Source organism: uncultured Bradyrhizobium sp. (genome assembly GCF_947648125.1).
GTDB lineage: Bacteria > Pseudomonadota > Alphaproteobacteria > Rhizobiales > Xanthobacteraceae > Bradyrhizobium.
The window spans coordinates 56,337-113,110 of record NZ_CANSMR010000007.1 but is presented as its reverse complement, the minus strand read 5'-3'; the positions used below and the strand labels follow the sequence as shown (position 1 = coordinate 113,110).

Below are 56,774 nucleotides of genomic sequence, written 5' to 3'. Positions count from 1 at the left end.
GTGGCAGCCCTCGGCGCGCAGGCAGCTCAACTCCGCCTCGGTCTCGACGCCCTCTGCGGTGATGGTGACGCCAAGCCCCACGCCGAGGCTGACGATCGAACGTACGATCGCCTGCGCGTCCGGGTTCGCGCCGAGGTCGCGCACGAACGACTGGTCGATCTTGATCTTGTCGAACGGAAAGCTGCGGAGATAGCTCAGGCTCGAATAGCCGGTGCCGAAATCGTCCATCGACATCCGCACCCCGAGCGCGCGCAGCGCATGCAGTGTCGCCAGCACCTGGCTGCTCTTCTCGAGCAGCAGCGTCTCGGTGATTTCGAGCTCGAGCCGCCGCGCCGGCAGGCCGGATTGCCGCAGCGCGTCGGTGATCAGCGCCAGCAGGTTGCCGGTGCGGAACTGCAGCGGCGACAGATTGACCGCGACGCGGACGTCGTCGGGCCATTGCGCCGCGTCCATGCAGGCGCGATGCAGCATCAGCGCGCCCAGCGGATTGATCAGGCCGGTCTCCTCGGCGACCGGGATGAACTCGCCGGGCGAGATCATGCCGCGCTCCGGATGCGGCCAGCGCACCAGGGCCTCGAAGCCGGTGATGCGTCCGCTCGTCAGATCGACCAGCGGCTGGTAGTAGGGCCGCAGGCCTTCATTCTGGATCGCATCGCGCAGGTCGATCTCGATCTTGCGGCGGCTCTGCGCGCGCGCATCCATCTCGGCTTCGAAGAACGAGAAGGTGCCGCGGAATTCGCTCTTGGCGCGCGACAACGCCATGTCGGCGCTCTTCAGCAGCTTTTCGGAATCCTCACCGTCGCCCGGCGACATCGCGATCCCGATGCTGGCGCCGACCACAACCGAATGGCCATCGAGCAGATAGGGCTCGCCGATCGCATCCAGGATCCGCCGCGCCAGCAGCACCGCATCTTCCGGCCGCATCACGCCGCCCTGCACGATGGTGAATTCATCGGAGTTGAGCCGGGCCAGCGCGTCTTCCTCGCGCAGCGTCGAGCGCAGGCGCTTGGCGACCCCGCGCAACAGCTTGTCGCCGATGCCATGGCCGAGCGTGTCGTTGACCGCCTTGAAATTGTCGAGCCCGAGCATCAGCACCGCGACCTTGTCGGTCGAGCGGCGAGTGTGCTGCAGCATATCTTCCATCTGCTGGCGCAGCAGATTGCGGTTCGGCAGGCCGGTCAGGCTGTCGTGCTGGGCCATGAAGGCCAGCCGCGCCTCGGCGCGCTTGCGCTCGGTGATGTCCATCAGCGCGAGCAGCATCGCCGGCTGGTCGCCATGCATCAGCTGCCGCGAATAGATCGCAAGGTCGATCAGCGTGCCGTCCGCGCGCACGTGCTTCCAGGTCCGCGCCGCCTGCTCGTCGCTGCTGCGGCCTGCGGCCCAAGGCAGCTCGGCATCGAACGCCTGCAGGCTCTTGATCGTCATCTTCTCGAATTCGGCACGCACATAACCATAGTGCGCGATCGCGGCGTCGTTGACCGCCAGGATCTTTTCGCCGTCGAGCGCACACAGGATCATTGGCACCGGGTTGCCGTCGAACAGCAGGCGGAACGACGCCTCACGCTGTTTCAGTTCGGTGATGTCGACGCGCAGGCCGACGATGCCGCCATCCGCGGTCAGCCGCTCCTCGATCAGGACCACGCGGCCATCGGCCAAGACCTGCTCGTGCCGCTCGCCCGGCTGGTACATCTTCTCGAGCCGCTCGGCGATCCACTCTTCCTCGCGCCCGGCGGCCTCGGGATAGTCGCCGCGCGCGACGCCGACGCGGATGGTGTCTTCCAGGCGCGCACCTTGCTCGAACAGGTCGGAACTGCGCTTGTAGATTTCCGAGTATTTCTTGTTCCAGAGGGTGTAGCGGCCTTCGGGGTCCAGGAACACGATGCCTTGCGGCAGGATGTCGATCGCCTCGCGCAGCCGCGCATTGGACTTGCGGGCCTCGGCGATCGCGGCGTCGGCCTGCGCGCGCTGGCGCACCAGCTCGCGGATCTCGACGGCGCTGCGGCGCGAACTGCCGGACATCTTCGGCATCGGCCTCACCCGGCGGCCCCGAGGACCGGACAGTTTGGCCTGCTTGGGTTTCTTGATTTTTTTCGGCCGCATCATCGGTATCGCACGCCCCACGCGCATCTCAGTTCGGCGACATTTCTGCGATAAGTCTCTGAAAAATTGGTATCTCTCGGCGAATAGCTGCGCTGGCTGAGAAAGCCGGGCGTGCCTGCTTTGCAGGCGGGCTCACGCCTGATGCGAGTAGCTTGCGGTGCGCACGCGGCGAACAGCGCAGATTTGCGACGCGGAACCGCCGGAGCGTGGTGAAGAAAGCGTAAATCGGCGTGCAACTGCACAATGAACGCGCCGGATGCGGCTCAAGCGCACGAATGTTTGCCAGCGTGTGACAGGGTTATTGCAGGGTTAAGGCACTGCCCGTCTGCGCGCGATCGGCGGGCTAGAGCCTTCCCGTTCCGATTGAATCGGAACGGGGCTCTAGATTCTCGTTTTGACGCGTTTTCTTCACGCGAACCGGTACCCACTTCGCTCGAAAACGCTCTAGTTGGTGATCTCGATCCGCGTGCCGCCGCGGCCATTGCGCTCGACCAGCCCATAGAGCTGTGCTGCATTCGAGGGATGCAGCCGCACGCAGCCATGCGAGGCCGGTCCGCCGAGACGCGTGAGCTCGTAGGTGCCGTGGATGGCGAAGCCGCCGTGGAAGAAGATCGCGTACGGCATCGGCGAGTTGTAGTATTTCCGCGAGTACCAGCGGCGCGCCATCATCTGCGGGCGGAACACGCCGTTCGGCGTGCCATAGCCGCGGCGCCCGGTCGACACCGGCCAGTTGTAGCGCGTCGCGCCGTCGACGCTGACCGCCATGCGCTGCGACGACTTATCGATGTGAACGACGATGTCGGCTCGCGCCGGAGAGAGTGCCAACGTCGATGCGGCAATCGCGGCGGCACATGCCAGCCGTACGCAACATACGCTTGTCATAACAGTGCCAGCCCTGAAAATTGTTGCGCGCATGATGTCGCCTGCAACGCGTGCTTGTAAAGTGGCGTGGATCACATGCGAGCCGGGAAGCCGCGGGTCATCTTGATCCGCCTTGTGGGCGATCAAGCAAATGGGATGAAAGCGCGGTTCGCCTGCTGCGAATCCATGTTAGCCTTGCGCAGACAGAGTGATCCGAATGACACCCCGCCTGCGTCTGATCCCGCTCCTGATCTCCACCCTCCTCGCCTGCACCATCTCCGCGCGCGCGCAGGACAAGGGCTCGCTCAATCCGCAGCCATTGCCGCCGCTCGCCAACCCTGACGATCCAAAGATCGGGGCGAAGCAGCTGTTCGCGCGCAAGGTGCTGCCGGCGGCGATGCCGACCCAATCGATCGGCGGCTACACCAAGGGCTGTCTCGCCGGCGCCGCACAGATGCCGCTCAACGGCGACACCTGGCAGGTGATGCGCTTGTCGCGCAACCGCTACTGGGGTCATCCCGACATGATCGCGCTCCTGAAGCGGCTCGCGGTCAAGGCACACAGGGACGCCGGCTGGCCGGGCATCCTGGTCGGTGACATCGGCCAGCCGCGCGGCGGCCCCGCGCTCTCCGGCCACGCCAGTCACCAGATCGGGCTCGACGCCGATATCTGGCTGACGCCGATGCCGGATCGCAAATTGTCGCACGAGGATCGCGAAGAGATGTCGGCGGTCATGATGGTGCGCGACGACCGGCTCGATATCGATCCGCGCGTGTTCACGCCGGCTCATGTGCTGGTCCTCCGCGACGCCGCGCGCGAGCCGGCGGTGCAGCGCATCTTCGTCAATCCCGCGATCAAGAAGGCGCTGTGCCGCGAGGCCAAGGGCGACCGCGGCTGGCTGTCAAAGATCCGGCCGTGGTGGGGCCACGACTACCACTTCCACATCCGCATGCGGTGTCCATCCGGCAGCCCCGCATGCGAGGGGCAGAAGCCGCAATCGGAGGGCGAAGGCTGCAAGCCTTCCGATCTCGCCTTCTGGTTCAAGGACTCGGTGCTGCATCCGAAGCCGCCGCCGAAGCCGCCGAAACCGCGCCCGCCGATGACGCTGGCGCAGATGCCGGCGGCCTGCAAGACGGTGCTGAACGCAGCCGACGCCAAGCAATAATATTCAAGCAATAACATCTTTGTCAGGCGGCTTTTCCGGCCGGCTCGAACTGCGTTATGTTCTCGTGTCGTCGCGCCGTAAGCGCGTTCGAGCGATGGATCGGGGCCGCTGATCTCTTTTCATCCGTCACAAATGCATTGGACCAAACATGCGCAAATCGCTCCTCGCCGCATCGCTCCTGCTTGCCTCAGCTCCCGCCTTCGCCGCGGAAGAGCCGAGCGGCTGCGATAAGTTCAAATGGTCGATCGACCGCGCACGCGCCGCGCTCACCGCGCCCGATCGCGCCAAGCTCGCCTCGGGCAGCGAACAGGCAGCACTGCCGCCGACCGCCATCACGCTGGCGCTGGTCGCGCCCAGCGAGGCCAAACTGCCGACGCCGCCGGAGCGCGCACCGAAGGACGGCACCTTCGCCGGCTTCACCAGCTTCAAGGCCGCACCGAAGGCCGGGCGCTATACCGTCAGCCTCTCGGCAGGCGCCTGGGTTGACCTGGTGCAGGACGGGCGTTTCCTGAAGCCGAAGGCCTTCAGCGGCGCCACCGATTGCGACGGTATCCGCAAGACCATGAAATACGACCTCACTGCCAGCCCCTTCGTGCTGCAGGTCAGCGGCTCAAAAGAGAACTCGCTGTCGATCGCGATCCAGCCATCGGAGGAATAGCACCACCGGTTAGACAAACGGTCGCCTTTACCGTAAGTCCCAGCCTGCTATGTTTGCAGTGCGATTTCCCCGAGGACCGTAAGTCCTTCGGGGACCAGCGGAACAGCGCTTCCGTCCGTCGCGCCCAGAACCCACCCAACGCCTGGTTTGCGCGCGCCCGTTCGTGCGCGAGCTCGCACGGAGCGCTTTCCATGTCACGACTTTCGATTTCAAGGCTTGCCGGACTTTTCACTGCCTTCGTCATCCTGCTCGGTGCGATCCATTCGCCCGCGCGCGCCGAAGACAAGACGCTCACCGTCTTTGCCGCCGCCTCGATGAAGAACGCGCTCGACGAGATCGACGCGGCCTACACCGCCAAGACCGGCGTCAAGATCAGCGCCAGCTATGCCGCGAGCTCGGCATTGGCAAAACAGATCGAGCAGGGCGCGCCGGCCGACGTGTTCGTGTCGGCCGACACCGACTGGATGGATTACGCGATCAAGCAGAAGAACATCAATGAAGCGACGCGGATCAACCTGCTCGGCAATTCGATCGTGCTGATCGCGCCGAAGGATTCCATGATCAGCAATGTCAACATCGGACCGGGCTTCGATCTCGCCAAGCTCGCAGGCGACGGCAAGATCGCCACCGGTGACGTCAAGGCCGTGCCGGTCGGCAAATACGCCAAGGCCGCGCTCGAGAAGCTCGGCGCCTGGCAGGCGGCGGAGCCGAAATTCGCGATGGCCGAGAGCGTGCGCGCGGCATTGACGCTGGTGGCGCGCGGCGAAGCCGTGCTCGGCATCGTCTATTCGACCGACGCCAAGGTCGAGCCGGGCGTCAAGATCGTCGGCACCTTCCCGGCCGACACCCATCCGGCGATCATCTACCCGGTTGCGGCGACCACGACCGCCAAGCCCGAGACCACCGACTATCTCGCCTTCCTGCGCTCCTCGACAGCGAAGACGATCCTGGAGAAGTACGGCTTCAAGTTCCTGATCAGCCCGACGACTTGACCCCAGCGCCGCCGATTTGACGTTCCTCCAGTGATTGCCGCGCGTGCCGTGAGGAACGTCAAATCGATCGGCGGCACTGGCCTATTGACTCTTACTAGTGTCTGTTCCCGAAGTTCGTAACTGAGGAGCCGCACTTGCATACGAACTTCGGGAACAGACGCTAGTGTTTGAGATTTCGCCGACCGAATGGACGGCGATCCTGCTGTCGCTGCGGGTCGCCGTCATCGCAACGCTGGTGGCGACCCCGTTCGGGGTAGCGCTCGCCTGGCTGCTGGCGCGGCGCGATTTCTGGGGCAAGTCGCTGCTCGATGCTGCCGTGCATCTGCCGCTGGTGCTGCCGCCCGTCGTCACCGGCTATCTGCTGCTGCTGACCTTCGGCAGGCGCGGCCTGGTCGGCGGCTGGCTGGCCGATCATCTCGGCATCGTCTTCGCGTTCCGTTGGACCGGCGCGGCGCTCGCCTGCGGCGTGATGTCGTTTCCGCTGCTGGTGCGCCCGATCCGGCTTTCGATCGAGGCGGTCGACCGCCGCCTCGAGCAGGCCGCCGAGACGCTCGGCGCCGCGCCCTGGCGGGTGTTCGCAACCGTGACGCTGCCGCTGGCGCTGCCGGGCGTGCTGGCCGGCATGGTGCTCGGCTTTGCCAAGGCGATCGGCGAGTTCGGCGCGACCATCACCTTCGTCTCCAACATCCCCGGCGAGACCCAGACCATTTCGTCGGCGATCTATTCGCTGATCCAGACGCCTGACGGCGACAGCGCCGCGGCGCGGCTCGTGATCATCTCGATCGTGCTCGCGGTTGGCGCACTTGTTGCCGCCGAAGTGTTCGCGCGCCGCGCCACCGCGCGCCTTCACGGACAATAGCGATGCTGCGCGTCGACATCACCAAGCAGCTCGGAGAGTTCTCGCTCGCGGCGTCGTTCAGCAGCGAGGGCCGTGTCACCGGCCTGTTCGGCGCATCCGGCTCCGGCAAGACCTCGCTGATCAACACCATCGCCGGGCTGGTTCGTCCTGATCGCGGCACCATCGTGATCGACGGCGAGACGGTCGATGACACCGCAGCTGGCATCCATGTTCCGACTTACCGGCGGCGCATTGGCTACGTGTTCCAGGACGCGCGGCTGTTTCCGCATCTCGATATCAGGCAGAACCTCGACTACGGCCGCCGCATGAACGGGCTCACCGAGGATCCTGCGCAACACAAACGCGTCGTCGATCTGCTCGACATCGGCGCCCTGCTCGACCGGCGCCCCGGAAAACTCTCCGGCGGCGAGCGGCAGCGCGTCGCGCTCGGCCGGGCCCTTTTGTCCAAGCCGCGGCTGTTGCTGCTGGACGAGCCGCTGGGCGCGCTCGACGAGAGCCGCAAGCTCGAGATCCTGCCCTATCTGGTGCGGCTGCGCGACGAGGCCGGCGTCCCGATGGTCTATGTCAGCCACGACGCGGCCGAGCTTCGTCAGCTCGCCACCCAGATCGTGATGCTGCGCCGCGGCCAGGTCACCGCATTCGGCGGTGTCAAGGTGTTGACGGGCGGCACGTAGCTAGCCGTTTTTCCGAAAGTCGGCATAAGATAGCCCATCTTGTCTGCTAGGCCCGGATCGGGACGTCCGATCGGGCATGGGGAAAGGTGCACCTTGCGACTGACTGGCTGGGTATTGCTGCTGATCGGCGGGCTACTGTGCGCAACGATTTCGTGGGCCGCCCTCGGCTTTCTGTTGATGGGCATCGGCCTGATCTCGCTGCAGGTCGCCGAGCGCCGCCGACGCCCGGATGACGCCGTGCCGGCCGGTGCTGGGGGATTTACCCCACCGCGCCTCAGTGCCGGGCTGCAGCCGCCGACCCTCGACCCGGTCACCGGCCAAGACACTGGCCAGGACACCGGACCGCAGCGCCAGCCGCGTCGGGTGGCCTGGCCCGACAAGAAGGCGGACCCGCCCTATGACCGGCAGGCCTGGCGCCGGCTGGTCGACAGCGATCCCGACCTCGCCCAGCTCGCCAAGGTGCTGGCCGATTACGGCCCGCAATATGTCGATGAGCTCGCGGCGAGCTATCTCGCCGCGCCCGACAAGAGCCGCCTCGGCGCGATCGTCGACGGCATCATCGCGCGCGCCCGCGACGGCCAGCCGGCCCCGCCACCCGCACCCGTCGAAGGATCGCTGCCACCGCCGCTGCCGCCACCCCGGCCTGAGCCAAAGCAGGTGGCCGCCCCTCCCGCCAAGCCAGCGACTTCGCCGGGCAATCCCGCCGCTGCGCTGGAAGCGTCACTGCTCGCCACGGTCGAGGAGGCTTCCGCCAGGGTCGCCGCCGAACGCGCGGGTCTCTTCAAGCCTGCCAAGGAGCCTAATAAGGAGCCTGGGAAGGCCACCGACAGCCGGCCGTCGACGGCGAGCCAGCGGGAACGACTGTTCGGTCGCGCCCCCCGGGACGCGAAGCCCGCCGAGCCGCCGCCGTTGCCGGCAGAGGCGCCCGCCGACCTCGAAGCATCGTTGATCACCGCCATCAGCGAGGCCGCCGCCAGACGGGCGGACGCATCCAAGCCGGTGCCAGAGCCGCCGCCGAAGAACGAGCCGGAGATCCGCGCCGTCACCCCACCGGCCAACACGCCGCCTGCGGAGACACCGCCTGCAAAGACACCGGCCGATCATCTCGACGAGACGCTGCTTGCGGCGCTGGCCGAAATTTCCGGCCAGAAGCTCAAGGACGAGCCCAAGTCGGACGCTGCGTCCAAGGGTCCGCCGGCCGACAACGGCCTGTCCGACATGATCAAGAAGTTCGCCCCGGATTCGAGCTTCCTGCGCAAGCAGTGACGGCGCGGGTCTTATTCTGACGCGTTTTCTTCACGCGAACCGGCATCTCCTTCGCTCGAAAACGCTTTAGACGCCGGCGACCGACGCCCAGATATCGGCAAGCTTGCGCCGGACGGTCTGCATCCGCGTCTGCGGTGCGACCTCCTCCTCTTCCTCCGGCAGGCGCAGACCGACGACATTGACGCGGCCGCCGCTGATGCTGCGCGCCACCAGCACGATCTCGTCGAGCGCGAGCTCGGCGCCTTCCTTCGGCGCGCGGTCGAGATTGATGTCGAAATAATCCGCCAGCGTCAGCTTGGCCTGATGCTCGTCGACCTTGACGCCGTAAATCTCGGCGAGCTCACTGAGCGTATGCTCGCCCGACACCATGAAGTCGCCGAGCAGATGCGGATCGGGCGCGCTCGACGGCGCCATGTCGACGAAGAAGCGATCGAGCGCCTCGGCGCGCTCTGGCGGCGCCAGCAGATAGATGTAGTCGCCGGGCGCGACCGGATCGGCCTCGACAGGCGTCAGGATCCGCTCGTCGCGGATCACCAGCGTCGGCTTCGACCACGACGGGATCAGGCCGCGGCGGAAATACAGGCTCTTCGGCCGCACCGGATAGCCGACCAGCTGCTGCTCGAGCTGGCCGGGCAGATCCAGTTCGACACGGCGCGGGCCGCGCTCGGCGCGCGGCAGCGCGACGTGCAGCCGCCGCGCCGCCGGTGCCAGCGTCCAGCCCTGCAACAGCAGCGAGATGATGACGACGACGAAGGCGACGTCGAAGTAGAGATAGGCCTTCGACAGCCCGACCAGCATCGGGATCGAGGCCAGGAAGATCGCGACCGCGCCGCGCAAGCCGGTCCAGGCGATGAAGACCTTCTCCCGCCAGTTGAACTTGAACGGCGCGAGACAGATCAGCACCGCCAGCGGCCGCGCCACCAGCATCAGCGCGAACGCCACCAGCACCGCGCCGCCGGCGCTGGAGAGCAGGCGATGCGGCGACACCAATAGGCCGAGCAGCACGAACATCACGATCTGGGCCAGCCAGGTCGCGGCGTCGAGGAAGGTCACCACCGAATTATGCGCGCGGGTCGGCCGGTTGCCGATGATGATACCGGCGAGATAGACCGCGAGGAATCCCGAGGCATGCACGATCTGGGAGCCGCCGAAGATCACCAGCGCCGCGGTGGTGACGAACGGCGCATGCAGGCCCTGCGGCAGCGCGACGTGATTCAGCGCGATCACCACCAGCCGGCCGCCGATCACCCCGATGATGGCGCCGAGCACGGCCTCCTGGATGAACTCCATCGCGATGTGCGAGGCCGAGCTCTGGCCGATCGAGATGAACTCGACCAGCATCAAGGTGAGGAAGATCGCGAACGGGTCGTTGGTGCCGGACTCTGCCTCCAGCGTCGCGCCGACGCGCGGGCGCAGGCGCAGGCCCTGGGTGTGCACCAAGAGGAACACCGCCGCGGCGTCGGTCGAGGCCACAACGGCGCCGACCAGAAGCGACTCGGTCCAGTTGAGGTCGAGCACATAGCGTGCGACCGGCGCGGTGATCAGCGCGGTCAGCAGCACGCCGGCAGTCGCCAGCATCATCGAGGGAGCCAGCACGGTGCGGATGCTGGCAAACCGCGTCTTCAGTCCGCCATCGAACAGGATCAGCGCGAGCGCCACCGAGCCGACCAGATAGGTGGTGCGGACGTCGTCGAACTGCAGCCGGCCGGGGCCGGAATCGCCCGCCAACATGCCGACCAGCAAGAACATCAGCAGCAGGGGGGCGCCGAACCGCAGCGCCAGCAGGCTGGACAGGATGCCGGCCATCACCAGCACCGCACCGAGCAGGATCGCTATACTGACGGAGTCGAGGGATGCCATGCGCCTTCGGAGGTCTCAAATACTTGCAATTGCATCCTTATCGTCGCCACACTGGGACGCCAACCGATTTCTGCCCTAAGCGGCCATGTGCCCGGTCTCCCTGCCCCTAGGTCGCCCCGGCACTGTGGTGTATCGATGGTCGCGTGCGCGCCATTGTGGGATTCTGGCTGCACCTTCGAATCACATTTGCCTGACCCGCGCTTCGAGTTGAGATTTTGCCGATGGACATGAGCTGGAAGGACGTCCTGGAATCGATCCAAATGGCAGCGCGCTCGGTCGGCGCCGAGGTGGCTTCGCCCTGGTTTTATTTGCAGTTCGGCATCATCCTCGCCGCCGCGGGCCTCGCCTACGCCGCCGATACCGCCATTCATGCGCGGGTCAACATGTCCACGCTGGCGAGCCGCTGGCCGCTGCCGCTCCGGCACTTTGCCCGGGTGATGGTGACGAGCGCCTCGACCGCGGTGTTCGCGGTGTTGATGGTGATCTCGCGCATCGTGATGTGGCACGCGACCTGGCCGAGCCGCAGCTACCTGATCGCGGTCTCCGCCAAGCTGGCGCTGGCCTGGCTCGTGATCCGCCTCGTGACCTCGGTGATCGACAACGCCTTCATCGTCAAACTGGTCTCGATCGCGGCCTGGGTGGTCGCCGCCCTCAGCATCATCGGCCAGCTCGACTGGGCGGCCGACACACTGGATTCGTTCGCCGTCGTCGTGGGCGGTCTGCGGCTGACGCCGCTGCTGCTGATCAAGGCCGGCGCGGTGCTGATCCTGGCGCTGTGGCTGAGCAATATCGCCAGCAATTTCATCGACGGCCAGATCACCCGCTCGACCGACCTGACCCCGTCGATCCAGGTGTTGCTGGTCAAGATCATTCGCATCGGCCTGATGGTGGTCGCGGTCGCCATTGCCTTGAGCGCCGTCGGGATCAATCTGTCGGCGCTGGCGGTGCTTTCCGGCGCGGTCGGCGTCGGCATCGGTTTCGGCCTGCAGAAGATCGTCGCCAACTTCATCTCGGGCATCATTCTGCTGGTCGACAAGTCGGTGAAGCCGGGCGACCTCGTCACTATCGGCGACAGCCAGGGCCGCATCAGCGCGATGAAGACCCGCTACATCTCGGTCGCCGCCGGCGACGGCCGCGAATTCCTGATCCCGAACGAGGATCTGGTGACGCAGAAGGTCACCAACTGGACCTACACCGACAAGAACACGCTGGTGAAGATCGCCTTCGCCGCCAATTACGACGCCAATCCGCGCCAGGTCTGCAAGCTCGCGATCGATACCGCCGCGGCCCACGCCCGCGCGCTCAAGGGCAAGCCACCGAACTGCATCCTCAACGAATTCGCCGAGCTCGGCATGAAGTTCTCGCTGACCTTCTGGATCGCCGACCCCGATGGCATGGACAATGTGAAGAGCGACGTCATGCTGGCGCTGTGGGACGCCTTCAAGCAGCAGGGCATCAAGGTGCCCTATCCGGTGCGGGAACTCCGCATCCGCGGCGCTGCGCTGCCGGTCGAAAGCGTGGTCGAGATCTCCAGCTAGCGCTTCAGCGCGGTCGCTTCGGAGCGCCGGCGGCCGCTGTTCCGGATTTTGCCGGAAAATCAAGTCGTTTGAGCATTGTCCCCATGCCCAGACTTGGCTTGCGCCGGGCGCGCCGATCATTAAATTAGGCCTTGCAATCAGCCCCTTGCCCGCAGAAACAACCCGCCCATGAGCTATATCGACGCCACCGACACCTCGCTTCGCAAGACCGGCCAGATCAAGCTGCACGGACCGAGCGGCTTTGCCGGCATGCGCAAGGCGGGCGCCCTGGTGTCGAAATGCCTCGACGCACTCACCGACATCGTCAAGCCGGGCATCCCAACCTCGGTCATCGACGAGTTCGTCCGCAAGTTCGCTTTCGACCACGGCGCCTATCCGGCGACGCTGATGTATCGCGGCTACCGCTACTCGACCTGCACCTCGATCAATCACGTGGTCTGCCACGGCATGCCGGGCGACCGCCCGCTGAAGGAAGGCGACATCGTCAATGTCGACGTCACCTTCATCGTCGACGGCTGGTACGGCGACTCCAGCCGCATGTATGCGATCGGCGCCATCGCGCGGAAGGCCGAGCGGCTGATCGAGGTGACCTATGAGGCGATGATGCGCGGCATTGCCGCGGTGAAGCCCGGCGCCACCACCGGCGATATCGGCCACGCCATCCAGAGCTTCGTCGAACCGCAGGGCATGAGCGTGGTGCGCGACTTCTGCGGCCACGGCCTCGGCCGCCTGTTCCACGACGAGCCGAACATCATCCATATCGGCCGTCCCGGCGAAGGCGCGCCGCTGAAGCCCGGCATGTTCTTCACCATCGAGCCGATGATCAATCTCGGCAAGCCGCATGTGAAGATCCTGTCCGACGGTTGGACCGCGGTGACCCGCGACCGCTCGCTGTCGGCGCAGTTCGAGCACTCGGTCGGCGTCACCGCCGACGGCGTCGAGATCTTCACGCTGTCCGAGCGCCACGGCGAGAAGCCGTGGGTTCAGGTGTAAGGCCACAGCGGTCTGGGACCACGTCAGCCCGCGGCTATTTCTTCTCCGTTGTGAGATAGATGAGCGCGCAGAGCGGCAGCGCGCCCCCGATTGTCGCCGCCAGCCACCATCCGCCCGAGGCATAGGCCCAGCCGCCGACCCCTGAGCCGAGCGCGCCGGCAAGGAAGAACGTTGCCATATAGAGCCCGTTGAGCCGGCTGCGCACGTCCGCACCCAGCACGAACAGCGCACGGAAGCCGAGCACGACGTTGGCCTGCACGCCAAAGTCGATCGCGATCGCGGCGGTCACGAACAGGACAAGTGACAGCGTCGACCCCGGTGCGACGATCACCGTGAGGGCAAACCCACAACTCGTCAGCAGCATGGCCGCGGCGGTCGCAGGACGCGTCCAGCCGCAATCGGCAACACGTCCCGCGATCGACGAGGCAACGGCGCCGGCGGCACCCAGAAGAGCGAACAGCGCGATCCCGGACTGCGACAATCCGAAGACGGGCGAGGCGAGCATGAGCGGCACGGTGGTCCAGAACAGGCTGAACACGGCGAACAGACTTGCCTGATAGAACGCGCGACGCCAGAGCACGGGCGTGGTCCGCGCAAGATGAACCATGGAGCCCAGCAACTCGGCGTAACGAAGGCGCGTCTGCGGCATGCGCGGCGGCAGCGTCCAGCGCAGCAGTATCGCGAGCGACACCATCAGCGCGGCGGACATCCAGTAGACCGCATGCCAGGACGATACCGACGCGATGAAGCTCGAGGCCGGGCGCGCCAGCATGATTCCGAGCATCAAGCCGCTGGTGACGTTGCCGACGACCCGGCCCCTGATGCGCTCGGGCGCGAGATGGCCCGCATAGGGAACCAGAATCTGCACAGCGACCGATGCGAAGCCGACCGACAGCGCAGCAACGAGAAACGGCAGCGGATGCCTCGACAGCGCCGCGGCGACCAGCGCCACCGCCGCGACCGCAATCACGGACGAGATCAGCCGGCGGTTCTCGATGAGATCGCCGAGGGGAACGATGAGCAACAGGCCGACGCCGTAGCCGATCTGGGTCATGGTCAAGATCAGGCCGGCCGATTCCGGCCGCAAGCCGAGTTCGGCCGCGATCGGCCCCGCCAACGGCTGGGCATAGTAGATGTTGGCCGCAATCAGACCGCAGGACAGGGCCAGCAGAAAGGTGAGCCGGTTGGACACCGAATCCGGCTCCGGCCGGACGTCGGACGTGATCGTCGTCATGGATACTCCAATTTAGGGAATGAACGCTTCCCAAATAGCCAAATCAATCAGGCGAGCAGTCTCATCGCGATATCCACCGCTGCTGAAGTGTCCGGGGGCGCGCGTCCGGCTCGTCCGACGACGCGCAGCCCTTGCGTGAAACAGACCATGACGCGGGCGGTCTCATCCGGATCGATCTTGGCCGAGATTGATCGGTCCGCCTGCCCTTGCCGAATCAGGTCGGCCAGAAGTGCCTCGTTCCGCGAGAGGGCCGCGGTGATCCGCGCCGCAACCTCTCGATCGGCGATCGCGAGCTCCACCGCGCTGCCAACAACCATGCAGCCGCGCCGTCCTTCGACGCCCTTCGCCGACTCGACGTAAAAGCCGAGCACGGCGCGCAGCCGCTCGCGAGCCGTCCGAGCCGCGCGGGCAACCGATGCAATCTGCTCGTTGCGCAGGAGCATGTAGCGGTCGAGCGCCGCCAGGAAAACCGCTCGCTTGTCCTTGAATGCCTTATAGATGCTGCCGGACGCCAGCCCCATTGCCCCGGTCAGGTCCTCGACCGAGGTGGCGTTGTATCCCTGCTCGCGAAACACCTTGATCGCCTTGTCGAGTGCCTCGTTCACGTCGAATTCCCGCGGCCGTCCGCGCGGACGCCCGACCTGATGCAGTGGCTGGACCATGGTGCTCATTCCCTTATTTAGGAAAAGATCATTCCCTAAATCAATTCACATCTTTGTGCAGCGCGAAAAATCAATAATCGCTCCGGGTGCGCTCGGTGATCTCCTCGGGCGTGTGGTTTTCTCCGATCGACATCGCGCAGATCCGCGACAGGTGCAGATAGGACAGCCCGGTCTCCTCCGCCCAGGCATTGAACTGCGCCTGCACCTTGGCGAGATCGCGCTTCGACTTGACCTCCTCGGCGATGTCGAGCCCGGCATCGCGCAGGCAGGCGACGACGTCGCGCGAGGTGACAAAGCCGTCCCAGCCGAGGAAGCGCAGCAGCATCTGCCCGGTGTTGCCGCCGAGCCGGCTGCCGCGCTTGGTCAGCAGATCGAGCAGCCCGATCTCGTCCGATGACGGCCAGGCCGCGAGGAATTTGCCGAAGCTGCCGTGCTCGCGCGCGATCTCCTGCACGAAACGGCCATTGTCGCGCACCGACATGATCTTGGCGCCGTTGCGCACGATCCTGGTGTCGCTCGTGAGCTTCTCCCAATATTCGTCCGGCTTGAACGCGAGCTTGGCGGGCTGGAAGCCGAGGAAAGCCGCCTCAAAACCCTCCCATTTCGCGTCGATCACGCTCCAGGCAAAGCCCGCGCAGAACACGCGTCTGGTCATTTCGGCCAGCACGCGGTCGTCGCCGAGCTTTGCCAGCGCCTTGGCGCCCGCCGGCGGCCGCAGCAGCTTCTCGAGCGCCTTCGGCCCGCCCTTGCGCTTCTCCGCACGCGAGCGGATCACCTTGAACGATGTCACGCGGCCCTCCCCCTTTTCGATCCTGAACGTTGCAGGTAACGGTAGTTCGCCCGCCGCGTCGTGGCAAACCGGGAAGTTGCATCGGCCCTTGCAAAACGCGGCAGGCACGGCATGGTTGTGGCCGATGCCCGCCAAATCCGATGCCAGCAACGACGACACTGACGAGACGCCGCATTATCACGGCCATCGCGAACGGCTGCGCGAGCGCTTCTACGCCGCCGGGCCGGACGCGCTGACCGATTATGAGCTCTTGGAGATGGCGCTGTTCGCCGCCATCCCGCGCCGCGACACCAAGCCCCTGGCCAAGGCTCTCTTGAAGAAGTTCGGCTCGTTCGCCGAGGTCGTGCACGCGCCGGTGGCGCGGCTGCGCGAGGTCGAGGGCGTCAAGGACGCCTCGATCAACCAGCTCAAGCTGCTCGCCGCGGCTGCCAGTCGCATCGCCAAGGGCGAGATCAAGGGCAGCATCGCGCTGTCGTCGTGGAACGACGTCATCGACTATTGCCGCACCAGCATGGCGTTCGCCGACAAGGAGCAGTTCCGCCTGCTGTTCCTCGACAAGCGCAACCAGCTGATCGCCGACGAGGTGCAGCAGACCGGCACCGTCGATCACACCCCGGTCTACCCCCGCGAGGTGATCAAGCGCGCACTGGAACTGTCCGCCACCGCGCTGATCCTGGTGCACAATCATCCGTCCGGCGACCCGACCCCGTCGCAGGCCGACATCCAGATGACGAAAGCCATCGTCGACATCGCCAAGCCGCTCGGCATCGCCGTGCACGATCACATCATCGTCGGCAAGAACGGGCATGCGAGTTTGAAGGGGATGAAGCTGATTTAGACTGGCGAAGTGCGCTTTCGCGTATATCTCCCTACACGTTCGCACTCACTGCGGACGCGGGAATGCAGTGCGTTCACGCTTCAGCACCGCTTTTCTCCTCGGCCGAGAACTTGGTAACATCTTCGTCGATCGTGAACTCATCACCGCGCAGTTCAGGATCGTCCCATGCGAGGAAGCGCCGCCAGTTGCGCGCGTAATCCTCGGCCCACAGCGCTGCGACGACGCCCCTTGCGACGCGTTCGGCGCCGACGCTGATCGCCGGGACGTCGCCTGTAATGGGCCCGTGGCTCAGGAAGGCCGGGAAATTGAAGCAATGCACGCGCTCGACCCATGGCGCCGCGCCCGAGGTCCGCTCGAGGAATTCCAGATCGGGCCCGAGGAATGGGTGGTCGGCCTGGGCAAATTCGCGATTCGCCGGCGCGAAGCGATCGCGCCACTTAAGGACATGCGGCGCGAGCGCGGCAAGCTCTGGTCGGCGTGGCCAATCCACTGCGAAGCCCGTGGCAAGAATCAGGAAGTCGAAGGCAAGCGCTCCGCGCGTCGTATCGAGCACAACGCGGCCGTCGCGCAACGCGACGTTGCGCGGCGCGCAGCGCGCGATGATGGAAAAGTTGTCGTGCCGCGAGCAGCGCAGCATCGAATCGCGCGGCGGTGGAACCGCCGCATCGTCGATGCCCTGCACGAACGACCAGCGCTGCGCAAGCGTCAGCCGGTTGAAGCCGTGCCACATGCCGGGGCTCCAGATGCCCTTGCCGCGATTGATGCGCGGCACGTCCGCGCGCCGCACCAGCATCGCGACGCGCGCGGCCCCCGCCTCCAGCGCCTCGGCCGCGGCGTCGACCGCAGAGGCACCGGAGCCGATCACGCCGACCACCTTGCCGCGCAGAGCGGCGAAATCGATGTTGTCGCTGGTGTGCGCGCAGCACCCTCGGTCAAGACCGGCAAACAGCGGCGGCACATAGGCGCCACCGAGACCGTCGCGGCCGTTGGCGAGGAGGAGACGACGTGCGGCCACGCGCTCGATACCGGCAGCGGAGCGCACGGTCAGCAGTACCGTCTCGGAGTCGCCGCTGAGGTCGACGAGCTCGGTGTGGTTCTCTATCGGCAGGTCGGTCACTTTGCGGTACCAGCGCAGATAGTCCAACCACTGCAGCCGCGGAATGCGGTGCATCTTGGTCCAGGCCAGCCGACCGAACTGCGCCTCGAACCAAGCGCGGAAGGTGAGATTGGCGAAGCCGAGCGCGGGGCCAGCAAGCTCCGGCGGTGAGCGCAGCGTCTCCATGCGCGCGAAGGTCGCCCACGGCCCCTCGAAGCCTTCCGGGGAGCGATCGAACACACGCATGTTGCGCACGCCGAGGCATTTGAGCGCAAAGCCCGCGGACAGCCCCGCCATGCCGGCGCCGACGATCGCGATATCCAGCACCGGTCCCCACTCGGGGTGGGTGCGCGGCTCAAGCCAGTCCTTCGCCGGCCACGACAGCGCCAGAAAGTCGATATCGCGCGCAAGGCGCGCCTCAAGCTCGGCGAGCGAGCGCGGCCCGGGGTCGTCTGTTGGAAACGCGATTGCGTCGTTCATCGCTCATCTCGGATCAGCGCCCGACGGCTCGAATGACGCATATTACTCGAACTGGTCATGCGTATCTCATATTATTGTTGGATGAGCTCATATCAATACCGTCATGGGAGACGCCGGCATGCAGTTGAGCGAACGCGTAGGCCACCGAATGAAGTTGCGAGACCTAAATGTCTTCATGACGGTGGTGCAGGCCGGCAGTATGGGGAAGGCGGCACAACGCCTCAACACAGGTCAGCCTGCAGTATCGAGATCGATCGCAGACCTGGAGCATACGCTCGGTGTGCGCCTGCTCGACCGCGACCGCCAGGGCGTAGAGCCGACGCCCTATGGTCGCGCTTTGCTCGATTGCGGAGTGGCTGTATTTGACGATCTGCGCCGGGGGGTGAGGGATCTGGAATTCTTGGCCGATCCTACGGCAGGGGACGTGCGGATTGGATGCAATCCGTTTCTGGCTACGGGCTTCGTCTCAGCTGTCGTTGATCGGTTGTCGCGGCGCTATCCGCGCATGACATTCCACCTGGTGACGGGGGAGACCGAGACCCTCTATCGAAGGCTGAATGAGCGCGAGGTCGATTTCTCAATCACAGTATTGCGGGCTCCGATCGCCAATGACCGACTGGAGCTTGAAACGCTCTATGAGGACCCTTTGATCCTCGCCGCGGGCGTGCAGAGTCCGTGGGCACGGCGGCGAAGGATTGCGCTTTCCGAACTCGTGAATGAATCCTGGGTGTTGGCCGCGCCGGAAGCAACGATTACATCGCTCTTCAACCAAGCCTTCCTCGCCAACGGGCTCCAGTGCCCTCGCGCGACTGTGGTCGCCGTGCCACCTGAAGTGCGGATCAGTCTCCTGACAACCGGACGCTTCCTCTCGGTTTTGCCGGCTTCCGTGTTGAAGTTCTTCAGTCGGCGCGCCGAAGTAAAGATCTTGCCCGTCGAACTCCCCGTCGCCGGAGTGCCAAACGGAATAGTGACACTGAAGAACCGCACGCTCGGCCCCGCCTCGCAAAGATTCATCCAGGCCGCACGCGAGGTTGCGAGATCGTTTGCAACGGCTTAGAAACGGCGCGGATGGTGCCGAAATTGACTTTGGCATCGGGATCCGTCGTGCCTGCCAATCGCGCAACCGGATGCAGCGTGACGTTCCAAGACGATCACAAAAGAGCAATCGTTATCGCCCCCAATTGGCGCCCCTCTTACGTTGATTGGCAGAAAAAATTGTTGAACGATCATAGCAATAGTGTGGCTATTGGCTTGCTGCACAATCACCCGTCTGGCGACCCGACGCCGTCGCAGGCCGACATCCAGATGACCAAAGCCATCGTCGACATCGCCAAGCCGCTCGGCATCGCCGTGCACGATCACATCATCGTCGGCAAGAACGGGCATACGAGCTTCAAGGGGATGCGGCTGATCTAGAAGGCGCGCGCTCACCCAAGCGGCCTCTCAGTCGAGCCTGATGCCGGTTTCTTTGATGATGGGGCCCCAGCGCCGGTGCCCTTCGTTGACCAGCTGCCGGAGCGTGTCGCTTGACCCGGTAAGCGGGCGGAAGCTGAGCTTGGCGAATTGCTGCTGCACCTCGGGCGCGGCGACGATCGCCGCAACCTTGCGATTGAGGTCGATCAGGACCTCGCCCGGTGCTTTGGCCGGTGCAACCAGGCCGAACCAGGCTTCCGCTTCCGCACTTGCGAGTCCTGCTTCGGCAACTGTTGGAACGTCAGGTAGATCGGGTTCGCGCACGCGGCCGGTCACGGCCAATGCCTTGACAGCACCAGCCATGACCTGCGGTGCGATCAGGGGCGGAGCATCGACGAACAGTTGAACGTCACCGCGCATCACGGCGGTAAGCCCTTCGGGGCCGGTGCGGAACGGCACGAACTGCACATCGATACCGGCGGTGCGCACCAGTAGCCGCGCGACGACATCGGGCGGCGAGCCATTGCTCGCGGTGCCGAGCGCGAGGCGCCCGGGATGAGATCTTGCGTAGGCGACGAGTTCGGCCAGGTTCGCGGCCGGGACCGACGGATGGGCCGCAACGGCCAGCGCGCCGACGACAAGGGGACAGACCGGGGCAATATCCTGAACGGGATCGTAAGGCAGCTTGGCAAACAGATAGCTGTTGAAGACGAGCTGCGACATCGAAGCGATCGCAATCGTGTAGCCATCCGGATTGCTGGAGACGAGCGCCTGCATGGCGACGATGCCTCCCGCGCCCGGCCGATTTTCGACCACGACCGGCTGGCCGGTGACGGCCGACAGCCGATCGCCGACCACGCGGGCGACCAGATCGGGAACGCTTCCGGGCCCGCCGGCAACGAGGAGATGAAAGGGCCGCGCGGGAAACTTCTCCGCCCGAGCCGTTGCACCGAGCAGCGCGAGTGCGGTCGCACCTTGCAGGCTGCACAGGATCTGTCGCCGCGTTGCAATCATCGTCCTGACCTTTCCTCACCGTGTGATACCGCGTCTGATCGTAGATTTGTGTTCTGGCCTGCAATGATGCGTGCGCCGCCCTCGGCCGGCTGCTCAACCAGCCAGGTGAAGATTCCCCGTCGCGGCTGCCTCGGTTTCCCGTCCGGATCGCGATCGCCTTCGATTGCCCAGCGCAGGTGGACAAGGAAGAGCGTGTCGCGCAGCCTTCGCGCGGTCTGATCGACATTGCGCCAGGCGCTGTCGCGCATCTGGAGGCGATGGATCTCGGCGTGATGGCGCCTGAACGCGTCGGCTCCTCGCAGCCAGACGCCGGCGACGGTGACGAAATCGATGTCGCGATCCACAAGCCGGGCGAGGCCGTCGATGTCGTGCCGATTCCAGGCGATGGCCCAGTCGACGGCCATCGTGGCAGCGATTGAGTTGGCCGCTGTCGCATCGGGATCGGTCAACGTTCGGCCGGCGATCATGTTGAAACTCCCTCGAAGTTGCCAAGACCCTGCGTCCCCGCGATGATGCAGTCAAATCGACAAATATTTTGAGATCATGCGTTTTTGATATGAGGGTGCAGAATGAACCTGAAACATCTCCAGGCTTTCCACGCGGTGTTTTCCACCGGCTCGGTGACCGAAGCGGCGCGTCGGCTGCACCTGTCGCAGCCGGCCGTGAGCCGCATGATCGCCGATCTCGAACGCGAGCTGGGCCTTGCCCTGTTCGTCCGGCAGCGGCAACGGCTTGTCGTCACCGGCGAAGGTCGCGCCTTCTTCCGCGAGGCCGAACGCGCATTGGCCGCGGTAGATCAGATCGTGGACATCGCGCGCGACATCCGCACGCTGCGGGGCGCACACCTGCGCGTCGTTGCACCGATGATCGTTGCGTTCGGCCTGATGCCGGCGGTGATCAAGGCGTTCACAGCCCTGCACCCCAAGGCGCGGGTCTCTCTGGAGATCAGAAATATCACCGAGCTCGCCGACTGGATCGTCACGGGCCCGTTCGATGCCGGCATCACCATGCTGCCATTCGAGGACGCACGCGTCGAATGCGAGCACCTGGTGACCGCTCGCTGCCTGCTTGCGCTGCCAAAGTCCCATCGGCTGGCGGGCAAGCCTTACGTGCGTCTGAGCGAACTCGATGGCGAGCGGATGATCCTGCCGCCGCACGGGATCCCCAACCGGGACCGGTATGCCGCGGCGCTCGCCGCGGCCAACGCCTCTTATGATGGATCAATCGACACGCCCTCGGCATTCTCGGCCTGCCAGCTCGTCGGCGCGGGATTGGGACTCGCCATCGTCGATCCGTTCACCGCTCGGGCCGCCGCGTCATTCGATCTTGTCGCTGTTCCACTTCGGCCGGCCATCGAGCTGTCGTTCGGCCTGTTCTTTCCGGCAAACCGCCCGCGCTCCGTGATGGTCCAGTCGTTCGCCAAGGCTGCGAGGTCGGCGCTGCTTCCGCGGGCGCGATAGATAAATGGATTCAGGGCTCGTGCTTCGCACGCCCTCAGGTGCGCAATTGCGCACCGGGGAATGACGAACGGATGGGGTGAGCCCAATCCCGACCGTCACACGATCCATGACAACTACCGCTAAACTGGCCAATGCAACGTTTTCCGCACGGCGGCGTTTGTTGCAGGTTGATTTGCCAGTTCCAGGGCTTGGGGGACCGATGTCCGATTTCGTGATCGAGGAAGGGCTGCCCTATCCGCTGGGCGCGCATTGGAGCGGCCACGGCACCAACTTCGCGGTGTTTTCCGCCAACGCCACCAAGGTCGAGGTCTGCCTGTTCGACGGCGAGCGCGAGACCCATCGCTTCGAGCTGCCCGAATATACCGACCAGGTGTTCCACGGCTTCATCAACGGCGTACAACCCGGCACGTTCTACGGCTATCGCGTGTACGGCCCCTACCAGCCCGACAGCGGCCACCGCTTCAATCCGAACAAGCTGCTGCTCGATCCCTATGCCTGCGCCCATGCCGGCAGCCTGACCTGGAATCCGGCGGTGTTCGGCTACAAGATGGAAACCGGCGACGATCTCACCTTCGACGAGCGCGACAGCGCGCCGTTCATGCCGAAATGCGTGGTGGTCGATCCCAACTTCGACTGGGTCCAGGAGGCGCAACGGCAGGACGTGCACTGGGACGAGACCGTCGTCTATGAGACCCACGTCAAGGGCTTTACCAAGCAGCATCCGGGCATCCCTGAAAACCTGCGCGGCACCTATGCCGGCTTCGGCGCGAACGCGGCGATCGATCATCTCAAGGCGCTCGGCATCACCTCGGTCGAGCTGCTGCCGGTGCATTCCTTCATCAACGACAGCAATCTCCTGGACAAGCACCTCACCAATTACTGGGGCTACAACACGATCGGCTTCTTCGCGCCGGACCCGCGCTACGCCGCCGACGTGCCGAACAGCCTGCGCGAATTCAAGGAGATGGTGTCGCGGCTGCATGGCGCCGGGCTCGAAGTCATTCTCGATGTCGTCTACAACCACACCGCCGAAGGCAATGAGCGCGGCCCGACGCTGTCGTTCAAGGGCATCGACAATGCGAGCTATTACCGGCTGCTGCCCGACAAGCGACGCTACTACATCAACGACACCGGCACCGGCAACACGGTGAACCTGTCGCATCCGCGGGTGATCCAGATGGTGATGGACAGCCTGCGCTACTGGGCCGGCCACATGCATGTCGACGGCTTCCGCTTCGATCTCGGCACCATCCTGGCGCGCGAGGTCTACGGCTTCGACGAGCAGTCCGGCTTCCTGAAGGCGATGAACCAGGACCCGCTGCTCGCAACCGTCAAGCTGATCGCCGAGCCCTGGGACTGCGGCCCCGGCGGCTACCAGGTCGGCGGCTTTCCCGCCGGCTGGGCGGAATGGAACGACAAGTACCGCAACACCGTGCGCGATTTCTGGCGCGGCGAGGCGGCGCCAGGCAGCCTGGCGCCGCGGTTGCTCGGCTCGCACGACGTGTTCAACCGCGAGGGGCGCCGCACCTGGGCCAGCGTCAATTTCATCACCGCGCACGACGGGTTCACGCTGAACGACTGGGCGAGCTACAACAACAAGCACAACGAGGCGAACGGCGAGCACAACAACGACGGCTCGTCCGACAACCACTCCTGGAATTGCGGCGCCGAGGGCCCGACCGACAATTCCGAAATCCGCACTCTGCGCGAACGCCAGAAGCGCAACATGCTGGCGACCCTGCTAGCCTCGCAGGGCACGCCGATGCTGCTCGGCGGCGACGAGTTCGGCCGCACCCAGCGCGGCAACAACAACGCCTATTGCCAGGATAACGAGATCTCCTGGTTCGACTGGCGTTTTTCCGACGACGCCAACAAACTGCTCGCCTTCACCAGGCGGATGATCAAGCTGCGGCGCGACTATCCGATCCTGCGCCGCAGCCGGTTCCTCTCCGGCGATCGCGATCCGCAGCTCGAGATCCGCGACGTGGTCTGGATCAACAGCTCGGGCGTGGAGATGACGCAGGCCGACTGGACCACCGGCTGGGTCAAATGTTTCGGCGTCGTGCTCGACGGCCGCGCCCGCAAGACCGCGATCGCCCGCACGGGCGAGGATGACACCGTGCTCGTGATCCTCAACAGCTACGAGGCCGAGGTCGATTTCAAGCTGCCGCCGACGTCGGCGGGGCCACAGTGGTCGCTGCTCGTGGATACGAATGCGCCGGAGGAACCGGCGGGCGCGCAGTTCGCGTTCGACAGTATGTACAAGACGGCCGGTCGCTCGTTCGTGCTGTTTGCGGCAGGCGAGGCGAAGTAGCTCCGTAGCCCGGATGAGCGAAGCGACATGCGGGAGCTTGCGGCGCGCCGGCCCCGGATGTCGCTTCGCTCATCCGGGCTACAAAGCGACGCCTTCATCCGGGCTACAGGTCCGCCTTCTCCTTCCCCCTGAAAGGGGGAAGGTCGGGATGGGGCGGCCACAGGCGACGCTCCATGCGGAGAGAGCGGATCCCCACCCGCTTTGCTCTGACGAGCAAAGCGACCTCCCCTTTTCAAGGGGAGGTTGGCCGTGTACCTCCACTCAGTCCGCACCATCACATTCCGGGTCCGTGCTTCGCACGCCCTCAGATGCGCAATTGCGCATCGGGGAATCACAGATAGAGCGCCCCCTCCCTCCAAGGTCCCCTCCCCGCGACCCCGTCGGCCAATTGACATTCGCCGTCGGGGTGCCAGACTTCGCGAAAAATGAGGGGTGGAGACCTCTGGATGGCCAATCTTTCGGCCTCAAATCACGTCGCCCGTGTTTTATCGACAGCCAATCAGTTGGCTGGCGTCGACACCGAGGCGCGGATCGCCGCGTCCTGGCGGCGCTGCGTGGTCAATCACAACCTCGATCCGGCCCGGCGCGGGCCGCCGCAGACCCTGACCGAGGCCGAGGTCCGGCACATCGCCGAGCCGATGGAGGATTTGATCCAGGTCGCGATCCCGGAGCTCGAGGATCTTGCCCGCGTGCTCCACGACTCCGGCTATTGCGTCAACCTCGCCGATCCCAACGCCACGATGCTGGTGAGCCGGCTGCCCGGCGGCGACTACGCGCGGATGTTCCTGGAATGGAAGATCTACACCGGCTCGAACTTCGCCGAGACTTTTGAGGGCACCAACGGGCTCGGCACCGCGCTCGCCGAGCAGCGGCCGATCATCGTGCATGGCGACGAGCATTTCCGCGAGCAGTGGCACATGTTCACCTGCGCGGTGTCACCGCTGTTCGATCATGCCGGCCGGCTCGCCGGCGCCGTCAACATCACCTCCTGCCGCAGCGATCTCGGCCGCAGCGCGCATGAACTGGCACTCGCCGTCACCGCGGAGGCGACACGGCGGATCGAGCAGTCGTTCTTCCGCCGGCGCTACCGCGCGTCCTGGATCGCGACATTGCCCGGCGACGGCCACGGCATGCTCGCCTATGACGACGACCGCCGCGTCGTCGGCGCCTGCCGCACCGCGCGCGGCGTATTCGGCCTGACAGACGCGATGATCGATGACGGCATCGACCTGTCGCGCCTGATTCAACTGGACGACCGCGCGACGCGGGCCTCGGACGAGCCGGTCCCGCTGCGCCGGGCCGACGGCACGCCGTGGGGCCGCGGCCGCGTGGCGCCGCCGGTGCGCGCGCGTGTCTCCCGTCCGCTGCCGACACCATCGCGCGAAACGCCGGCCGGACAGTTTTCAGGCCTGCACCGGCTCGCGGGCCGCGATCCCGTGCTGATCAAGGGCGTGAAGCGGCTGATGACGGTCGGCAATCTCGATCTGCCGATCCTGCTGCGGGGCGAGACCGGCGCCGGCAAGGACGTGTTCGCGCGCGCCATTCATGCGGCCAGCAATCGCGCCGGCCGCAACTATGTCGCGCTGAACTGCGCGGCGATGCCGGAGAGCCTGATCGACGCCGAGTTGTTCGGCTACGAGGCCGGCGCCTTCACCGGCGCGCGGCGCGAGGGATCGAAGGGGCTGATCGTGCAGGCGAGCGGCGGCACGCTGTTCCTCGACGAGATCGGCGACATGCCGCTGTCGCTGCAAACGCGGCTGCTCCGCGTGCTGGAAAATCGCGAGGTCTGGCCGCTCGGCGCGCTGAAGCCGGTACCCGTCGACATCCGCCTGATCAGCGCCACCCATCGCGACCTCGCAGGGATGGCCGAGGACGGCAGCTTCCGCTCCGATCTGTATTATCGGCTGCGCGGGATGGAGATTCGGTTGCCCGCCTTGCGGGAACGCGCGGACCGCAGGGACATCATCGTGCAGATCGCCGACGAGGAAGCGCCGCACTGCCGCATCTCGGCTGATGCGTGGGCACAGCTGATGGCCTATCCCTTCCCCGGCAACATGCGCCAGCTCCGCCACGTGCTGCGGCTCGCGGGGGCCACCGCCGACGGCGGCGTCATCACCGAGGCCGATCTCGATCTGCCGCCGTTCGGTGCGCGCATCATGGAGGCCGATCACGCGGCGACCGAGCGCGCCGCGATCGCCGAAGCCTTGCGCGCCAATGGCGGCCGGGTGAACGACGCGGCGAAAGCGCTCAAGCTCAGCCGCGCGACGTTGTACCGGAAAATCAAGGCGTTGAAGATCGGGCTGGACGGCTAGATCGGTCAGTGCGTCCAACGCCGTCACGATCCGGCATGATGGACAAGGACAGCCAAGATCGGACAATCTGGGAAAATGGTGACGCGTTGCTGTGCCATTTTTCGAATAGCATTCCAATCGCAAATGGAAGGATGATCTGACGTGACAGAAGCACGCCATGAAGAGCCAGGCGCGGAAGGCTATGGCCTGGCCTCGGTCGCGGATAATGGCACTGTCCTCGACACCTGGTTCCCGGCGCCGAGGCTCGGCCATTCGTTCGGCCCATCCGGGTCAACGGTGCTCACGGCTGAGCAGGCCACCGCTGCCTTGGATCAGAGAGCAACGGCGTGCTTGCACGCTGATGCCCGCCGCGCAGTTTCTGTGATCCCGGTCAAGACCGTCATTGAGGATCTGACTCAACCTCCGCAAGATGCTCACGATGTCTATCTGCGCCTTCATCTCCTGAGTCACCGCCTCATCCGGCCACACGGCGCCAATCTGGATGGAATGTTCGGCATTCTTGCAAATGTCGCCTGGACGTCTATGGGACCTTGCTTGCCCGAGCAGATTGAAGCGCTTCGCTGGGCCGCTCGCGCATCGTCCTTCACCCTGGAGGTACGCAGCATCGACAAGCTGCCGCGCATGACCGACTACGTCGTGCCAGAGGGCGTCCGCATCGCCGATGCCAGCCGAGTGCGACTAGGTGCTTATCTGGGACGCGGAACGACTGTGCTCCATGAAGGGTTCTGCAACTTCAACGCCGGAACCTTGGGGACCTCCATGGTGGAGGGACGCATTAGCGCAGGCGTTGTGGTTGGCGATGGCACGGATATCGGTGGCGGCGCATCGATCATGGGCACCCTTTCCGGTGGCGGCAAACAGGTCGTGTCGATCGGCGAGCGCTGTTTGCTCGGCGCCAATTCCGGCACCGGCATCGCGCTTGGCGACGATTGTGTTGTTGAGGCCGGTTGCTACGTCACCGCCGGCACTCTCGTCCGCCAGCGCTCGGGAGAGGTCGTCAAGGCGGTCGAGCTATCCGGCAAATCGAACATTCTTTTTCGACGCCACTCGCAGACGGGGGCCGTCGAAGCGATTCCTCGCAATATCCCCTGGGGCAGCCTTAACCCGGCCCTTCATGCGCTCAGATAAGAGCGCCCTGCCGCACGAGGGTTCGAGGGGCCAGCGCGGCCAACGGCAAGGGAGGGCTCATCACCGCGGCCGATCACGCGGCGAGCGAGCGCGCCGCGATCGTCGATGCTTCGCGCGCCCATAACGGAAGAGTGACGGACGCTGCCAGGGCGCTCAGGCTCAGCCGCGCGACGTTGTACCGGAAGATCAAGGCGTTAGGGATCGAGCTGGACAGCCAGACCCGAACAACACCTGTTGTTCCGGCCGTGCGGGAAAGGTGCTATCCTACGCCTTTCATTCAACGCCACGGAGCGGGTCCCATGACACGGTTTCCCCTCGCTGTGGTCGTTGGCCTGGTTGCCGCGACCATTTCGCAGCCTGCGGCCTCGGATTCTACTGAACAACGATTGGGCAAAGTCCATTTTGCGACGTCCTGCAAACCGGGAGCGCAGGAGGCGTTTGATCGCGCCATGCTGTATCAGCATTCGTTCTGGTACAGCGCATCGAGACGCACCTTCGAGGAGGTGCTTGAGGCCGATCCGCAATGCGCCATCGCCTATTGGGGGATCGCGCTCAGCTATCTCTACAACCCGCACGGGCCGCCGCCGCCGGAGAATCTTCCGCTCGGTCTCGAAGCAGTGAAGAAAGGCCAGGCGCTGGGTGCGCAGACGCCGCGCGAGCGCGAATACATCGATGCGATCGCCGCGATGTATGTCGACTATGACAAGGTCGATCACCGCACCCGCGTGCAGCGATTCCTCGCGGCCGAAGAGCAGGTCGCAACGCGCTATGCCGACGATGACGAGGCCCAGATCGCCTATGCGATCACGCTCAACGTCGCGGCATCTCCAACCGACAAGACCTATGCCAACCAGCTGAAAGGCGCGGCGCTGCTCGAACCGATCTTCAAGCGCCAGCCCGAGCATCCGGGCATCGCCCACTATCTGATCCATTTGTACGACTATCCGGCACTCGCGGAGAAGGGCCTCCCCGCGGCGATGCGCTATGCCAAGATCGCCGAACGCGCGCCGCATGCCCAGCACATGCCGTCGCACATCTTCACGCGTGTCGGCTACTGGAAGGAGTCGATCGCCTCGAACAAGGAATCCGCGCGCATCGCAAAGGAAGATGGCGAACAGCAGGATCAGGCGCACGCGATGGACTATCTGGTCTATGCCTATCTTCAGCTGGGCCAGGACAAGGAGGCGCGCGCGGTGGTCGACGAACTCGGCAAGCTCGAGTTCAAACAGGATCGGTTCGCCGGGCCCTACGCGGTGGCGGCAAGCCAGGCTCGCTATGTGTTCGAGCGCGGCGACTGGAAGGGGGCTGCCGCGCTTCAGGTCCGTCCGACCAAGTACGCCTATGCGGACGCCGTCACCTATTTCGCGCGGGCGGTCGGCGCCGCGCGCTCCGGTGACCCGGCCGCCGCCAAGGCCGATGTCGCCAAGCTCGCCGAGCTGCGCGACAAGCTGAAAGACGCCAAGGATGCCTATTGGTCCAACATCGTCGACATCCAGCAGCAGATCGCGAGCGCTTGGGTGCTGTACGCCGAAGGCAGATACGACGAGGCGCTCGGCGCGATGAATGCCGCCGCGGAGGCGGAAGACAAGACCGAGAAGCATCCCGTCACCCCGGGACCGCTCGCGCCGGCGCGCGAGCTCTACGCCGCGATGCTGCTCGATCGCGGCAACGCCGCCGACGCGCTTGCCGCCTATGAGGCGGTGCTCAAGAAAGAGCCCAACCGGCTGGCGGCCTATGTCGGGATGATCAAGAGCGCCAAGGCGTCCGGCGATCAGGCCAAGACCCGGGAATGCGCTGATCAGATCGCCCGGCTTACCGCGGATGCCGATCTGTCGCGGCCGGAGCTGATCGAATTGCGACAGACGACCGGAAGCAAGCTGTGATGCCGCTGACGACATGGCGCAACGGTGCGGCGCTGCTCGGCGCCGTTGCGCTCTGTCTTTGCCACGTGCCGCCGCTCGGCGCGATGGAGATACTCGGCCAGGCTGGCGTGCTCGGCGAATGGGAGCTGACCGGGCATCTCACCGAAAGCGGACCGGATGCGCGCAAGCAATTCTCCGGACCGCTGAAGATGAAGCATGTGGGAATCTGCACCCGGGACGGACCGGAGGAGCGCGCCGGAGAGATCAAGCTGCAAATCACGGGTGCGGATCCGCAGGTGACGGCCGAGCTGGTGCTGGACGGCGCGCCCTGCACCTACAGCGCTCGCAAGACGCACAATTACGAGGGCACGCTGTCCTGCGAGGGCCGCGCGCCCGTTCCGCTGCTGGTGTGGCTCAAATAGACGCCGCCGTCAGGCGGCCGGCCGCGAGCGGCGCAGCCATTCGTTCAGATCGATGCGGCCGATCCGCGCCTCGCCCAATGGCACCAGCGAGTGCTCCTCGACCCGGCCACCCCAATACAGCGCGTCAGGGTCTTTCACCACCTGACGCGGATCGCCTTTTGCCTTCAGGTAACGGGCCACGATGTCGTTGAATGGCGCGCGGTCGGGACCGGCGATCTCGACGATACCGTTGCGCGGCGGCTCCAGCGCCACATCGGCGACGAGCGCAGACACGTCCTCCGCCGCGATCGGCTGGAACAGACCGGGCGAGAGCCTGACCGTATTTCCGACTGCGCCGGCATCAGCAATGGCTCCGACGAATTCCATGAACTGGGTCGCGCGGATGATGGTGTAGGGAATGCCGGCGGCCTCGATCAACTTCTCCTGCGCCATCTTGGCGCGGAAGTAGCCGTTCTCGGGCGTGCGGTCGGTGCCGACGATCGAGAGCGCGACATGGTGCCGGACGCCGGCCGGCTTCTCCGCCGCGAGAAGGTTACGGCCGGAGGTCTCGAAGAACTCCATCACCGCCTTGTTCTCGAACGACGGCGAATTGGCCAGGTCGATCACCACGGCCGCGCCGGCCACGGCCTGCTTCAACCCCTCGCCGGTGATGGTGTTGATGCCGTTCTTGGGCGAGGCGGCGACGACCTCGTGGCCGCGCTGGCGCAGAATGGCTGTGGTCCTGGAGCCTATCAGCCCGGTGCCGCCGATCACAACGATCTTCATGATTGGGCCTCACTTGTTGTTGACGAGAGATTCTGGGGTGCGCTGCTGTCTCCCGGTTGCCGCCGTCAAGCGCGATGTGCGCACCAATTGATCGATGCATCGACGAGCGCTGTGCGGTCGCAGGACGAGACCAGCCGGACGTCGTGCTGATGAGAGGTGTTGAAAAGCTCGCGCCGCCTCATCGATCGCTCCTGCATGCGCGGCGACACTTATAGCATGCCGCTCCCGCGCATGGCGCGCTCATCAAAGTGATCGGGATTGGTCAGCGGTGCTGATTGACTATCGGAGGCGTGCCACCCGCCAGCCGCTTCAGGAAAACTCGTTCCAGCTGACGCGCCGCGCGTCGACGTCGCCGAGCGTGATCGGGTCATGGATGTTGCGCACGCTCTGGAAGCCGCTGCGCAGATAGATCAGCGGATCGACCGTGGTCACGGCGCGCACATGCTGGACTTCGCCGATGAAGACCGAATGGGTCTTGGTCTCGAGCTCCTGCGCCAGCACGCAGTCGAACGCCGCCACCGCATCCTCCAGCACCGGGGCGCCGGTCGCGCCGGTGGTCCAGCGGCCGAAGCCAAAGCGGTCGTCGCCGTTGACGCCCTTCTGGCCGGAGAAGGTCAGCGCCAGCAGCGCGTGGTCTTCGTTCAGGAAGTTGATGACGAAATGGCGCTCGGCGCGGATGCGCTCATGCGCGCTGGCATTACGGTTAACGCAGACCAGCACCGAGGGTGGGTTATCCGACAGCGAGCAGGCCGAGGTCACCGTCAGGCCGGTGCGCTGTCCCGGCTCGCGGCCGACCGTCACCAGCGCCACCGCGCCCGCGCAATGCCGCATTGCCTGCTTGAAACTCTGTGCGTCGACCGTCATGCCCTGACCCTGAACCGGAATAGTTCCCTTGAAGATATGCGAGACAGGGTGCGAGGCAAGCCCCGCACCCTGCCTATCTGTCATGCAGCCTTCTCGAACTCGGCGCCGAGGTGCTTGAGCCGCGGCATCACCTCGTTCTTGAGCAGGTCCAGCGAGTGCCGCCAGGCTTCCGGCTTGTGCTTGTAGTCGAAGCCGAACACGCAGAGGACGCCGAAGCCGCCGACCTCCTGATAGATCTTCTCGATCTTCTCGGTGACCGTCGCGGGCGAGCCGACGATCCAATTCCGGCGCGCGCAATATTCGACGGTGACGTCGCTGTCGGGCACGTCGGGGGCGTGCTTCAGGTAGTCCTTGAAGCCGAAATGGCCGAGCAGCGGCAGGAAATACTCGCCCATCATCCGGCCCATCATGTCGCCGGTCGACAGCCTCCACGCCTCCTCGTCGGTGTCGGCGACGAACACCTCGCGCACCAGCCGCCAATCCCTGCGGCTCGGCTTGCGGCCGGTCTTGGCCGCGCCGGCTTCGACCGAGTCCCAATGGCTGCCGACATAGGCCGGGTTGAGGTTGAGGCTCATCGGAATGAAGCCGCGCTCGCCGGCGAGCTTCAGCGTGTCCGAGTTCTTCGACAGGCCGGCGACGCCGATCGGCGGATGCGGTGCTTGCTGTGGCTTGATGTGGGGTTTCAGGAAGTCGAACATCGTGTCCGGTTTCGACACCGTCCAGTACTTGCCCTTGTGCGTCCAGGGTCCGGGCTCGGACCACATCTTCAGGATGATCTCGAGCGCCTCGCGGGTCATGTCGCGGTTCTGCCCGGACATGCCGTCAACGTTGAACATCGCCCAGTCGCTCGGCAGGCCCGAGGCCGCGACGCCGAAGTTCAAGCGCCCGTTCGAGAGATGGTCGAGCATCGCGACGCGGTTGGCGAGCTCCGCCGGGTGATGATACGGCAGCAGGAAGCCGCCCGGCCCGATGCGGATGTTCTTGGTCTGCAGCAGCGCCTGCGCGACCAGCAGATCGGGCGACGGGTGCGGCTCCCAGGGTGCGGTGTGATGCTCGCCGATCCAGGCTTCCTGATAGCCGAGCTCGTCGAGCCAGCGCAGCGTCTGCAGGTCCCAGTCGTGGCCCTCCTTCAATCCGCACTCCGGCGGATGCGAGGGCATGGTGAAGTAGCCAAGCTCCATGTGCGTTTCCTTCCTTCGCTTGAGGTTCAGTCATGCAATGCGTCTTGCCGCGCATTCGAAGATGCGTTGAGCAAGCGCTGTGCCAGCGCGGAAATCGCAGGAGAGGAGGAGAAAGGCGGCGTTTTCGGCCAAGGGCAAGCCATGCCAAGGGCCCGGCGAGGCCCTTGCCGTCTCATCGTCGCGAGACGCTGTCGCAACGATGAGACGCGCAACGTGCCCAGCCGTTACGGCGAGCTGAGATCAAGCTGGAGCGGCCGCCGCCAAGGGACTGCGCTCCCTCTCCCGCTTGCGGGGGAGGGTTGGGGTGGGGGTATCTCAGCGAGTCACATCGTGGAAAGAGCCCCCACCCGGATCGCATCTGCGATGCGATCCGACCTCCCCCGCAAGCGGGAGAGGTGGAGCAAGACAGAGGGATCAGCCCGCCGCGCGGCGCGGCAGCTTGTTGCTATCAGGCTCGGAGGGCGGGGGAAGCTGCATCAGGATGGTCTGGCCCATCGAGGCGATCTCGATGCCTTCCTCCTGGAAGCGCCGCTTCATGCGGCGATTGAACTCGCGCTGCACCGACCAGCGGCCGCCGTCGGTACAGCGGATCTGGCCGACGATGGTCACGACCGAGCCGTCGACCTTGTCGACGCCCCACAATTCGAGATCGCCGCGGATCAACGCGCGATACGCGGTCTCCTGACGCATCCCGGCGACAATGTCCTTCAGCACCTCGCCGGCGCGGTCGGTGTCCTCCTTGTAGGACACGTTGACGCTGACCGCGGCATTGCCGGCGCCGCGGCTGGCATTGGTGATGGTCGTCACCGCGCTGAACGGCACGATATGCACCGAGCCGTCGCCGGCCCGCAGCCGCATGGTGCGGATCGAGACGTTCTCGACCACGCCCGACAGGCCCGACACCGTGACGGTGTCGCCGACCTGCACGGTGTTCTCGAGCAGCAGGAACAGCCCGGTGATGAGATCCTGCACCAGCTTCTGCGAACCGAAGCCGATCGCGATGCCGACGATCCCGGCGCCGGCGAGCAGCGGCGCGACATTGACGCCGATCTCGCTGAGCGCGGTGAGCCCGACCACCGCGACGATGATGCAGAACAGCGCGGTGCGCAGCATCGGCTGGAAGGTGCGCAAGCGCGCCGCGCGGGCGAAATGCCCCTCGCGCGACAGCGCGTCGATCTGCCGGTCCATCAGCGCATTGGCGCCTTCCCAGATCACGGCCGCGGCGAGCGCGGCAATGCCGATCGTCACCAGCGCCGAGATCAGCCGAGAGCCGATCTGGCCGCCATAGAACCAGACGATGGCGTCGACGCCCCACACCTCGAGCAGCGCCACGAAACCGATCACGGCAATCACCGCCGTGACCACCTTGCGCAGCAGCGGCAAATAGCGGTTGGCGCGGGTCTCGAGCCCCGGGAAGCGCTGCATCAGGTCCGGGCTGATACGGAAGCCGCGATCGATCAGGCTCAGCACCACCATGGTGACGAGGCGGGTGACCAGCAGCACCGCGACGGTGCCGACGAAATATTGCAGCAACAGCGAATAGCCGTTGCGGATGTTGAGCGCCCACACCGCCCACAGCGCGAGATCGAGCGCGATCGCCAGCACATGCCACAGCGAAGCGAGACGGTTGCGCGTCCGCGCCGCAAGGCCGGTGCGATCGGCCGGCGCACGGATGACGTCGGCGACCTGGCGGCGGCACTGCAGGATGATGACGACGATGAAGAGGTGCACGACAAGCATCACGAGCCGGAGCAGCGCGGCATAACCGGCGTGGGACAGCCCAAGCAGCAATGCGACATTGGCCAAGCAGATCCCCGAGACCCCGACGGCGACGATGCGCCGCGCCCATATCTCGATATAGGCCGCGGTCTCGGCACGGACGCGGACCAGGCCGAACGGGCCGGCCAGCGCGCGCACCGCACAGATCAGCGCGCGCGAGAAGGCATAGGCGTTGATCACCGCGAGGATCACGAGCCGCGTGGTCGACTGATTGCCGATCTCGGTGCTGAGCAGCGCGGCGGCCACGCTGAGAAACACGACCACCGGCAGCAGCTCGAGCACGAGGCGGCCGAGCACGAAGGGCAGACGGACCAGCGATTGCCAGGCCCGCGCCAGGCTGAGCCGGCGGCGATGCAGATCGCCCTCCGGCGTGACGTCGGCAACCGACGACGGCGGATCGGCGCTCGCGAGCGCCTGCACCGGCACGCGCGCAGTCTGCGGCAGCCGCGCTTCGAGGAACGCGACCGGCCGCTTGATCAGGCGGAACACCACCCATTCGGCGGCCAGTGCGCAGCCGAGCACCAGCGCTAGCTTCCAGGCGATGTCGATCAGGAGGCCATAGGCCGCGGGATCGTTGGCGGTGCGCAGGAACCAGTAATAGAACGCCGGGAAATGCGTCAGCGTGCGCGCGACGTCGGCGACCTCGCGCGACATCTCGCCGACCTGCTCCGACACCATCAGCAGAAGCTGCGCACCGAGGCTGTCCGCGCTGAGCGGGATCGGTGAATGCTGCTCGGGCGCCGGCTGCGCGCTCTGCGGCGAGGCATTGGCGATGGCACGGAGCGTGTTGATGATCTCGCCGCGCTTCTTGTCGTCCTGCAGCGTCTCGAGCGCGCGCTTCGCCTGCTCGGGCGTCAATGCGTCGCTGGTACCAGGTTGCGGCGGCGCCGGCTTGGCGGCCGGCTGCGCCAGCGCGGGCGAGACGAACAAGGTGAGGACGAGAAGGATCGCAAAGCGAAGTTTGTGCGACACGAGGGCCTCTTATTGAAACAATTGCGCGACCGCATATCCCCGGGAGGACTCTGCTCTCGCGCTCGCGCCATGTCGGATCGCCCCTTTTCGCCTTGATGATGTGTCGGAAGTTTGCTGCTGCGACGACCATCTCTTGGCATTTGCCGCAACACAATCGTCACAGGTGTTGAGCGCCGTTTACGCATGGCGGGCGGGGCAGGCCGAGCCGGCCGATCGGCTCGCCACACGCCAGGGCTGAGGCCGGACAATCTTTCGCTTGACGCGCAGGGGCCGCCATGATGTTCTTGTTATGTTCTTTTGGTTTCCGATTGTGTTCCGAGGTGATCATGCACGACGTCTTTGCCGAGAACGGCCCGGTCAGGCTCTTCATTCACGATGACGACAGGACGCCGCTGGAATTCATGCGTAACCTGTTACGCACGGTATTCGGCAAATCTCGGAAAGAAGCGATTGCCATCACTGCGCGGATCGAGGCCCAGAACGGATTCGCATGCGGCCCCTATCCCGCGACGGTGGCCAAGGCGCTGCTGGAGTCCGCCCAGCAACTGATCGATAGCAATGGCCATCCATTGCTGATCACACCCGCAGCCGCCGAAGCGGCTCGGCCGTGCGATCTCTGCGGCGCGCTGGATCCCGCGACCGACGTCTTTCTCATCCGCAGGACAGTCTGCCTGTGCGGCAACTGCTTGATCGCCGCGCGGGCGAGCTCGGAAAATCTGCCGAGCGAAGAGTTCAGATATGCGTTCATGGCGCTCGATTGGCATTTTGCCGGGACGCCGCGCAACCAGATCATGACCCGGTCGCGGCAGTTTCCCGGTCACATGCGTGCAGACGTTCAGATCGCGATCGACAGATTGTTCGATGCGCCGATCCATTTCTTCGGCCTTCATGAGCAACACCGCTATGAGACCCTCACGATAGCCGCGCTGATGGAGAACAGCCGCAACGCACCGGCGATCGCGCCGCCGCAGTATCACGACATCGACGTCGGGGAAGCCGAGCCGGTGAAATGCCTCACCAATGGACTGTGGCTGTGCCAGACCGAAGAACTGCGCTACGCGGTGCTGCTCAGCTACCATCGCGATTATCAGAGCGAGCCGAGCTTGCGGATCGAGCTCGCCGTGCCCGCAGGCGCCGCCGGAAACAGCCTGGTGCAGCGTACCTTTGCCGAGCTGGAAGCTGCCGTGCATGCGGCGCGCTCCTATCGCGGCAAGATCCTGTCGCTGGAAGATGCCGCCGACTACCGTGGCCGTGCCCGCGGCGTGACCGTGCATCGGCTGCCGACGGTGGCACGCGATGACGTGATCCTGCCGGAGCGGACACTGCGGCTGCTCGACCGCAACGTGCTCGGCTTTGTCGGAAGCCGCGATCTGCTGCGCAAGCTCGGACAGTCGACCCGCAAGGGCATCCTGCTGTATGGCCCGCCCGGCACCGGCAAGACTCACACCATTCGCTATCTCGCCACCAACCTGCCGGATCACACCACGCTGATCATCACCGCAGAGCAGGTCGGCCTGCTCGGCGCCTACATGAACCTCGCCCGCCTGCTGCAGCCGGCCATGGTCGTGATCGAGGATGTCGACCTGATCGCGCGCGACCGCGAGGACATGGGCGGACCGTGCGAGGAATCCCTGCTCAACAAGCTGCTCAATGAGATGGACGGCCTGAAGGAGGATTGCGACATCCTGTTCCTGCTGACCACCAACCGTCCCGAAGAGCTCGAGAGCGCGCTGGCCGGCCGGCCCGGCCGCATCGACCAGGCGATCGAGGTGCCGCTGCCCGACGAGACCGGGCGCGGCAAGCTGATCCGACTCTATGGCAAGGGCCTGCCGCTCGAACAGCCCGTCATCGACGAGGCCGTGCGACGCACCGAAGGCGTCAGCGCCGCCTTCATCAAGGAGCTGATGCGCCGTCTTGCCCAGGCCAGCATCGTCAGCAACGGCGGCGGAGAGGTCACCACCTCCGACCTCGACGGCGCGGTCAGTGAAATGCTGTTCGACGGCGGCCGGCTCAACGCGAAGCTGCTCGGCGGAGCACAGGGAATGAGCGTGGGGTGATCAGAATGGCTGCGCTTCCCGGTGGATTGCCGCTTCTCTCCATCTCAAAAATGAGATATGCTCGTGATGTCCTGGAGCGTCGAAATCCTCAACGAGGTCGTCGCGGAGGAGATCGCGGCGCTGCCAGCCGACATGCAGGCGCGTTTCATCCGCCTTTCGGAGCGCATTGCCGCCGCTGGACTGGAAAGTCTGGGCGAACCGCATGTGAAGCATTTGGTCGGCAAGCTTTGGGAGTTGCGATTGACCGGGCGGGATGGAATCGCAAGGTCACTCTATGTGACGGCCTTCGGCCGGCGCGTTGTGGTCGTCCGCGCGTTCGTGAAGAAGTCCCAGAAAACACCACCGGGTGAGATCGAGTTGGCGCTGCGGCGAGCAAAGGAAGTTACATGACGATACCGTTCGAAAAACTCAAGGCGCGCCTGTTGGCCAATCCGAAGGTCCGGGCGGAATACGATGCGCTCGCGCCTGAGTTCGAAATCGCTGCCGAGTTGCTCAAGGCGCGTCAGCGCGCGGGACTGTCGCAGTCCGAGCTCGCAGCCAAGATGGGCACCAGCCAATCGACCATCGCCCGGCTCGAGAGCGGCCAGACGCTTCCAAGCACCAAAACGTTGCTGCGATTTGCCAAGGCAACCGGCAGCAAATTCCAGATCCGGCTCTCGGCGGCGTAACGCTCTGCCAAGGCGGCCGATGGCGCGCTAACTCATCACGTCGCCGCCGCCCGCGGCAGCAACAGCTCGCGCTCCCCTCGTGCGACGTGCGCAAGCGCGTCGGACATCCGCGTCAGCACGCCCTCCCAGGCCTGCGGTCTGTCCTGGCGGAACAGCCGCATGGTCGGATACCAGGGCGTGTCGGCGCGGTCGCGCAACCAGCGCCAGTCGAGCGCATAGGGGCACAGCATCCAGACCGGGCGGCCCAGCGCGCCGGCAAGATGCGCCACTGAGGTGTCGACGGCGATGACGAGATCGAGCGCGCAGACGGCCGCGGCGGTGTCGGCGAAATCGCCGAGCGTCGGCGCGAGGTCGACAATGTCCGCACCGAGGCGCCGCAGCACCGGGGCATCGTCCGGCCGCGGCTCCTTCTGCAGGCTGTAGAGCTGCACGCCAGGTGTGACCAGCCGCGGCAGCACGGCGTCCGCCGGCAGCGAGCGCTGGCGGTCGCCCTTGTGCCTGGCATTGCCGGCCCAGACCACGCCGACTTTCAGCGCGGACACGCCGGCGAGCACCTCGCGCCAGCGTGCGAGCCTGACGGCGTCCGCCTGTAGATAAGACACGGCCGTGGGGATCGTCTCGACGGTTGTGCGGAAAATCCGCGGCAGGCTCAGCAGCGGCAGTTGCAGGTCGAACGGCGGCAACGGCTCGCCGCGCGCGAACACCGCGACATCGGGCAGCATCGGCCGCAGCAGCGAGACCAGCGCCGGCTGCACCTGCAGAATGATCCGGCCGCCTTCGCCCGCCAGCATCGGCACGTAGCGGACGAAATTGATGGCGTCGCCGAGCCCGTATTCGGCAAACAAGAGCAGCGTGCGTCCCGCCAGCGGCTCACCCTGCCATTCCGGCTCGTCGAACACCGGATCGCCTTCGCTGAGCATCTTGGTCTTGCGGCGCCACTGATACTCTTCAAAACCCTCCTCGAACTCGCCGTTCATCAGCAGGAAATGCGCGTGGTTGTAATGCGCCAGCGGCTGTTCGGGGTCGAGTGCGATGGCCCGGCGCGAGGCCGCCAGCGCCGCATCGATCTCGCCGACATTGCGCAGCGCGACCGCAAGATTGGCGTGGCCCTTGGCGTAATTGGGTTCGAGCTCGATGGCCCGCCGATGCGCGGCGACCGCCGCCTCGACCAGGTTCTGCGCTTCGAAGATGATTCCGAGATTGGTGTGCGCGGCGGCATAGTCCGGCTTGAGCGCCAGCGCCAGCTCGGCGCAGGCGATGGCGTCATCGACCTGTCCGAGCTCGAACAGGCAGGCGCCGAGATTGTTGAGGATGACGTGATCGGACGGATCGCGGGCCGAGACCTGCCGATAGATACGGACCGCCTCCTCGCGCTCGCCGAGTTCATGCAGCACCATGGCCAGCAGGCGCCGCGGCGCGAAGTTGTCGGGCTCGAGCGCGACCGCGCGGCGATAGTGCAGGACTGCGTCCTCCAGCCGGCCAAGCCGGTAGAGGGCCGCACCGAGGCCACTGTGCAGCCCGGGATGATCGGGATCCGCGCCGAGCCCGCGGCGATAAGCGGTGGCGGCGGCGTCGTGCTTCTTCTGATCGGTCAACGCATTGCCAAGGTTGAGCCAGACGCCGCGATAGGCCGGATCACGCGCGATCACCTCGCGATAGGCCTGCTCGGCCTCGACCGGCCGCTGCTGTCCGGCCAGCGCAACCGCGAGGTTGAACCGCGCCCGCGTCAGGCCGCCATCGAGGGCGATCGCGCGGCGAAACGCCGCCTCGGCCTCGTCGAAGCGCGACAGCTCGCACAGCGCAACGCCGAGCTTGATGTGCAGGCCGGCATCCTTCGGCCGCAACGTGACGCCGCGCTGGAACGCCGCCACCGCCCCCTCGTGCTCGCCCTTCACGGCGAGCGCATCGCCAAGCGTCGCGAACGCCGGTCCGTGATGCGGATCGAGGCTGAACACCCGGTTCAGCAGCACCGCGCCTTCGGCGGCGCGATCGGTCACGAAGGCGATGACGGCGGACAGATGCAGCGCCGGAATATGGTCGGGATCTGATGTGAGGATATCGCCGCACAACGTGCCGGCCTCCATCGCGCGGCCCGCGCCATAATGCGCCACCGCATCCAGCAACATCCGATCAACAGCCACACTGCCCACGATCCCGCCCCCGCCTCTCAAGACCCCAATGGGGATTAAACGGACGGCGGCAAGAATTCCGGCACGCGATTCCCGATTGAAGGGGGCAACTTCTGATCTCTTCCCCTTCCCCCTGAAAGGGGGAAGGTCGGGATGGGGGTCAACCACACGCACGGCTTCTCGCGGAGAGAGTTGATCCCCACCCGCTTTGCTCTGACGAGCAAAGCGACCTCGCCTTTTCAAGGGGAGGTAAGCGGACGACTGGGAACGATGATGCGCCCGCCATCGCCGCTCTTGACGACCGGCCCATCATGTAACATATGGAGTTACATGATACGCGATAGCCGTCTATCTGGTGTCCTGCACGGCCTCCTCCACATGATCGGAGCAGGCGAACCGGTCACGTCGGAGCAACTTGCACAGGCGATGGCCACCAACCCGGTGGTTGTCCGCCGCGTGATGGCGGGCCTGCGTGAGCAAGGCCTGATCCGCTCCGAGAAGGGCCATGGCGGTGGCTGGACGCTCGCGCGCGATCCCGCCGACATCACGCTCGCCGACATCTATCGCGCGGTCGGCGCGCCCACGATCGTCGCGATGGGCCATCGCTCCGAAAATCCCGGCTGCCTGGTCGAACAGTCCGTCAATGACGCGCTGTCCGGCACGTTTCGCGAGGTCGAGGCGATCTTCCTGAAGCGCCTCGGCGCGGTGACGCTCGAAGCGCTCGCGAAGGATTTCAAGCGCCGGCTCGCCAAACACAAACAAAGCCTCGAGGACCAGATCCATGCAGCCAAGTGACCAGGCGAAGCCGCTTCCGTTCAACGATCCCGCGCACTGGGACAAGATGGTCGCGACCTACGAGGCGCAGTCGCAGCCGTTCACGACACACTTCGCCGAGGCCGCAGTCGCGATGCTCCCGATCGGTCCGTCATCGAAGGTGCTCGACGTCGCCACCGGTACAGGTGCTGCGGCGCTGGCCGCCGCCCGCACCGGCGCGCAGGTCACCGCGATCGACTTTTCCGCCGGCATGGTGGCGCGAGTCCGCGCGCATGGCCTGCAAAATATCGAGGCGCGGCAGATGGACGGCCAGGCACTCGATTTACCGGATGCCGCCTTCGATGCGACGGTATCGGTGTTCGGCGTGATGCTGTTTCCCGATTGGCGCGCCGGACTGCGCGAGATGGCGCGGGTGACGCGGCCGGGCGGATCGGCAGCGATCGCGGTCTGGAAAAGCGCCGACGGCGCCGCCGTGTATCTCTTGCTCTCGCAGATCATCCGGCGGCTCTATCCCGACAACGTCACGCCGATGCCGTGCACGGGCCTCGCCGAGCTCGCCGATCCCGGCCGCCTCGCTGCGGCGGTGATCGCAGCCGGCTTCTCCGATCCTGCTGTCGCCGAGATCACCCACGACTTCAAGCTCAATGTCGCCAATCCTGCCGACGTCGACAAATTGTTCGAGTTCATGCCGCATTGGAGCGGGCTCGATGCGGACCAGAGCGCCGCGGTTGCGCGCGCCTTCCGGAGCGAGATTGAGCGCGGGCGGGTCGGGGACGCCTTCGTGATTCCCTCGACCGCGCTGGTCGCGACGGCGCTGCGGCCGTAGCCGCCGCGGTAGCCATCGCCACGCCTCAAGCGGCGATCGAGGCACATGCGTTATCGATCGCCCGCTTTGCGTGCGCTGAACGAGAATGACCCGCCGCCTCATCGGCTGATGCGGCAATCCCGTGCGCTACTTCCTTCTCAAATTGTGCAATGACGTAGCCGCCTAGCAACGGCGCGTTACAAAAGCAATGCGCGCCGAGATTCCACGGCATGCTCCGCGAGCCTCTACACGCTGTGGGAGCATGAGAACGCCTATGTCGACACGCTCGGCACGCTGCAGACGGCGCGTGACTTCGTCACCGGCCGCGCATCCGGCGGCGTCAAGCTGAGCTATCCGCTGGCAACGATCGACGCCGCGGTGCTCTCGCCCTATCTCGGCGTCTATGGCGACTACTATTTCAGCAGGGACGATGCCGCGGCATTGGCCGTGAGCGGCATCCCGGTCAACCCGACGCTGGTGCTGGAGGGCTGGTCGGCCCGCGTCACCGGCGGGCTGAACGCGAGGCTCGCGGGCGGCACGATGGTCGGCCTCGGCGCGGAGTATGGCGGCCTCGGCGGCACGGCCCGGATCTGGACGTTCTCGGCCAGGGCGCGCGTGCCGTTCAACTGATTGATGGCGGCATCATTGGCCCGCATCCTCGAAAATGCGGGTCCGTCGGTGGCGCTCTTGCTAGCGCTTGTCGTCGCCTTGCTGTTTTCCGTCACTCGGCGGCTGCAGGCCGGGGCTGTTGGCCCAACGGTCGAGGTCCTCGATGACCCGCCGGTGGCTCGGCCGCAGCGACGGCGGACCGCCGGGCTCCTGAGAGAGTTTTCGGGGCAGCTTGACCTGTTCTGGCATGGCGAGGCTCCAGAGCTGGGCGGTGTGCGGGCCATTCGCAGCGAGCGTTACGCACATGCGCGGATCGCGGGCCGCGACGGAGGTGCGAAGATTATTTGTGGTCTGACGGTTTCGCTGATGTTGCGACCGGCTGCGCAGGCGCCGCCCGCTCCCACGGTGCCGGCAGGATGACCCGCGCCGGCGGCAGAGTCTGCGCGGCGCGCTGCACACCGGCATTCACGTGCGCCGGCTGCGGCTCGTCGCCGGCGTTATCGGCGCGCGCGACGGCGATGGTGATGCCCAGCGCCAATACCGCGAGGCCGAGTCCCGCGCCGATCGAAGCGGCAACGACGCCGATCCGCGGCCTGTTCAGGATGGCAAGATGAGATGAAGTCATCGCAACTGCTCCTCACGCAATACACATGGTTCGGAGCCGTGCGCGACGCTAAAGCGCGATGGCGCGCTTTAGCCCTTTGCTTGAGCATGATCTCCGCGCAAACGCTACGCGTTTGTCGCGAGGGAAAACCGCTTCGCACTTTTCCGGATCATGCTTAGCGCCACGCACGGCTCAAGGCGGTGATCAGGTCTTGATGTCGGCCGGCAGCTTGCCGCCATTGGCCGCGAGCTTGGCCATCACCTGCTGATGCAACCAGACATTCATGGTGGCGGTGTTGTTGGTATCGCCGGTGTAGTGCAGCTCCTTGGCGAGTTCCTTGCGCGCAGCAAGGCTGCTGTCGAGGCCGAGCGCCTTCATCAGGTCGACGATCGAGGTGCGCCAGTCGAGCTTCTCACCGGTGGCAGCGGCCGCCTTGTCGACGATCGCCGCGACGTCGACCGTTTGCGCGGCGGGCGCGCCGGGTGCCGGCGATGCAGATGCAGATGTTGACGTCGATGCCGGTGCGGCACCGGGCGCCGCCGTCGCTGTGGTCTCGGCGGTTTTGGCCTGGGCGCCGTGGCCGAAGATTGCACCCATGATGCTTCCAAAAATGCTCATGTTCTCTCGCTCCGTGCGCCCGGGACACCGTTGGTCCCGCGACTGGTTCCAGTGACGGGCGGACGATAGGCAGGCCATTGGCCGAGCGGAAGATGACCATCGTCACTATCGGAGTGTGGGACGGCGTGGTGCACTCGGGGAGAGATTCGTGCGGTCATGCACCGCATGTCGAGAGCGTTTCATCGTACGCCCCACGTGCGATGAAGTCAGCCGTCCCGGCCCGATTCGCCAGCCCCGAGAAGTCGGGACGGCTGACACAAACTTGCGCCTAAGCTTACTGGGCAAAGCGTTTTCGAGCGAAGTGGACGCCGGTTCGCGCGAAGAAAACGCGTCAGCAAAAATTTAGAGCTGACGGCGGCGAATGGTCTGGGCGAGCTCGACAAAGCATTCGGCAATGCCGACGCCGGTCTTGGCGCTGACCGGTTTGACGCTCGACTTGGCGAGCTCGGCAATCGCGCCGGCGCTGCCGGCAGCCTCCGGCAGGTCGATCTTGTTGAGCAGCGCCCGGTAGGGCCGCCCCGGGAAGCGCTCCTCGAAACCGCGGACCAGCTCGACCATGCGGGTCACGGTCTGCGGCCGCGTCACGTCTGACACGATGATGGCAGCGGATGCGCCGGTGACATAGACAGTGTCGAAAATCTGCGTGCCGAAATCGCCGTCGGTGTCCCACAGCACGAGGCGCATCGGATCGCTGCCATCCGCCGGCACCACGTCATGGCTGAGGATCTCAACGCCCAGCGTGGATTTGTACTGGCCCTCGAACCGGTTGTAGATCAGCCGATAGAGGATCGACGTCTTGCCGACCCCCATGTCGCCGAGCAGCATGACTTTTGCGGTAAGCATCAGCGGGCCACTTCGCCTCGGTAGACCGTCTCGAACGCCACGCGGCGGTTGCCGCCGACGGTGGCGTCGAGCCGGTCGGTGATCGGCATCGTCGCGGCGCGCGACACCAAAATCAGCCGCGGCGGGTCGACGCCGAGCGCGGTCAGCTTGCGCTGCACCTGCTCCGCCCGCTTGCGCCCCAGCGTCTTGTTGGTGCCTTCGGTGCCGCTCTGATCGGCATAGCCGACGATACGCAGCCTGAGATCGTTGTTCGTCAGCAGCCCGGCGAGCTCGCGCAGCTGCTGATCGGCCTGGTCGTTGTCGAGGAATTCGTCTGAATTGTTGATGAAGAAGATCGCAGTCGTGGCGATGAAGCGATCGAGCCGCGCCGCCGGACCGTCGGCGACGGACTGCAGCTTCGCAACTTGCTCGCCCAGTTTCGCGTACTGCTCGCCGAGCTTGTCATATTGCGCGGCGAGCGCGGTATGTTTCTGGTCGCCGGACTTCGCCTGCGCACCCATCGCTTCGTGCATCTGGTCGAGGCTCGCCTGCAGGCGCGTCAGGCTCTGCTGCAGGCCTGCAATGCCGGCCTGCGATGCCGCCGCCTGCTCCGGCGTCGACACCAGCCCGATGCGGTCGACGACCTTGTACGGTGCCGCGGCCGCAGCGAGCGCGTCGATCACCGGCGCGGTCTCCAGCTGGCCCGGCTCGATGCCCGACACGGCCACGCTTGCCTTGCCGTGATCGAAGTCTAGCCGCAGCGGGAAGGTGGCCAGCAAGGGCTGCTTCGCGGCGAGCTGCTCCAGTGCGGCATGGGTCCGCCGCTCCAGCAGCGCGCGCGTCACCGAGGTCGCAGCAAGCCAGAGCAGCAGCGCGGCCACGGCCGCGAGCACGGCAAACAGAATCACCTTGCCGCGCCGGCTCGCGATCCGCCGCGGCGTGTCGTCGGTCTCGATCGCGGTTGCGAGCGAGGCGAGCATCGGCCCATCGCAATCCGCGCCACGGTCGATGCGCTCGATTGCATCGAAGAACAGCGAGTTGATCCTGGCATTGTCGGCCGGGCGCAGCGGTCCCAGGCACTCCGCCGCCAGGATAAAACGGGGCGAGGCGCGCAGCGCGAGCTGCCGTCCGCCGAAATCGAGCGTCTGCAGATTGCCTTCGCCGGCCAGCGCCTGCACGGAGAATTCGAGGATCGCCGCGACCATGGCGCTGAGCAGGTCGGCGCGCTCGTCGACGGTCGCCTCGCGCTTCCAGTCGGCGATCAGGCGGCCATTGCCGCGTTCGATGATCAGGAGCCGGTTGATCTGCGGCGGACTGTCGGCGAGCACGAACTCGCTGATCGGACGTCCCGTCACCAGCGACTTGACGCGCCCGACCCACAGCTGGGCCGAGGTCAGCGAATTGATGCGCTGCTCGAGCGAGGCAACCAGTTCCCTGAACGCATTGGCGACCGCGGCGCTGACCAGCCGGCCGACGATCGGATAGAGCGCCTCGATCATCTGCTCGCGCGAATTCTTGATCTCGCTGCGGATCGCGGAGACCACGACCGGCGCAATCGCGGTGGCGAGCTCGCGCGGCCGGTTGACCTCGGCACGCTCCAGCGCCTCGACCAGAATGCCGGCGGTGGCCGTCTCGAGGCGATCGGCATTGCCGACATAGCGCTGCAGCGAGTCGAGGTCGGCCTCCAGCGACGTCAGACGCGTCGCCTCGGGCTGAAACAGCAATGTCTTGAGCTGCTCGATCTCGCGATTCTGGCCGGCAGCAGCTGCCATGCTATTTGCCCGTGCGGCCGGATCCCAATCCGCTGATGGCAGCGCCGAGCTGGGTGATGGCCGCACCGACATCCTTCAGCGAGTCGAGGCGCTTCTGCTCGGTATCCCGCTCCAGGTCGGAGAGCCGCGCCTGCAGCGCGGTTAGCTCGTTGGTGAAGTCGGCCTGCATCTGCTTCAGCGAAGCCTGCATCTCCTCGCGCAGACCCGAGAGATTGGTCTCAATCGAGCGTTGCGCGCCGCCGAACAGGAGATCGCGGACCTGATCGATCGCCGCCATGCCATGTGCTGCGGCATCCGCGCCGTTGCCGGCCGCCGCGCTTGCCAGTCCATCGGTATCCTTGGTCTGGCGCTCGATACCCTTCATGGTCATTCCCTGTTTAGTCAAAGCCGCGCAATCCGGACCTGCCGTGTCAAAAAGCAAATCCGAAACAATCCTATAGCCAATTTTGTCGGCGCGGCCCAGAGAAAGGCGAGCAATCTCAGCCAGATCAACCGCGTGGTGTGCGATTGCGGGCAATTATTTCTAGTAAGTTATTGCCTTTATTGCGAGTTCCGTACGGTTCTTGACCTGGCATTTCTCCAGGATGGTGCTGACATAGTTCTTCACCGTGCCCTCGGCCAAATGCAGCCGCTCGCCGATCTCGGTATTGCTCTTGCCCTCGACGATCAGCGTGAGAATTTCATTCTCCCGCGCCGTCAGCCCGTCGCGAACCGGCAGTTTCGCCGAGACGCGCGGGCCGCGCAGCCGTTTGAACTCGTCGAGGATGCGCGCGGCGACGCTGGGCGACAGCCCGGACTGGCCGTTGATCACCGCGCGGATGGTCGATGCGATCTCCTCCATCCTGGCATCCTTCAGGAGATACGCCTTGGCGCCCGCGCTGACCGCCTCGAAGATCAGATCGTTGGTCTCGAATGTCGTCAGCACGACGATATGGGTCTGCGGCAGCTCGCGGAGAATCCGCTGGGTCGCTGCGATACCGTCGACACGCGGCATCTGCAGGTCCATCAGGATGACGTCCGGCCGATAACGCCGCGCGAATTCGATGGCCTGCTCGCCGTCGGACGCGCCGGGAAGGATCTCGAAATCGTCGTTCTGCTGGGCAAGCAGTGTGGCGATACCTTCCCTGATCAGGGTCTGATCCTCGGCGATCAGCACCCGCACCTTCTCAATTCTGCTCACGGGCTTTAGTCATCCTCTCGAAGGTCTTGAATAGGCGGCAACGACATCAATCGGCCAGCACGCCGGCAGATGCTGCCGGCGGCACCGCCACGGGGAGCGAGATCCGGACCAGCGTTCCCTGTCCGGGCGCGCTCTCCACCGCGCAGCTTCCGCCGACGAGTTCAGCAAATTCGGCCATCCCGATCAATCCGAAATGTCCGGGAGTGGGCACCGCGAGATCGAAGCCGCGGCCGTCGTCACGGATCTCGACGATGAGCTTGCGACCGACCGCGGCCGGCTCCTCGAAGGCGTGAAAGGAGACACGGCGTGCCTGCGCATGTGCCTGAACATTGCGCAATGCCTCGCTGAGGATGCGCTGAACAGTCAAGCCGCAATCGCGCAAGCCGGGGCGCGCCTCTTCGTCGATCTGGATCGACACCCTGACGCCGCTGCGCGCGGCGAAGTCACTGAGCAGTCCCTCGACATCGGGATCAAGCTTGAAATCATCGGGCGTGCGCAGGCGATCGATGGCCTCGCGGGCACGCGAGAGGCCGCTCGCTGCGGCGTCTTCGGCCGTTGCAAGGCTGTCCGCCACGCGCGCGGGGGCGGCCGAAAGATAGTGCCTGATCAGCCGTATCTGGGTGAGCAGCGCCACGATCGAATGCACCAGCGTATCGTGCAGATCGCGCGCCAGCCGCAGCCGCGTCCGCGCCAGCGAGGCAAAACGTACTTCCGCGCTCGCCGCCTCGAGCTGCTGCTCCATCAGGCGGCGGGCCCGGCGCTCGCTGCCGAGCAGCGTTTCGACCTGACGTCCCGCGAAGTCCGGCATGGCGATGACGAAGTAATGCGACTGCGCGCCGTTCCACAGCACGACCGCCGTCATCGGCTGAGCTATGTCAGGCGAGGCACCGCGAACACCGGCTAGTGCGATCGTGTCCCGCTGGCCGCGAGCCAGCGCCGCAAGCTCGGCCTCCATGCCGACCAGCAGCATGCATTCGCAACAATCGACGCCGATCGCGGGAAGCCATTCGACCAGCCGCCCGATCTTCCGCTGCATGCTTCGGTCGGCGCCGATGACGGCGAGACCGATGACGTCGGCTCCTGCGGCCGCAAGCAAATCCGCGCTCAGATCGATCATGCGTTGCCCATCAACTCAGCGAGCAGCCCACTCTGGCGTAAGCCGGCAGCGGCCGCAAACGAATATGACTTTCGTCACAACTGATCCTGACTTTCGTCAGATGCCGCTGCCGCTCGAAATGCGGTTCTGTCTTACGAATGAGCAACAGCGCAAGCCATGATGTGCCACATGCCGGCGTCCATGGCGATGCCGGCCGGGCGCCGGGCCTCGCGGAAGGTCGCGCCAGTCGGCCGGAGTGTGAGCTGACTATGAAGGCCGCGCCACGGAAATCGTTGGGTATCGAGCTCATGCTGGCGGAAGCGGAAAAGCCTGCGCGGCGCCGGCGCCTGAGCGCGACCCAGAAGCTGGCGTTGCAGGAAGCGCTCGCCGGACGCCTGCAGCTCTACCCGCGCGGATATGCCGCGAGCAAGACCGGGCCGTTCCACTCGCGCCGCGCCATTCTCGGACTGGTGCGCGCCGGCCTGATCAGCCTCAGCGCGACCGCGCGCTATGCGGCCGTGACCCGGCGCGCACGGGACATGTACGCGGCGCCGGCGACCAGCGAGAGCGAGTAAGCGCACCTCATCGGGGTAACTGCGCATCTCCGGCCGACGCTTAGTCCGGCAGGGGCGCGCCCCAGCTTGCCGTCACATTGCCTCCGAGCCGCGGATTGATGAGAGGCCTCCTGGAGCTGAGAATTGGCGGCAAGCGCGGATCGTGAAACCGGGCGTAGTACGGCTCCATCCAGGCAAGGTCTCCCTGAAGCGTCCAAGGGAAAAGCTGCTGCGGAACGTTGGTGAGAGCGCCGAAGCTGCGCTCATCCTGCACCGCGCGAACGATCAGGTCGGCGAGCCGACGGATCGCTCCGTTGTTCTCCGCATAGAGGTCGATCTTCCGGCGGCTGGCGAGTTCGGCGCAGAACACCAGCGGGGTCAGCGCAAAATTGTGGTAGTGCAGCGCGCGCTCGCCGCGCTTCAATTCGCGCTCCAATTCGCCGTGGGCCCCGATGTCCCCGCTGCCCTGACGCGCCCGGGAAATGCCGGCATCGACCAGATCAACCCGATCCGTCAGGGTGCCGATCGACATCAGATCGAGCCCGGCCCAATAGACCAGATTGTTGCCGAGGTGGTTGATGCGGTCGGCATCGCGCGTTTCCTCGGCAATCCGGATCAGCCACGGCTTGATCTGCTGGAATCGATGATCGGCCTTGGTGGACGCGCCCGGGAAGCGCAGCAGCGCGAGCGCGAAATCGGTCCCGGCCCAGGACCGTTCGAAATCGCCCTGATAGTTCGCGCCTGTTGTCAGCAGCGCACTTCCCCTCGCCCAGCCTGCGAGCAAGTCCATCACGCAATCCAGATCACGTTCATCGGCGGCCTTGTTGATCTCAGCAATGAACGCATGCAGCGGCTTGATGGCGTCCGCGTAACCGCTTGCGTTCTGGTAGAAGCCGGGTGGATCGATCAACGTCAGCGCCGGTGGCGCCTCGCGGGTCCGGGCCGCTGCCGGCTGCGCCAGGCAAGCGAGGACGATCGACACGCCGATCGCCGTGAAACGAACATCAAGCTTCATTCCAAACAACTCCGCGAGCTACCGCGGGACGACACGCCACGTTGTGAGCGCAAGCGCAGTCATCGACAACCGCGCGCACGAAGACAACAAAATCTAATGTGATTCACTCCGGAGCCGAGTTCAGGCGCCGTTCAGATTTTGAAGCATCATCCAACAATGCTGTGCGACGGCGCAGACGATCACGGGAATATGAAGCTAATCTGCGAAGATAGTCTTTACAGTTTACCTTCAGATATGCCATTGTGACGGACATGAACAATGCAGCGGCCCGTACCGGCTCGGCGCGCACATCTGCGCTCGCCGAAGACCTTCGCCTGTTGATCGGAACGCTGAAGCGCCGGCTTCGCGAGCAAGGCCAGCGTGAGGATCTTCCACCTTCCCAGGTCGCGGTCCTGCTGCGCCTCGAAAAGAACGGCCCCGCGACCGTGTCCAGCCTGGCGCGGTCGGAAGGCATGCGTCCGCAGTCGATGAGTTCGGCGATATCGGCGCTCGAGGCCGCGGGCCTGGTCCGCGGCACGCCCGATCCGGACGACGGCCGGCAGACCATCATGTCGCTCACCGATACCTGCCGCGAGCGGCTGCGCACCGGCCGTGCCGCGCGGCAGGACTGGCTGTCGCGCACGATCGCCGCGCGGCTGTCGGCGCGGGAACAGGATGAACTCGCCGCCGCCGTCGGCTTGCTGAAACGGCTGGTCGCGGATTGAAGCCGGCCGCGCCGCGCCAACCGCGAGAACAGGAGACGATGATGGCTTTGACGACGCTCGATCCGATCACCGCCCTCGTTGTCGTCGATCTGCAGGCCGGGCTGGTCGGCGCGCCGTTCATACATCCGTTCGAGGACGTCGTGGCGCACACCTGCGCCCTCATCAATGCGTTTCGACGGTGTGGACTGCCGATCGTGCTGGTCAATGTCGACGGCACGGCACCCGGACGGACCGAGCGGCCACGCCACAATGGACAATTTCCCGACGGCTGGACCGACCTGATCCCGGGGCTCGATCGGCAGCCGGGCGACATCGTCGTGACCAAGCGGACATGGGGCGCGTTCGCCAACACCGATCTCGAGAAGCAGCTGCGCGCCCGTAGCGTCACGCAGGTCGTGGTCGCCGGCGTTGCGACCGGGACCGGCGTCGAATCCACGGCTCGGCAGGCCTACGAGGCCGGCTTCAACGTCACGCTCGCGGTCGACGCCATGACCGATGCACGGCCGAACGCACATGACTACAGCATCGAACAGGTGTTCCCGCGGCTCGGCGAAACCGGCTCGACGCAGGCGATCATCGATCTGCTTGAAAGGACCAACGCGCATGAACTGGCTTGACCTCGTCGCCTACTTCTTCGGCGGCGCCTTCCTCACCAACGCGATTCCCCACGTCGTCGCCGGCATGATGGGCGAACCGTTCCAGAGCCCGTTCGCAAAACCGCCCGGTGAGGGCCTGTCGTCATCGACCGTCAACATCGTGTGGGGCTTCTTCAACCTAGCGGTCGGATATCTCTTGGTCTGCCGCGTCGGCGACTTCGGCTTGAGAACGACCAGCGACATCGTAGCGCTCGGTCTCGGCGGCCTGCTGATCGGCCTGTTCCTGGCGCGGCGGTTCGGACGGTTTCACGGCGGGAATGAACCGCAGCGACCATGAGACGCGTCTTTCGATCGCTCGCAAGCTTCAACTACCGGGTCTGGGCGGCCGGCGCGCTGGTGTCCAACATCGGCACCTGGATGCAGCGCGCCGCCCAGGACTGGCTCGTTCTCACCCAGCTGACGCAGCATAGCGCATCCGCGGTCGGCATCGTGATGGCGCTGCAATTCGGGCCACAGCTATTATTGATGCCGTGGAGCGGCTTTGCCGCCGATCATTTCAACCAGCGCAGGCTGCTGATGGCGACCCAGGCGACGATGGGCGCGCTCGCGCTGGCGCTTGGAATTCTCACTGTCATCGGACTGGTGCAGCTCTGGCACGTCTATGTGTTCGCCTTCCTGTTCGGCTGCGCGGCAGCGCTCGACGCGCCCGTGCGCCAGACCTTCGTCGCCGAGCTGGTCAGCAACACCAACCTGTCGAACGCGATCGCGCTGAACTCGACCTCGTTCAACGCCGCGCGCATGATCGGCCCCGCGGTCGCCGGCCTCATCATCGCCTCCGTCGGCACCGGCTGGGCATTCCTGTTCAACGGCGCCTCGTTCCTGGCGGTACTGACCTCGCTGACCCTGCTGCGCACCTCGGAGCTGCGCCCGAACGCGCGGGCGCATCCCACCAAGGGCAGCGTCATGCAGGGGTTCCACTATGTGTGGTCCCGCCCCGATCTCCGGGCGACCCTGATCATGCTGTTCCTGATCGGGACCTTCGGACTGAACTTTCCGATCTTCATCTCCACCATGGCGGTCGGCGTGTTCCACACCGATGCGCGTGGCTTCGGCTTGCTGTCATCGGTGATGGCGCTCGGCACGATGTCGGGCGCGCTGCTTGCCGCGAGCCGCGAGCAGCCGCGGTTCTCGTCCCTGATGCTGGGATCAGCGATCTTCGGCCTCGGCTGCACGCTCGCCGCACTGGCGCCGAACTATTGGCTGTTCGCTGCCGCGCTCGTCGTGATCGGCGTCGCCGCGCTCACCGTCGCCAACACCTCGAACGCGCTGATGCAGCTCTCGACCGAGCCCGCGATGCGCGGGCGCGTGATGGCGCTGCGGCTCGGCGTGGCGCTGGGCGGCACGCCGATCGGCGCCCCGATCGTCGGCTGGGTCGCCGATCACCTTGGCCCGCGTTGGGCACTCGGCGTCGGCGCTGCCGCCGGCTTTGCCGCAGCGATCGTCGCCCTCGGCATGCTGCCGCGGACAAACGCCGAAGCTAGCCTGCCCCCGGCGGAATAAAGCCACTGGCGCAGCTCTATCCACGTCGTTGCGAGCGAAGCGAAGCAATCCATCGCTGCCGACCGCGCGGAGAGATGGATTGCTTCGTCGCTTCGCTCCTCGCAATGACGGTATTGGACGCCTTGCAACACGTCAGACGAAGGCGCTCAATCCCGTGATCGACTTGCCGACGATCAGGGTGTTCATCTCGCGGGTGCCCTCGTAGGAGTAGATCGCCTCGGCGTCGGCCACGAAGCGGCCGATATGGTTCTCGAGCAGGATGCCGTTGCCGCCGAGCAGCTCGCGCGCATAGCCGACGGTCTCACGGCATTTGACGGTGCAGAACGCCTTCGCCAGCGAAGCATGCTCGTCCAGCATCACGCCCTCGTCCTGCATCTGTCCGAGCCGCAGCATCATCGCCTGCGTCGCGGTGACGTTGCCGAGCATCCTGACCAGGAGATCCTGCACCAGCTGGAAGCCGCCGATCGGTCTGCCGAACTGCTGCCGCTCGGTCGCATAGCGCAGCGCGTGCTCATAGGCGCCCATCGCGCAGCCGACGGCGAACCACGCCACCCCGGTGCGGGTCATGCGCAGCACCTTGGCGGTGTCCTTGAACGAGTTGGCGTTCTGCAGGCGGTCCGCCTCGGGCACGCGGCAGTCCTTCAGCGTAATCAGGCCGTTCTGCACCACGCGCAGCGCCATCTTGGTCTTGATCTTCTCGACCGAGAAACCGGGATTGTCCTTGGCCACGACAAAGCCCTTGACCTGGTTGGAGCCTTCCTCGCGCGCCCAGATCACGTTGATGTCCGCGAAGGTGGCGTTGCCGATCCACTTCTTCTGGCCGTTGAGGATCCAGACGTCGCCCTCGCGCCGGCAGGTGGTCAGCATCCCGCCCGAGGTCGCCGAGCCGACCAGCGGCTCCGTGAGACCAAACGAGCCGATCTTCTCGAAGCGCATCATCGCAGGCAGCCAGCGCTGCTTCTGCGCGTCGTCGCCGCACAGATAGATCGAGCCCGCCGAAAGGCCGGTGTGCACGCCCCAGAAGGTGGCGACCGAGGAATCGACCCGCGCCAATTCCATCGCGACAAAGCCGTTCAGCAGCCAGCTGCCGCCGGCTGCGCCATAGCCCTGGTAGCCGACGCCGCCGATGCCGATTTCGGCCATCTTCGGAATGATCGCGAACGGAAATTCGTCGCGACTCCAGAACTCCTCAATGACCGGCGCCACCACGCCCTCGGTGAATGCGCGCACACGCTGCACCAGTGCGCGCTCCGTCTCATTGAGGACGGTGGCAATCCGGTAGAAGTCGCCGTCGACCGCCGGCGGAACGTAATCCGGCCTGGCCGACCGTGTCGCTTGCGCGTTAGCCATGGTGTCCTCCCTGATGCATGGCGATGCTTCGGCTTTATCTCGCGCTCCCGGCAGGACCCGCGCCCTGCCGGGCTTCGTCTCATCGTGACGTCAGGTTGACTTGTTCGGGCGGACGCTGGCGCGGAACTCCTCAAAATTCTCCTTCATCCGGTCCTGGATGATCTTCACCGCCTCGGTGGTCGACTGCCGCGCCGTCGACGCGGTGTCTTGCGCGCCCTTCACCGCGATATCGAACACCTTCCGCGCGAATTCGGTTTGCAAGGCGAGGTTCTCATGAATCTTGCCGAGCGGCTTATACTCGCGCGCCAAGGTCGAGGCCTCGCGCAAGCCCGCCTCCAGCACCTCGCGCTGCTTCTGCGCCACCGATTGCGCACCTTGCGCTGCGACCTTCGCGCTCTGGCCGAGCGCCTCGAGATTTTTCTTCTGGGCCTGCAGCAGCTCGTCGACGTTCAGCTTCGGCAAGCCGAGATCACTGCCGAACTTCCGCAGCATGTCGATGTAAGAGGTATTGTCGGTCACGATATCCTCCCTGGTTGCTGTGTTTAAGGTTTTTGGCGCCCGCCTCCGGACGTTGGAACGAGATCCCTGAAGTAGCTCGTCGTTCGCGAGAGCAGGGATGACGACACGGCCTGACGGCTCTCGTCAGCGAGAAACGCTTCGATCAGGCCGGCGGTTTCCGTTGGCCGCGTCACCATGAACAGATGTCCGTCGTCGATCAGGTGCAGCTCGGCGTTCGGGATCAGGCTCGCCATGATCTGACCGTTGACCGGCGGCACCAGCGGGTCGTCACGGCCCATCAGGATCAGCGTCGGCTGCGGCAACGACCACAGCCATGGCAGGCTGGTCCAGCCGGTCATCGCGAGCAGTTGATAAAGATAGCCCATGCTGCGCGCGCCGTGCATCGCGGCCGCATGCCGGCCGATCAATGACGGATCGTCACGAAACGCCCCGCCATAGATGTCGGCGGCGATCGTTTTCATGTAGCCCTTGTCGGTGTAGCGGCGCGGCGTCGCCATCTTCCACAGCACCGACGGGCTCGCCGGCACCATGGTGAAACCTGGCGCGGTCGCGGCGAGCACCAGGCGGCGGCAGCGCTTTGGAAACTGATGCGCGAATTGCTGCGCGATGCCACCGCCCCAGGACACGCCGGCGACATCGACCTCGGCGTAGCCCAGCTCCGCAACCAGCCCGGCGGCAAGCCGCGCCAGGGTCGACGGACGATAGGGCCATGCCGGCCGTGGCGACCCGCCGACGCCGGGCACGTCGAAGATGATAGCGGTGGTACCGGTGAGCGCGTCGAGGAACGGCTTCGCCAGCTCCCAATTGGCGCCGATCCCGTTGAACAGCAGTAACGGCGGCCGGCTGCCGCCGCCGTCCCTGATCGCAACCTGAAGCAACTGGCCGTCGATCGTGATCTGCCGCGTCTCGATCGCAGGTCCGGCCTCGTCAGCGCTGGTGAGATCGTCAGTCAAAGACGTAGGTCCCCGGTGCCGGGCCAAGGGATGGATAGCGCGCGCTGCCGAGTGAGGCGGGCGCCGCCACCTCGTCACCCGAACGCGCCTGCAGCCAGTCGCGCCAGTCGAGCCACCAGCTGCCCTTGCGTTTCTCGGCCGAGGCCATGAACGCATCGGGCTTGTCCTTGGAGATCGGCCCGATCATGAAGGACGCCTTCGGATTGCTCGGCGGATTGAGCAGGCTCTGCAGATGCCCGCTGTTCGACAGCACGAAGGTGGTGCCCTCGCCCATGATCTGCGCGGTCTTGTAGACGCCCTTCCACGGCGTGATGTGGTCGGTCACGCCTGCGACCACGTAGCTGTCGGCCTTGACCTTGCTCATGTCGATGGTCTTGTCGTTGAGCGTCAGCTTGCCGGCGTTGACGAACGGATTGGAGAAATAGAGATCGAGATAGTCGCCGTGCAGCGCCGCCGGCAGGCGCGTCGTATCGGCGTTCCAATAGAGGATGTCGAACGCCGGCGGCTGGTTGCCGAGCAGGTAGTTGTTGACCCAATAATTCCAGATCAGGTCGTTGGGCCGCATCCAGGCGAACATCCGCGCCAGGTCGTGGCCGTCGACGATGCCGCGCAGCTGCGAGGTCGCCTTGGCCGCGCGCATGGTCTCCGGCGTCATCAGGCAACCGAACGTGCTCTCCTCGGCCGAGTTGGGATCGAGCAGGCAGACCGCCAGCACCAGGTTCTTGATCTTCTTCTCGGCGGCGCTGCCGAGCGTTGCGAAATAGGCCGTCGAGGTGATGCCGCCGGAGCAGGATCCCATCATCGAGATGTCTTCGCTGCCGGAAATCTCGCGCGCCG

At 65.5% G+C, this 56,774-nt stretch carries 54 protein-coding genes and 2 pseudogenes (2 of these 56 cut by a window edge); 29 read left to right on the top strand and 27 right to left on the bottom strand.

Annotated features, from left to right (window positions below; translation table 11 throughout):
- On the bottom strand, positions 1-2,019 hold the 5' portion of the coding sequence (locus tag Q0030_RS15220; RefSeq protein WP_298368803.1) for an EAL domain-containing protein. The gene continues 90 nt to the left of window position 1, outside the view; the window shows 2,019 of its 2,109 coding nt (coding positions 1-2,019); it begins with the start codon at positions 2,017-2,019; its stop codon lies off the left edge, out of view.
- Positions 2,020-2,544: 525 nt separating this feature from the next.
- On the bottom strand, positions 2,545-2,982 hold the full coding sequence (locus Q0030_RS15215) for a L,D-transpeptidase (RefSeq protein ID WP_298368351.1): 438 nt from the start codon (positions 2,980-2,982) through the stop codon (positions 2,545-2,547).
- A gap of 196 nt (positions 2,983-3,178) precedes the next feature.
- Here Q0030_RS15215 and mepA point away from each other — a divergent pair, with 196 nt between their 5' ends.
- The 6 genes from mepA (at position 3,179) to Q0030_RS15185 (ending at position 8,575) form a co-directional block, all read left to right on the top strand.
- Positions 3,179-4,126 (top strand): penicillin-insensitive murein endopeptidase, encoded by a 948-nt coding sequence (mepA, locus tag Q0030_RS15210; RefSeq protein ID WP_298368349.1) that lies wholly within the window; start codon positions 3,179-3,181, stop codon positions 4,124-4,126.
- A 148-nt stretch (positions 4,127-4,274) separates the two neighbouring features.
- Entirely contained in the window at positions 4,275-4,784 is a 510-nt protein-coding gene (locus Q0030_RS15205; RefSeq protein ID WP_298368347.1) for a hypothetical protein, read from the top strand.
- Positions 4,785-4,990: 206 nt separating this feature from the next.
- Complete coding sequence (gene modA, locus Q0030_RS15200) at positions 4,991-5,776, top strand: molybdate ABC transporter substrate-binding protein (RefSeq protein WP_298368801.1); 786 nt, start codon at positions 4,991-4,993, stop codon at positions 5,774-5,776.
- Between the two features lie 163 nt (positions 5,777-5,939).
- Positions 5,940-6,635, top strand: coding sequence for a molybdate ABC transporter permease subunit (modB, locus tag Q0030_RS15195; RefSeq protein WP_298368344.1), 696 nt, complete (start codon positions 5,940-5,942; stop codon positions 6,633-6,635).
- Between the two features lie 2 nt (positions 6,636-6,637).
- Positions 6,638-7,309: a molybdenum ABC transporter ATP-binding protein gene (gene modC, locus Q0030_RS15190; protein ID WP_298368341.1), complete on the top strand. Its 672-nt coding sequence runs from the start codon at positions 6,638-6,640 to the stop codon at positions 7,307-7,309.
- Positions 7,310-7,402: 93 nt separating this feature from the next.
- A complete protein-coding gene (locus Q0030_RS15185) occupies positions 7,403-8,575 on the top strand; it encodes a hypothetical protein (protein ID WP_298368339.1) in 1,173 nt (390 codons plus the stop codon).
- A gap of 66 nt (positions 8,576-8,641) precedes the next feature.
- Here Q0030_RS15185 and Q0030_RS15180 read toward each other — a convergent pair whose 3' ends face one another.
- The gene (locus Q0030_RS15180) at positions 8,642-10,435 is read right to left on the bottom strand and encodes a potassium/proton antiporter (RefSeq protein ID WP_298368337.1); all 1,794 of its coding nucleotides are present in this window, start codon (positions 10,433-10,435) and stop codon (positions 8,642-8,644) included.
- Between the two features lie 221 nt (positions 10,436-10,656).
- Between Q0030_RS15180 and Q0030_RS15175 the strand changes: the two genes are divergently transcribed.
- Together Q0030_RS15175 and map are read left to right on the top strand one after the other, a co-directional pair.
- Positions 10,657-11,973 (top strand): mechanosensitive ion channel domain-containing protein, encoded by a 1,317-nt coding sequence (locus tag Q0030_RS15175; protein ID WP_298368334.1) that lies wholly within the window; start codon positions 10,657-10,659, stop codon positions 11,971-11,973.
- Positions 11,974-12,141: 168 nt separating this feature from the next.
- Positions 12,142-12,966 carry a type I methionyl aminopeptidase gene (gene map / locus Q0030_RS15170; protein WP_028340441.1) on the top strand — a complete coding sequence of 275 codons (825 nt, stop codon included), beginning with the start codon at positions 12,142-12,144 and terminating at the stop codon, positions 12,964-12,966.
- A gap of 34 nt (positions 12,967-13,000) precedes the next feature.
- Here map and Q0030_RS15165 read toward each other — a convergent pair whose 3' ends face one another.
- The 3 genes from Q0030_RS15165 to Q0030_RS15155 all read right to left on the bottom strand — a co-directional run bounded on the left by Q0030_RS15165 (position 13,001) and on the right by Q0030_RS15155 (position 15,652).
- The gene (locus Q0030_RS15165) at positions 13,001-14,200 is read right to left on the bottom strand and encodes an MFS transporter (RefSeq protein WP_298368328.1); all 1,200 of its coding nucleotides are present in this window, start codon (positions 14,198-14,200) and stop codon (positions 13,001-13,003) included.
- A gap of 47 nt (positions 14,201-14,247) precedes the next feature.
- Positions 14,248-14,871 (bottom strand): TetR/AcrR family transcriptional regulator, encoded by a 624-nt coding sequence (locus tag Q0030_RS15160; RefSeq protein ID WP_363323459.1) that lies wholly within the window; start codon positions 14,869-14,871, stop codon positions 14,248-14,250.
- A 61-nt stretch (positions 14,872-14,932) separates the two neighbouring features.
- A complete protein-coding gene (locus Q0030_RS15155) occupies positions 14,933-15,652 on the bottom strand; it encodes a DNA-3-methyladenine glycosylase I (protein ID WP_298368324.1) in 720 nt (239 codons plus the stop codon).
- A gap of 124 nt (positions 15,653-15,776) precedes the next feature.
- Here Q0030_RS15155 and radC point away from each other — a divergent pair, with 124 nt between their 5' ends.
- Complete coding sequence (gene radC / locus Q0030_RS15150) at positions 15,777-16,490, top strand: DNA repair protein RadC (RefSeq protein WP_298368323.1); 714 nt, start codon at positions 15,777-15,779, stop codon at positions 16,488-16,490.
- Between the two features lie 73 nt (positions 16,491-16,563).
- Here radC and Q0030_RS15145 read toward each other — a convergent pair whose 3' ends face one another.
- Positions 16,564-17,913: an NAD(P)/FAD-dependent oxidoreductase gene (locus Q0030_RS15145; protein ID WP_298368321.1), complete on the bottom strand. Its 1,350-nt coding sequence runs from the start codon at positions 17,911-17,913 to the stop codon at positions 16,564-16,566.
- Between the two features lie 271 nt (positions 17,914-18,184).
- On the opposite strand from Q0030_RS15145, the gene Q0030_RS15140 reads away from it, so the two are divergent.
- Together Q0030_RS15140 and Q0030_RS15135 are read left to right on the top strand one after the other, a co-directional pair.
- Complete coding sequence (locus Q0030_RS15140) at positions 18,185-19,123, top strand: LysR family transcriptional regulator (RefSeq protein WP_298368319.1); 939 nt, start codon at positions 18,185-18,187, stop codon at positions 19,121-19,123.
- A 176-nt stretch (positions 19,124-19,299) separates the two neighbouring features.
- Positions 19,300-19,482: pseudogene (locus Q0030_RS15135) on the top strand (JAB domain-containing protein); the annotation flags it as partial.
- A gap of 27 nt (positions 19,483-19,509) precedes the next feature.
- Here the strand turns inward: Q0030_RS15135 and Q0030_RS15130 are convergent.
- The gene (locus Q0030_RS15130; RefSeq protein WP_298368317.1) at positions 19,510-20,493 is read right to left on the bottom strand and encodes a tripartite tricarboxylate transporter substrate binding protein; all 984 of its coding nucleotides are present in this window, start codon (positions 20,491-20,493) and stop codon (positions 19,510-19,512) included.
- Positions 20,490-20,960, bottom strand: a complete 471-nt coding sequence (locus Q0030_RS15125) for an SgcJ/EcaC family oxidoreductase (protein ID WP_298368314.1) — start codon at positions 20,958-20,960, stop codon at positions 20,490-20,492. The genes Q0030_RS15130 and Q0030_RS15125 overlap by 4 nt, the downstream gene beginning before the upstream one ends.
- 102 nt (positions 20,961-21,062) lie before the next feature.
- Between Q0030_RS15125 and Q0030_RS15120 the strand changes: the two genes are divergently transcribed.
- The 7 genes and pseudogenes from Q0030_RS15120 to Q0030_RS15095 all read left to right on the top strand — a co-directional run bounded on the left by Q0030_RS15120 (position 21,063) and on the right by Q0030_RS15095 (position 29,991).
- A complete protein-coding gene (locus Q0030_RS15120) occupies positions 21,063-21,953 on the top strand; it encodes a LysR substrate-binding domain-containing protein (protein WP_298368312.1) in 891 nt (296 codons plus the stop codon).
- Positions 21,954-22,152: 199 nt separating this feature from the next.
- On the top strand, positions 22,153-24,267 hold the full coding sequence (gene glgX, locus Q0030_RS15115; protein WP_298368309.1) for a glycogen debranching protein GlgX: 2,115 nt from the start codon (positions 22,153-22,155) through the stop codon (positions 24,265-24,267).
- A gap of 446 nt (positions 24,268-24,713) precedes the next feature.
- Positions 24,714-26,579 carry a sigma-54-dependent Fis family transcriptional regulator gene (locus tag Q0030_RS15110; protein ID WP_298368307.1) on the top strand — a complete coding sequence of 622 codons (1,866 nt, stop codon included), beginning with the start codon at positions 24,714-24,716 and terminating at the stop codon, positions 26,577-26,579.
- Between the two features lie 141 nt (positions 26,580-26,720).
- Positions 26,721-27,707, top strand: coding sequence for a 2,3,4,5-tetrahydropyridine-2,6-dicarboxylate N-succinyltransferase (dapD, locus tag Q0030_RS15105; RefSeq protein WP_298368305.1), 987 nt, complete (start codon positions 26,721-26,723; stop codon positions 27,705-27,707).
- Positions 27,704-27,889 (top strand): annotated as a pseudogene (locus Q0030_RS40580) (helix-turn-helix domain-containing protein); the annotation flags it as partial. The gene dapD and the pseudogene Q0030_RS40580, both read left to right, overlap by 4 nt.
- Positions 27,890-28,156: 267 nt before the next feature.
- Positions 28,157-29,590, top strand: coding sequence for a hypothetical protein (locus Q0030_RS15100; RefSeq protein ID WP_298368304.1), 1,434 nt, complete (start codon positions 28,157-28,159; stop codon positions 29,588-29,590).
- Positions 29,590-29,991 (top strand): hypothetical protein, encoded by a 402-nt coding sequence (locus tag Q0030_RS15095; RefSeq protein WP_298368301.1) that lies wholly within the window; start codon positions 29,590-29,592, stop codon positions 29,989-29,991. Before Q0030_RS15100 ends, Q0030_RS15095 begins: the two co-directional genes overlap by 1 nt.
- Before the next feature lie 9 nt (positions 29,992-30,000).
- Here Q0030_RS15095 and Q0030_RS15090 read toward each other — a convergent pair whose 3' ends face one another.
- The 4 genes from Q0030_RS15090 to Q0030_RS15075 form a co-directional block, all read right to left on the bottom strand.
- The gene (locus tag Q0030_RS15090; protein ID WP_298368299.1) at positions 30,001-30,756 is read right to left on the bottom strand and encodes an SDR family oxidoreductase; all 756 of its coding nucleotides are present in this window, start codon (positions 30,754-30,756) and stop codon (positions 30,001-30,003) included.
- A gap of 309 nt (positions 30,757-31,065) precedes the next feature.
- Positions 31,066-31,620, bottom strand: coding sequence for a flavin reductase family protein (locus tag Q0030_RS15085; RefSeq protein WP_298368797.1), 555 nt, complete (start codon positions 31,618-31,620; stop codon positions 31,066-31,068).
- A gap of 80 nt (positions 31,621-31,700) precedes the next feature.
- The gene (locus Q0030_RS15080) at positions 31,701-32,801 is read right to left on the bottom strand and encodes an LLM class flavin-dependent oxidoreductase (protein ID WP_298368296.1); all 1,101 of its coding nucleotides are present in this window, start codon (positions 32,799-32,801) and stop codon (positions 31,701-31,703) included.
- A 414-nt stretch (positions 32,802-33,215) separates the two neighbouring features.
- A complete protein-coding gene (locus Q0030_RS15075; RefSeq protein ID WP_298368294.1) occupies positions 33,216-35,552 on the bottom strand; it encodes a mechanosensitive ion channel domain-containing protein in 2,337 nt (778 codons plus the stop codon).
- Positions 35,553-35,878: 326 nt separating this feature from the next.
- Here Q0030_RS15075 and Q0030_RS15070 point away from each other — a divergent pair, with 326 nt between their 5' ends.
- The 3 genes from Q0030_RS15070 (at position 35,879) to Q0030_RS15060 (ending at position 38,277) form a co-directional block, all read left to right on the top strand.
- A complete protein-coding gene (locus Q0030_RS15070; protein ID WP_298368291.1) occupies positions 35,879-37,609 on the top strand; it encodes an ATP-dependent Clp protease adaptor ClpS in 1,731 nt (576 codons plus the stop codon).
- A gap of 66 nt (positions 37,610-37,675) precedes the next feature.
- Positions 37,676-37,999: a type II toxin-antitoxin system RelE/ParE family toxin gene (locus Q0030_RS15065; RefSeq protein ID WP_298368289.1), complete on the top strand. Its 324-nt coding sequence runs from the start codon at positions 37,676-37,678 to the stop codon at positions 37,997-37,999.
- The gene (locus tag Q0030_RS15060; RefSeq protein ID WP_207833640.1) at positions 37,996-38,277 is read left to right on the top strand and encodes a helix-turn-helix transcriptional regulator; all 282 of its coding nucleotides are present in this window, start codon (positions 37,996-37,998) and stop codon (positions 38,275-38,277) included. Before Q0030_RS15065 ends, Q0030_RS15060 begins: the two co-directional genes overlap by 4 nt.
- Positions 38,278-38,312: 35 nt before the next feature.
- On the opposite strand, the gene Q0030_RS15055 is transcribed toward Q0030_RS15060, so the two are convergent.
- Complete coding sequence (locus tag Q0030_RS15055; RefSeq protein ID WP_298368795.1) at positions 38,313-40,403, bottom strand: tetratricopeptide repeat protein; 2,091 nt, start codon at positions 40,401-40,403, stop codon at positions 38,313-38,315.
- Positions 40,404-40,736: 333 nt separating this feature from the next.
- Between Q0030_RS15055 and Q0030_RS15050 the strand changes: the two genes are divergently transcribed.
- The 3 genes from Q0030_RS15050 (at position 40,737) to Q0030_RS15040 (ending at position 42,615) form a co-directional block, all read left to right on the top strand.
- Positions 40,737-41,201, top strand: a complete 465-nt coding sequence (locus Q0030_RS15050) for an Rrf2 family transcriptional regulator (protein WP_298368793.1) — start codon at positions 40,737-40,739, stop codon at positions 41,199-41,201.
- Entirely contained in the window at positions 41,188-42,006 is an 819-nt protein-coding gene (locus tag Q0030_RS15045; protein ID WP_298368285.1) for a class I SAM-dependent methyltransferase, read from the top strand. Before Q0030_RS15050 ends, Q0030_RS15045 begins: the two co-directional genes overlap by 14 nt.
- A gap of 357 nt (positions 42,007-42,363) precedes the next feature.
- Positions 42,364-42,615 (top strand): hypothetical protein, encoded by a 252-nt coding sequence (locus Q0030_RS15040; RefSeq protein ID WP_298368283.1) that lies wholly within the window; start codon positions 42,364-42,366, stop codon positions 42,613-42,615.
- 60 nt (positions 42,616-42,675) lie between these two features.
- Here Q0030_RS15040 and Q0030_RS15035 read toward each other — a convergent pair whose 3' ends face one another.
- The 8 genes from Q0030_RS15035 to Q0030_RS15000 form a co-directional block, all read right to left on the bottom strand.
- A complete protein-coding gene (locus Q0030_RS15035) occupies positions 42,676-42,843 on the bottom strand; it encodes a hypothetical protein (protein ID WP_298368281.1) in 168 nt (55 codons plus the stop codon).
- Positions 42,844-42,934: 91 nt separating this feature from the next.
- Complete coding sequence (locus tag Q0030_RS15030) at positions 42,935-43,219, bottom strand: hypothetical protein (RefSeq protein WP_298368279.1); 285 nt, start codon at positions 43,217-43,219, stop codon at positions 42,935-42,937.
- A gap of 183 nt (positions 43,220-43,402) precedes the next feature.
- Positions 43,403-43,816: a DUF3597 domain-containing protein gene (locus Q0030_RS15025; RefSeq protein ID WP_298368276.1), complete on the bottom strand. Its 414-nt coding sequence runs from the start codon at positions 43,814-43,816 to the stop codon at positions 43,403-43,405.
- A 342-nt stretch (positions 43,817-44,158) separates the two neighbouring features.
- Positions 44,159-44,659, bottom strand: coding sequence for a Rab family GTPase (locus tag Q0030_RS15020; protein WP_298368275.1), 501 nt, complete (start codon positions 44,657-44,659; stop codon positions 44,159-44,161).
- Positions 44,659-46,410, bottom strand: a complete 1,752-nt coding sequence (locus Q0030_RS15015; RefSeq protein ID WP_298368272.1) for an OmpA family protein — start codon at positions 46,408-46,410, stop codon at positions 44,659-44,661. Before Q0030_RS15015 ends, Q0030_RS15020 begins: the two co-directional genes overlap by 1 nt.
- 1 nt (position 46,411) lies before the next feature.
- Positions 46,412-46,927: a hypothetical protein gene (locus Q0030_RS15010; protein WP_298368270.1), complete on the bottom strand. Its 516-nt coding sequence runs from the start codon at positions 46,925-46,927 to the stop codon at positions 46,412-46,414.
- A gap of 6 nt (positions 46,928-46,933) precedes the next feature.
- Positions 46,934-47,590, bottom strand: coding sequence for a response regulator transcription factor (locus tag Q0030_RS15005; RefSeq protein WP_050406118.1), 657 nt, complete (start codon positions 47,588-47,590; stop codon positions 46,934-46,936).
- A 46-nt stretch (positions 47,591-47,636) separates the two neighbouring features.
- Entirely contained in the window at positions 47,637-48,707 is a 1,071-nt protein-coding gene (locus tag Q0030_RS15000; RefSeq protein WP_298368264.1) for a histidine kinase, read from the bottom strand.
- A gap of 137 nt (positions 48,708-48,844) precedes the next feature.
- On the opposite strand from Q0030_RS15000, the gene Q0030_RS14995 reads away from it, so the two are divergent.
- Positions 48,845-49,261 carry a hypothetical protein gene (locus Q0030_RS14995; protein ID WP_298368262.1) on the top strand — a complete coding sequence of 139 codons (417 nt, stop codon included), beginning with the start codon at positions 48,845-48,847 and terminating at the stop codon, positions 49,259-49,261.
- A gap of 40 nt (positions 49,262-49,301) precedes the next feature.
- On the opposite strand, the gene Q0030_RS14990 is transcribed toward Q0030_RS14995, so the two are convergent.
- Positions 49,302-50,255, bottom strand: a complete 954-nt coding sequence (locus Q0030_RS14990; RefSeq protein WP_298368260.1) for an alginate lyase family protein — start codon at positions 50,253-50,255, stop codon at positions 49,302-49,304.
- Between the two features lie 251 nt (positions 50,256-50,506).
- Between Q0030_RS14990 and Q0030_RS14985 the strand changes: the two genes are divergently transcribed.
- The 4 genes from Q0030_RS14985 to Q0030_RS14970 are packed head-to-tail and all read left to right on the top strand — an operon-like array spanning position 50,507 to position 53,115.
- A complete protein-coding gene (locus Q0030_RS14985) occupies positions 50,507-50,959 on the top strand; it encodes a MarR family transcriptional regulator (protein ID WP_298368258.1) in 453 nt (150 codons plus the stop codon).
- 41 nt (positions 50,960-51,000) lie between these two features.
- Positions 51,001-51,576 (top strand): isochorismatase family protein, encoded by a 576-nt coding sequence (locus Q0030_RS14980; RefSeq protein ID WP_298368255.1) that lies wholly within the window; start codon positions 51,001-51,003, stop codon positions 51,574-51,576.
- Positions 51,563-51,892 (top strand): hypothetical protein, encoded by a 330-nt coding sequence (locus Q0030_RS14975; protein ID WP_298368252.1) that lies wholly within the window; start codon positions 51,563-51,565, stop codon positions 51,890-51,892. The genes Q0030_RS14980 and Q0030_RS14975 overlap by 14 nt, the downstream gene beginning before the upstream one ends.
- Entirely contained in the window at positions 51,889-53,115 is a 1,227-nt protein-coding gene (locus Q0030_RS14970) for an MFS transporter (protein WP_298368250.1), read from the top strand. Before Q0030_RS14975 ends, Q0030_RS14970 begins: the two co-directional genes overlap by 4 nt.
- A gap of 132 nt (positions 53,116-53,247) precedes the next feature.
- Here Q0030_RS14970 and Q0030_RS14965 read toward each other — a convergent pair whose 3' ends face one another.
- The 4 genes from Q0030_RS14965 to Q0030_RS14950 form a co-directional block, all read right to left on the bottom strand.
- Positions 53,248-54,465, bottom strand: a complete 1,218-nt coding sequence (locus tag Q0030_RS14965; protein ID WP_298368247.1) for an acyl-CoA dehydrogenase family protein — start codon at positions 54,463-54,465, stop codon at positions 53,248-53,250.
- Between the two features lie 90 nt (positions 54,466-54,555).
- Positions 54,556-54,984, bottom strand: a complete 429-nt coding sequence (gene phaP / locus Q0030_RS14960) for a TIGR01841 family phasin (protein ID WP_298368245.1) — start codon at positions 54,982-54,984, stop codon at positions 54,556-54,558.
- A 23-nt stretch (positions 54,985-55,007) separates the two neighbouring features.
- On the bottom strand, positions 55,008-55,937 hold the full coding sequence (gene phaZ, locus Q0030_RS14955) for a poly(3-hydroxyalkanoate) depolymerase (protein ID WP_298368243.1): 930 nt from the start codon (positions 55,935-55,937) through the stop codon (positions 55,008-55,010).
- Positions 55,930-56,774 carry the 3' end of an alpha/beta fold hydrolase gene (locus Q0030_RS14950; RefSeq protein WP_298368240.1) on the bottom strand. The gene runs 859 nt beyond the window's last position, so 845 of the gene's 1,704 nt are visible here — the last part of the coding sequence; its start codon lies off the right edge, out of view — the gene reads right to left on this strand; it ends in the stop codon at positions 55,930-55,932. Before Q0030_RS14950 ends, phaZ begins: the two co-directional genes overlap by 8 nt.

Coding starts and splice junctions, on each gene's coding strand:
- Q0030_RS15215 (WP_298368351.1), bottom strand. CDS start 2,982: ATGACAAGCGTATGTTGCGTACGGCTGGCATGTGCCGCCGCGATTGCC.
- mepA (WP_298368349.1), top strand. CDS start 3,179: ATGACACCCCGCCTGCGTCTGATCCCGCTCCTGATCTCCACCCTCCTC.
- Q0030_RS15205 (WP_298368347.1), top strand. CDS start 4,275: ATGCGCAAATCGCTCCTCGCCGCATCGCTCCTGCTTGCCTCAGCTCCC.
- modC (WP_298368341.1), top strand. CDS start 6,638: ATGCTGCGCGTCGACATCACCAAGCAGCTCGGAGAGTTCTCGCTCGCG.
- Q0030_RS15180 (WP_298368337.1), bottom strand. CDS start 10,435: ATGGCATCCCTCGACTCCGTCAGTATAGCGATCCTGCTCGGTGCGGTG.
- Q0030_RS15175 (WP_298368334.1), top strand. CDS start 10,657: ATGGACATGAGCTGGAAGGACGTCCTGGAATCGATCCAAATGGCAGCG.
- map (WP_028340441.1), top strand. CDS start 12,142: ATGAGCTATATCGACGCCACCGACACCTCGCTTCGCAAGACCGGCCAG.
- Q0030_RS15165 (WP_298368328.1), bottom strand. CDS start 14,200: ATGACGACGATCACGTCCGACGTCCGGCCGGAGCCGGATTCGGTGTCC.
- Q0030_RS15160 (WP_363323459.1), bottom strand. CDS start 14,871: ATGAGCACCATGGTCCAGCCACTGCATCAGGTCGGGCGTCCGCGCGGA.
- radC (WP_298368323.1), top strand. CDS start 15,777: ATGCCCGCCAAATCCGATGCCAGCAACGACGACACTGACGAGACGCCG.
- Q0030_RS15140 (WP_298368319.1), top strand. CDS start 18,185: ATGCAGTTGAGCGAACGCGTAGGCCACCGAATGAAGTTGCGAGACCTA.
- Q0030_RS15130 (WP_298368317.1), bottom strand. CDS start 20,493: ATGATTGCAACGCGGCGACAGATCCTGTGCAGCCTGCAAGGTGCGACC.
- Q0030_RS15125 (WP_298368314.1), bottom strand. CDS start 20,960: ATGATCGCCGGCCGAACGTTGACCGATCCCGATGCGACAGCGGCCAAC.
- Q0030_RS15120 (WP_298368312.1), top strand. CDS start 21,063: ATGAACCTGAAACATCTCCAGGCTTTCCACGCGGTGTTTTCCACCGGC.
- glgX (WP_298368309.1), top strand. CDS start 22,153: ATGTCCGATTTCGTGATCGAGGAAGGGCTGCCCTATCCGCTGGGCGCG.
- Q0030_RS15110 (WP_298368307.1), top strand. CDS start 24,714: ATGGCCAATCTTTCGGCCTCAAATCACGTCGCCCGTGTTTTATCGACA.
- Q0030_RS15100 (WP_298368304.1), top strand. CDS start 28,157: ATGCTGTATCAGCATTCGTTCTGGTACAGCGCATCGAGACGCACCTTC.
- Q0030_RS15095 (WP_298368301.1), top strand. CDS start 29,590: ATGCCGCTGACGACATGGCGCAACGGTGCGGCGCTGCTCGGCGCCGTT.
- Q0030_RS15090 (WP_298368299.1), bottom strand. CDS start 30,756: ATGAAGATCGTTGTGATCGGCGGCACCGGGCTGATAGGCTCCAGGACC.
- Q0030_RS15085 (WP_298368797.1), bottom strand. CDS start 31,620: ATGACGGTCGACGCACAGAGTTTCAAGCAGGCAATGCGGCATTGCGCG.
- Q0030_RS15080 (WP_298368296.1), bottom strand. CDS start 32,801: ATGGAGCTTGGCTACTTCACCATGCCCTCGCATCCGCCGGAGTGCGGA.
- Q0030_RS15070 (WP_298368291.1), top strand. CDS start 35,879: ATGCACGACGTCTTTGCCGAGAACGGCCCGGTCAGGCTCTTCATTCAC.
- Q0030_RS15065 (WP_298368289.1), top strand. CDS start 37,676: ATGTCCTGGAGCGTCGAAATCCTCAACGAGGTCGTCGCGGAGGAGATC.
- Q0030_RS15060 (WP_207833640.1), top strand. CDS start 37,996: ATGACGATACCGTTCGAAAAACTCAAGGCGCGCCTGTTGGCCAATCCG.
- Q0030_RS15055 (WP_298368795.1), bottom strand. CDS start 40,403: ATGTTGCTGGATGCGGTGGCGCATTATGGCGCGGGCCGCGCGATGGAG.
- Q0030_RS15050 (WP_298368793.1), top strand. CDS start 40,737: ATGATACGCGATAGCCGTCTATCTGGTGTCCTGCACGGCCTCCTCCAC.
- Q0030_RS15045 (WP_298368285.1), top strand. CDS start 41,188: ATGCAGCCAAGTGACCAGGCGAAGCCGCTTCCGTTCAACGATCCCGCG.
- Q0030_RS15035 (WP_298368281.1), bottom strand. CDS start 42,843: ATGCCAGAACAGGTCAAGCTGCCCCGAAAACTCTCTCAGGAGCCCGGC.
- Q0030_RS15030 (WP_298368279.1), bottom strand. CDS start 43,219: ATGACTTCATCTCATCTTGCCATCCTGAACAGGCCGCGGATCGGCGTC.
- Q0030_RS15025 (WP_298368276.1), bottom strand. CDS start 43,816: ATGAGCATTTTTGGAAGCATCATGGGTGCAATCTTCGGCCACGGCGCC.
- Q0030_RS15020 (WP_298368275.1), bottom strand. CDS start 44,659: ATGCTTACCGCAAAAGTCATGCTGCTCGGCGACATGGGGGTCGGCAAG.
- Q0030_RS15015 (WP_298368272.1), bottom strand. CDS start 46,410: ATGGCAGCTGCTGCCGGCCAGAATCGCGAGATCGAGCAGCTCAAGACA.
- Q0030_RS15000 (WP_298368264.1), bottom strand. CDS start 48,707: ATGATCGATCTGAGCGCGGATTTGCTTGCGGCCGCAGGAGCCGACGTC.
- Q0030_RS14995 (WP_298368262.1), top strand. CDS start 48,845: ATGAGCAACAGCGCAAGCCATGATGTGCCACATGCCGGCGTCCATGGC.
- Q0030_RS14990 (WP_298368260.1), bottom strand. CDS start 50,255: ATGAAGCTTGATGTTCGTTTCACGGCGATCGGCGTGTCGATCGTCCTC.
- Q0030_RS14985 (WP_298368258.1), top strand. CDS start 50,507: ATGAACAATGCAGCGGCCCGTACCGGCTCGGCGCGCACATCTGCGCTC.
- Q0030_RS14980 (WP_298368255.1), top strand. CDS start 51,001: ATGGCTTTGACGACGCTCGATCCGATCACCGCCCTCGTTGTCGTCGAT.
- Q0030_RS14975 (WP_298368252.1), top strand. CDS start 51,563: ATGAACTGGCTTGACCTCGTCGCCTACTTCTTCGGCGGCGCCTTCCTC.
- Q0030_RS14970 (WP_298368250.1), top strand. CDS start 51,889: ATGAGACGCGTCTTTCGATCGCTCGCAAGCTTCAACTACCGGGTCTGG.
- Q0030_RS14965 (WP_298368247.1), bottom strand. CDS start 54,465: ATGGCTAACGCGCAAGCGACACGGTCGGCCAGGCCGGATTACGTTCCG.